Genomic DNA, 56,663 nt, shown 5'->3' with positions numbered 1-56,663 from the left:
CGCCGACGACGGCGACCGCCCTGCGGTCGACGTCGACGCCGGTGACCTGCGCGAGCTTCAGCTCGACGCCGGTGCCCCGGAACATCTCGCGGAAGGGCCGGGGCCGCAGGTGCCGGCCGGCCGCAAGCTCGTGCAGCCGGACCCGCTCGACGAAGTCCGGTTCGGCGTTGACGAGCGTGATGGTGACGTCGTCATGGTGCAGCCGCTTGGCGAGGCGGCCGGCCGCGACGGCTCCGGTGTATCCGGCGCCGAGAACGATGATGCGGTGCTGCATTTCCTGCTCCTGTCTGCGGGTCCCGACCTGTGTTCTGCGCGGTGACGCCCCTTGAACCGGGCAGCCCGCCGTTTCCTGACAGGAACGTGATGTGAACCGGATCACATCGGGATCAGCAGCACCTCACCTCACGATCGGGACCACACCCGGCGGGGTCAGAAGGCGTGGAACAGGGGTTCGCCGTGTTCGCCGGCCGCCCACACCTCGGTCGCGCGCTCCAGCTTGTCGGGGTTGGCCTGGCTGCGGAACGCGGCAATGCCCTCGGCGGTGATCTCCAGGCACACGATGCCGACGACCCGGCCGTCGACGACCGCCACGATGGCGGGGTCGCCGTTGGCGGACGTGACGTAGATCCCGGGCGAGCCGCCGACCCAGGCACGCTTGGACCGTGCGGGCATGAACAGCCCCCGCATGAACTTCGCGACCGCGACGGCGCCCTCGAACGCCTTGGTCCGCGCCGGGACCTTCCCGCCGCCGTCGCCGATCGCGATGGCGTCGCTCCTGAGCAGCTGCACGAGCGGCTCGGTCTTCCCGCTGGTGGCGGCCGCCAGGAACTCCTCGACGATCCGCCGGGCGGCGGCCTCGTCGACCTCGCTGCGGGCCTTGCCGTCCGCGATGTGCTTCTTGGCGCGATGGTAGATCTGCTGGCAGGCGGCCTCGGTGAGGTCGAGGATGTCGGCGATCTCCCGGTGCGGGTAGTCGAACGCCTCCCGCAGCACGTACACAGCCCGCTCGTTGGGCGACAGCCGCTCCATGAGCGTGAGGACCGCGTACGAGACCGACTCACGCTGCTCCGCGGTGTCGGCCGGGCCGAGCATCGGGTCCCCGTCGAGGAGCGGTTCCGGGAGCCACTGGCCCACGTACGTCTCGCGCCGCGACCGGGCCGACGTGAGCTGATTGAGGCACAGGTTGGTGAGGACCTTCGTCAGCCAGGCCTCGGGGACCTCGATGCGCTCGACGTCGGCGGCCTGCCAGCGCAGGAATGCCTCCTGTACGGCGTCCTCCGCCTCGCTCGCGGAGCCGAGGAGGCGGTAGGCGATGGCTTCCAGACGGGGCCTCGCGGCCTCGAACCGGTTCACGTCCTTCGTGGTCAGCGGCATGGCCGGATCCTAACCGGCCACCGCGGAGGTCGTCGGCGGCGGCCGGGGCCGCGACGCCCGGCACCCGCTTTCCGCCTGCCCCGCGGTCAGCAGTCCGGGACCGTGCCCCACCCCGTGTCGACGTAGGCGGCGGGGACGAAGCCGTCCAGTTCCGGATCGTTCTTGATGAGGTACCAGACGCCTTCGCGTCCGGGCGGGCCGGTGTAGGCGCCGCCCACGGGGACGACACGGCCGGAGACCCTGCATCGCACCGCGACGTGGTGGCCCAACGGGTAGACAGCCGTTCGCCATTCGGGACCGTCGTCCGTGGGCGTCCGGTAGGCCTCCACGGCTCCCGAGTCCGGTGCCCCGCCCTCGCCGTCCTTGGACCAGGCGATCTCACCCGGGACGACGTGCTCGGGTTCCGGAGCGGGTGGCCGGGTCCTCCCCGGCGGCGGCGTGAACGGCGGTGGCTCGACGCGCCGTTCGCTCCCCGGGCTGGAGGGCACCGGCCGGCTCTCCGTGGCATCGGCGTCTGCGCGGTGGGAGCGGGTGGCGCGCGGAGGAACGGCGTCCGGTGTCCCGGGCGGCGTACGCGGCGCGGTGCCCGTGGCGGAAGGTGACACCGTGAGGTTCGGGGACGGGGTGGGGCTGTGGAGGGCCCCGGGTGACGCGGACGAACTCGGCGCGGACGGTTTGGCGCTCCTCCCCGGGTCGGCACCGGTCAGGACGAGGGCCAGGGCCGACACAGCCGTCATGAGCGTGACCGCGGCAGCACCGGGGATGGTGATCCGCTTCCGCTTCCACCAGGGCCGGGCCGCGGGTGCGGGGGCCGGCGTGCTCTCCGGCCCGGTCAGGACGGTGAAGCGGCCGGGAGAACCTCCGCATGCCTGATACGCCGCTGCCCACTCCCTCACGAGGTCGTCCGTCGGGAGCCGCAGCTCCACGGCGGCGATCCGGACGAGGAGTTCGACCTGCGGCCAGGCGGGCGGCCCGGTCCGTCTGTCGCTCGTCAGGGCATGCCACGTCCCCTTCGACGGTGACGCCTTCATCCCGGGAACGTCGCCCCGGCGGACGACCGGATCGCCGAGACCCTGCAACTCGTCGAACGTCCGTTTCGTCGACTCCTTCAAGGCGCGTAACGCGGTGCGGTAGGACTGCCAGTCCTCCGGTCCCGCCTTGCTCAGCCTGTCCCGCCACGTCTCCGCCATCGCCTGCGAACCTCCGCGCTGTCATCCAGGTCACCAGAATCGCGGATGTCGCCGCCCTTGCGGCTCCGCGGAGCGGCACCGCCGTACCAAGTTTGTTCAAACGCGCCGGGTGCGGAGGCCCTCACCTGGGCGAACTCCCCCGGCCGCGCACGAAATCATCCAGCTACGGAGGTGGTCTGGCGTGAACCGGTCGCCGAACGCTCTGCTCCTCCTACGCCGCTTCCCGCGGCTGGGCCGGGCCCGGCCAGGGCCCGGTTTCAGGACGTACGAGCAAGGACGGATACCGCCATGACCGACCCGACCCTCACACCCCGCCCCCGACCCGGACCCGGACCCGGGCCCGGGCCGGGGCCCGCACCCGCACCCGCACCCGCACCCGCGCCCGCGCCCGCGGCGGGTCCCGCATCCGCACCGGCACCGGCACCGGGCGCTCCGGATCAGGCCAAGAAGGTCATGGCGATCATCATCGCGCTCCTCTGCGGCACGGTCGCCGGTCTGTTCGCCTACCTGCTGGGGCGTCACCTCGGAGCCACACCGCTGGAGGGCCTGGGCTGCTCGGGTATCTCCTTCCTCGCCGTCACCGGTCTCGTGAAGGCGATCGAGGAGAAGGTCGGCGTCCTCTGAAGCCCTCGGCGGTGCGGCCGGCCGGGGACGGTGCATGCCCGTCACCGGCGCTGCCGCCGGGCGGGGGCGCGTACGGCATCGGCGTCCGCTCCCGCCGGACGAGCCGCGTCCGCGGGCTGCGGCACGGCGGGTCCGGACAGGTCCGGTCCCCCGGCTCCGGCCCGCCGCTCCGTCGTACCCGGCCGGTAGGGACCACCCGGGCTGCGACGCGGATCACTCACTGCCCGTCCCGGATCCGGGCCATTCCCTCCCCGACTCTGCTTGGCTGGTGACTCCGATGATCACAGGAGGTCGATACGCATGGCGCTCACGCACTGGGGATTCATCTACACGGCGGACGGCAGCGCGGCAGGCGGCGCTGTCAGCGTCGTGGACACGGGGAAGTGCCGCAGTGTGTTCGTCGGGGTGGAGAAGCCCGAGGAGGGCATCGAGGTCGCGCGGCGCCTGGTGGCCGAGGGCGCGCAACTGATCGAGCTCTGCGGGGGGTTCGGGCCGGTATGGGCCGGGCGTGTCATCGAGGCGATCGACGGCGCGGTCCCCGTGGGCACGGTCGGCTACGGACCCGAAGCGGTCGATCAGGTGCACGCGATCTTCTCCTGATGCGTGCCGGCCCCTCCCCTCCGCAGGGGCCGGCCCAGGTCGCACGTCCCAGCCGGCGCGGTCCTCCTCGCGCAGCAACCCGATTGCGATCATGGTCGGCCATGATGGCACGAGCCGTGGTCCTCGTCAGCGGCCCGGGCCCGGGTCCGGATGGACGGCTTGCGTGATGCCCGCGCGTGCCGCCTCCAGCTGAGCGGCGAATGCGACGCCCAGGAACAGGGCGATCCCGGTCACGTTGGCCCACAGCAGCAGTGCGACGAACGCGGTCAGGGGCCCGTAGACGGCTCCGAAGGAGCCGCTCCGGCTGACGTAGAGGGCGAGGAGACTCGTGGCGCCGGTCCACAGCAGGAGGTGAACCCCCGATCCGAACACGAGCCAGGTGTAACCGGGTTGGTCGCGGCGCGGTGCCCAGCGGAAGATGACGGCCGAGGCCAGTGCCGCCAGGACGATCCCGACCGGGAGGTGCAGGTTCTCCCACCAGGTGAGCACGGCGGGCGGCCAGTGGAGCGCCTGGACCACCGCTTGTCCGATGTCCTTCCCGGCGACCATGGCGAGGAAGCCGCCGCCCAGCGGGAGGCCGGCGCACAGGGCGAGGAGTATTCCCCTGCCGTACTTGGCGGCGAAGGGACGGTCCCGCTCGATGCCGTAGATGCGGTTGCAGCCGCGTTCGATCTGTCCCATGGCCGACGCCAGGTTGACCACGGCGAACCCCATGCCCATCCACATCGCGATCGCGCCGGCCGTGTCCCCGGCGCTGCGCCGGGTGTCGGCGAGGGCCTGGCGTACGACTTCCGCGCTGGTGCCCGGCACGATGCGGGCCAGGGCCAGCTCGACGGCCTTGCCGAGTGCTTCCGTGTGCACGGTGGTGGTGATCCCGACGAGGGCGATGGTGAACGGCACGATGCCCAGCACCACCTGGTACCCGAGGGAACGGGCGAAGCTGAACCCGTCGGCGTAGCGGAATCGTGCGAAGGAGTCGACGAGGAGCTTGCGTCCGCCGTAGTGCCGCAGCGCGGTGAACGCCTCGTCGCCCGACAATTCCTCACCGAGCATGTCCCGCGTCTGCGGTACGTGTACGACCGTGCCCATGGAGCCCTTCCTGCGTGGCGCCCGGGCTCCTCGGTGGAGCCCTCCGCGCGGGTGCGGTCCACACTGCGTCCCGCGGGGTCCGCGCCCTTGCGTCCTCCGCGACCGCGTGTGGTTGTTCGTCCTCGAACCAGTACCCCGGCACGCCAATTGCGCACTGGTGAAAACGGCGGCGGCGCCGTGGCGCCCTTCCCGGCCGCCCGCCCAGGGTGCCGCCGCAGCCCGGGAGTGGGCAGTGCGGCGGCACCCTGGGCGCGGAGGTCAGATGCGGTGCACCGTGTGCAGCTTCTTCGCGTAGGTGCCGGTTCCGTCCAGGAGCGAGGCGCCGCCCAGGTCGGACATGGTGGGGCCGTTGATGGTCTTGCGGCTGGAGAGGAAGCGGCGCTTGCCGGCCGCGTCCTTGCCCAGGTAGATGCCGACGTGATCGACCGTGATCGTCGGGTTGTCGTCACCCGAGTCGGCGTTGAAGAGGACCAGGTCACCCGGTTGCAGCAGCGCCGCGGCGGGCGGCGTCGTGCCGTCGGCCGTGCGGTCGATCCGCACGCCGGGCGCGTACTCCACCATGTTCCGCGACTTGCGCGGGATGCGGGTCCCGGACGTGTCCTCGCCCGCGGCCATCGGGACACCCATGTGGTAGCCGTAGACCATGCGGGTGTAGCCGGAGCAGTCGAGGTTGCCGACCTGCTTGCTGGAGGGGCCGGTGTACGTTCCGTCGGGGAAGGTCCAGCCGACGTTCATGTACTCGTGGAAGTCGGCGCCCTCGTAGCGGTAGCCCTGCGGGTCGAGGTAGCCGTAGCCCGACTCGCCCAGGACCTGCTTGTCCTTGGCGGGACCGGCACCGCTGGTCACCGCCGGCGCGCCGGCGAGGAACATCGCCGCGTACGCGAGGACGTCCGGCACGGTGGAGCCGGCCCATCCCCGTATGACCTGCTCCAGTTGCGGGGTCCAGGTGCCGTCGAAGGGCTCCGGGAGCACGCGCACCCAGTCGCCGTGCGTGACGCTCGGCGGCGTCGCCCAGTTGGCGGCGTCCACCTCGAAGCGGCTGACGAGCAGCTTGACGGGAAGGTTGGTGCAGCCGTCGTTGGCGAGCGCGCGCAGGCCGACGCGGCCCGTGGCGAAGGTGGAGTCGGTGACGTCCACGGCCCACGCGGACGGCTCCGTGGAGGCGGAGCGCCACGCCTTGACCTGGATGCGGGCGCCCTGGCGGCGTACCCGGATCGTCCAGTCGGTGCCCGCGGGCACGCCCGTCGCGAGGGTGACGGCCGCGGTCAGCTGGGTGACCGTGTCGGTGACCTCCTTCTCGACCCGCAGTTCGACCGCGCCGGTGGTGAGGAAGGACAGGCGGGCCCGGTAGTTGTTGTGGGTGTCCTGGTAGCCGAAGGACAGGGCGTACGAGCAGGCCTGGCCGGCGGGCACCTTGTCGAAGCGGGCCACGGACCGCACGTCGACGTCGGTGATCTCGTCGTCGCGCAGGGTGGCGTGGCGGCTGGCGAAGTCGGTGGTGAGGGCGATGACGCCGGTGCCCGGCACGACCGAGTAGTCGGTGTCGGCGGGACCGAGGGTGGACCAGCTGCCGCCGCCCGGGGAGGTGCCCCAGTACTGGCGGTCCGCGAGCGGCAGCGACACGTCGGGCAGCGTGCGCTGGAAGTCGTCCACGAACGGCTTCTTGTTCTCGGTGAACGTCCGCGTCGGGCCGGGCAGGACGACGGTCCGCGCGCCGTGCGTCAGCAGCGCCACGCGCTTGCCGCCGGAGGTGACCTCGGTGCGGGCCGGGGTGCCGGGAAGCACGGTGGCGGTGAGCGGAGTGTTCAGCGTCACCGGGGCGAAGTACGACGCGTTCAGCGGGGGCAGCGTCACGGAGGAACGGGCCGAGGTCAGGCCGGCCGGGCCGGGGAAAGGATCGACGGGGACAGGTGCCGGCCCGGCGGCCCGGGCGGGGGTGGCGACGACACCGCTCAGCGGGACGGTGGCGGCCGAGGCCGCGAAGAGGGCGAGCAGGCTGCGCCGTGAGGTGTGAGACATGACGTCATGATCCGTGCACGTCCGGTGAAGAGATGCATCGCCCCTGGTCGAAGCCCGTTCTTATGCCGGGCGCGCAGTAAGTCCCGATGTAGCGGTTTCGCATGACTGATCATCTCATCGGATGACATGCTCGGCGGGGTGGCCGAGCCGGCGCCGGGCGCAGGTTGTGTCAGCGGGGGGTTCGGAAGGGGGTTGCCGCTCGGTGGGTGCCGCACCGCTCGGTGGCGACCGCGGGCACCGACGGACACGGGTGCGCGTCGGGGCTCGGACGCGGGCTCCGCGGCCTACGGGGCCGCCGGGCTGCCGGGGCCGCCGGAGCCGCCGGGTCGCCCGGGTCGACGGGTCGGCTCGCCGTACCGTCCGCTCCGGGGGACCATGCACCGGGGCGGGGTGTCGGAGAGCCCGTCGGTTCACCCGACCGACCGCCGGCGAAGGAGTCGGACGTGCAGGAGCTGATGATCATCGAGGCGCCGTCCGTACTCGGGTTGCGTCCGTCCGGTGTCCAGGATCTGCCGGCGGCTCTGTTCGCGGCGGGGCTGCAGGACCGTCTGGGGGCGGTGCGGGCCGGCCGGGTCGCAGCGCCGGCGTACGACCCGGAGCGGGACGAGGCCACCGGGATCCTCAACCCGGCCGGCATCGCGCGCTGCTCCGCCCGCCTGGCCGACGTGGTCGGCGGTGTCCTGGACCGCGGCGGCTTCCCCGTGGTCCTCGGCGGCGACTGCACCATCCTGCTCGGCAACCTCCTCGCCCTGAAGCGCCGGGGACGCTACGGCCTGCTGTTCCTCGACGGCCACACCGACTTCTACCAGCCGTCGGCGGAACCGGCCGGGGAGGCGGCCTCGATGGAACTCGCCCTGGCCACGGGCCGGGGCCCGCGGATGCTCGCCGACCTCGAAGGCCGTGGGCCCCTGCTCCGGGACGAGGACGTCGTCGCCTTCGGCTTCCGTGACACCGCCGAGTCCGCCGAGGCCGGGATGCAGCCGCTCCCGCCTCGCCTGCACGCGATCGACCTCGACGGCGTGCGCGCGGCCGGCGCCGCTGCGGCGGCGCACCGGGCGGTCGGCCTTCTCACCGCCGGCGGGAGCGCCGGGTTCTGGGTCCACCTGGACGTCGACGTCCTGGACGACGCCCTCATGCCGGCCGTCGACTACCGCCTGCCCGGCGGGCTGTCGTGGCCGGAGCTGGAGCGTGTGCTGCGGACGGCGCTGGCGGACGAGCGAGCCGTCGGTCTCGACGTCACCATCTTCAACCCCCGCCTCGACCCCGGAGGAACCATCGCCGCCCGGCTCGCCGAGTGCCTCGGCCGCGGGCTGTCCGCGCGCACGGACCACGGAGGCTGAGCCCGGGGACGACCCGGGCACGGCCATCCGGTTACGGCACGGCCACGCGGGCCTTCGCGGCCTGCTCCGCCCGGGCGTCACCGTCATCGCACATCGCCTGCCCGAGCAGCGTCAGCAGCGCGTCGTCGATGGGGTGGTGCTGCGGCGTTCCCGAGGAGTCCATCCGGTTCCACCTCTGGAGGTTGACGGCGACGGACATGCGGCGCTCGCCGTCGGCACGGGTCAGGGACACCGTTCCCGCTCCCCAGACCGATCCGTCATGGCCCCAGAAGGTGCCGCACTCGCCGAGGTCGACCTTGTGCAGGCCGAGGCCGTACTCGATCGTCGATCCGTCCAGGGCGCGGACGGGCAGGGTGCGCTGCATCTGCTCCAGCGACGACCGGTCGACGATCCTGCCGTCGAGCAGCATGCCGTAGAAGCGGTTGAGATCCTCCATGGTCGACACCAGGGCGGCCCCCGTCCACGTCCAGGACGGGTCGTAGACGCTGTAGTCACGCGGCGGGGAGACCAAGCCGTGGAGCGCCTCGTACATCTTCGGGTGCGGGCCCCTGATGCGCGGCCCGGTCGGGAACGAGGTGTGCCGGAGGCCGGCGCGCTGGATGACGTTGCGGGTGATGTACTCCTCGGCCGTCGTACCGGTCACCCGTTCCAGGAGCAGGCCGAGGAGCAGGTAGTTGGTGTTGGAGTACACGCCCGTGGGGCCGCCGGGCTCGCCGGCGGGAGGGGCCGCCAGGCCCATCTCGACCAGCTCGGCCGGGCGGAACCGCCGGAACCGGTTGTCGTCCAGGCTCCGGGGCGAGACGTCCGGCTCGGAGGGGAACCCCTGCAGGGACGGGAAGGCGTAGGGGAGGTAATCGGGAAGCCCGCTGGTGTGGTTGAGCAGCATCCGGACCGTGATCTTCCGCCCCCGCTCCCCCGGCACCAGCCGCGGCAGATAGCGGCCGATCGGCGCATCGAGCTCGATGCGGCCCTGCTCGACCTGCTGCATGACCGCGGCGGCGGTGAAGGTCTTGGTGACACTGCCGATGCGCTGCCGCATGTCCGGCCTGACGGGTCGACCGGTGCCGACGTCGGCGACCCCCGCGGCGCCGCGCCACGACGTGCCGCCGTCGCGCACCTCGGCGAATACCCCGGGCACCCCCGCGTGGTGGACACCGTCCAAGGCGGACTCCAGCGCGGCGGGATCCAGGCCGGCCGACGGGCCCGCGCTGCCGACGACCGGGTCGGTCCCGGTCCGTTCGGGCGCGGGAGCCGCCGCCGTCGTGCCCGCGCACACACTGAGCGCGGCCACGCTCGCACAGAGCACCGTGCGGATCTTCATGACGTTCGTCCTCTCGTGATCGATGAGCGCGACGGGGACTCTCCCCGTGCTGTTCGGTGTCCCCGGCTCACGCGGCCAGCGCGCGGCGCAGCACTGCGGCGAGCTCGGCGATCTGCCGCTGCGAGACCTCGGCGGACAGGATCGCCTGTGAACCGTGGAAGGTTCCGGGCCACTGGTGGAGCTCGACCGGAACGCCGGCCCGCAGCAGGCGCAGTGCGTACTCGATGCCTTCGTCGCGGACCGGGTCGAACTCCGCGGTCGCGATGTAGGCCGGTGGCAGGCCGGACAGGTCGGTGGCCCGGGCCGGGGCGGCGTACGGTGTGGCGGGCCGGGAGCCCAGGTAGTACCGCCACACCGCGGTGAGCGTGTCGCGATCGTGCCAGGGCGTGTCGGTGAAGGTGCACTGCGACCACGTCTCCTGCCGGTCGTCGAGCCCGGGCTGGTTGAGCAGCTGGAAGCGGATCGGCGGCCCCTGCTCGTCGCGCGCCCGCAGCGACACCGCGGCCGCAAGGCCCGCGCCGGCGCTGTGGCCGCCGACCGCGATCCGCTCCGGGTCGATGCCGAGGTCGGCCGCGTGCTCGGCGGTCCACTTCAGTACGGCGCAGGCGTCGTCGAAAGCCGCCGGGAACGGGTGCTCGGGCGACCGCCGGTAGTCCACCGAGATCACCACGGCACCGGAGCCGAGGGCGAGCCGGGTGGCCCACGGGTACTCGGTGTCCAGGTCGCCGAAGACGAATCCGCCGCCGTGCAGCCAGACGATGGCGCCCCGTGCCTGGTGCGGGCGGTGAATCCGCACCGCCACGTCCGGATCGGCGGCCACCGTGCGGTCCTCGGTCTCCAGGCCCGTGGTGTCCGGCGCCGGAACCGCGGCGGCACGCTCCGCGAAGTTCTTGCGCGCGGCGACCGGATCGGCCAGGTCGGGCTTGGGGAGGAACGGTATGAACGCTTCGAGTTCGGGATCCATGACGACCATCCTCACCGCCGTCGCCCGGGGGTTCACCCGCCATCCGTCGCGCATCCCCGCCCGAACACGCGCCGTTCGGCGCGCACCGCACGCGCCTGCCGCGGGCGGCCTGTCGGGCCGGGAGGTGAGTACGCGTACTCATGCCCGGGGACGTCACGGCTCCTACCGTGAGCCTGACTTCGGTACGGGGCGCAGAGGTGCGGAGGAACGCATGGGACACGGCACGTCAGGGGCAGCCGCACGGCACGGCTCCGGCCACCGGGGCAGGCCTGCCGCCCTGGCGGCTGCGGTCGCCCTCGCGGCGTTGGCCCTCGGCGCCTGCGGCACGGAGCGCGTGACGACGGGGGAGGCGGGCACGGCGGGCGGGACGGTGACCGACGGGGCCACGACCGGCGGGACCGCCACCGACGGGACGACAGCCGACGGGCGCACGTCCGACGGGACCGCGACCGGCGGGCGGGACACCGGCCCGAGTCCCTCGGTGAGGTCCCCGTACGCGGAGCCGGGGGCCGGTGACGGCGCCCCGCACTACCGCGAGAACAACGGCTTCCGTATCCCCGGCGACATGTCCGCCGCCGGCGCCGAGGACGCCCGGCGGGAGGCCGACCGCATCGAGCCGGTGTTCAAGAGGCTGTGGCAGCAGCGGACGTGGGACCCGAAGTCGGTCCGCGCCGCGATGCTCGAGCTCGGGTACGAGGAGGAGCGCTTCGACGCCCGGGGGAACCGGCTCGGCGGGATCCTGCGTGTCGAGCCGATGAGCCCGCGCTACGTGAACGGCCGGTACGTCCGGCCCGAGGGTGCGCGGGTGGGTCTGCGCGTCCGGGACGACGCCTGCGTCACCGCGTTCGTGCAGCGGAGCAACTACGAGGTGTCGGTCAACGGTCCCTACCTGGAGACGGGTTGCTTCCAGCCGCCGACCGGGCACTGAGAGACGGCGGTCGCCCGTGCCGCGCATCGCCCGGTCCCCGGCCGGTCGTCCGGGGACGAGTCGGAACGCCTGGAACGCCTCGAAGGGCGGCTCGAACGGCGGATCGGGCAAGCGGAGGGCCTTGCAGCGCCTCACCGGCTCGGTAGCGGGACCGGCAGCGGTGCCGACCGTCGTCACGGGATCGCCGGGGAAGGCGTCCGGGATCACCGTCCACCCCAGGTTCCGCTCGTAGTAGCGCACCGCGGTGCGCACGGACGGCGTCCAGTAGGCGGTCGCCATCGCGCCCGGGCACCGTGATTGTCTTGAAGTCCGCCTGGCGGTCCCGCGTCCGCGGGGGCCCCTCCTGCGCGAGCCGGCGGCGTGCCTCGCGGACCCGGCTCCTGCGTTCGTCCGTCCTCATCGTGCTGACGCGCCCCATGGTGCGATCGCCCCGCGTCCGGTCTCCTCACTTGATCCGGTGCGGGCGGCGGGCCGCCGCCAGGCGTCGGCGCGGTGGCTCACGCGGCGCCCTCCTGGGAGCCGCCGTCGCGCCGCGGACCGCCGACAGCGGCAGCCGGGCCGGCAGTGGCGGACGAGGCGGCAGCGGCAGCCGGGGCGGTACGGCCGTCGCGGGTGCCGCGGCCTTCGTGGGTGCCGCCGCCCTCGCGGGCGGCTCGGCCTTCGTGGGCGGCTCGGCCGATGAGCCGTGACAGCTCCTCGGCGTCGGCCTCGGTCAGACCCGCGATCTTGATGTCGCCGGCGGTCGAGGCGGTGGTGACGGTCAGCGTCGCCAGGCCGTACCGGCGCTGGATCGGCCCGCGGACCGTGTCGACCGTCTGCACCTGGGACAGCCGGGCGATCCGGCGCCACTGCCATATCCAGCCGCCGGCTGCGTAGACGGCGTACGTGCCGAGCTCCCAGGTGTGGGCCGCGTACCGGCGGCGTGGCATGAGGAGCAGGTAGCCGAGCGCGGGTGCGACGAGGGTGATCAGCAGGAGCGGGGCGAGCCAGGGCAGCGCGCCGGCGAAGAAGAGCACCGAGAGCAGGCCGAGCGTGAGCGTGGTCAGCAGCATCGGCCCGCTCACCAGCAGGAATGCCTGGACGGTCCACCAGCGGCGGGCCTGCGGAGCGACCCGGTGACGGGGCGGCCGCAGGCGGGGAACGGGAGGAGAGGACATGGATCGACCGCTTTCCAAGTCAGTTGTATTGGATGCCGATAGGCTACAACGGTACAAGTGACTTGCAAAAGCGGCCGGCTCCCGCCCGCCGCACGGGAGAGTGAGGTCGTACGGTGCCCAAGAAGGTGGACCACGAGGCCAGACGCCTGGAGATCGCCGAGGCACTCCTGCGCATCGCGAGTACGCGCGGCCTGGACGGCGTGAGCCTGCGCGACGTGGCAGCCGAGGCGGACATCTCCCTGGGCAGGCTGCAGCACTACTTCCGCACCAAGGACGAGATGCTGCTCTTCGCCCTGCGCCACATCAACGCCCTGGCCGAACAGCGGATCCGCGAACGCATCGGAGCCCTCCCGGCGACCCCGGGACAGGAGCCGCCGCCGCGGGCCGTCCTGCGCGAGTGCCTGGTGGGCATGCTGCCGCTCGACGAGAAGAGCAGGGTGGGCGCGCTGGTGGGCGCGGCGTACTTCGCGCGCGCGATCCACGACGAGCGCCTGCGGGGGGAGGCCCGGGAAGGGATCCCGCAGCTGGCGGGCCTCTTCACGGAGCTCCTGCGCAACGCCCGGGAGCGGGGGGAGCTGGCGGGCGGACGGGCGCTCGACCCGCGGACCGAGGCCATGCTGCTGATCAGCCTGGTCGACGGCCTGACGGCTTACACACTGCTCGGGGTGCACACGAGCGAGGAGGCCCTGGAGCGGCTGGACGCGCACCTGGACCGGATCTTCGGGAGCAGCGACTGACCCCCCGCCACGGGACATCCGCGGCAGCAGGGGGCGGCCGGCACCACCGACACGCGATCACCGCGCGTGAGGGAGTACCGCCGTCGATCCGAACGAATCAAACGAATCGAACAGGCGTATGATTCTGGCCATGGCTGGAACCGCATTCCCCGATGACCTGCGTGCCGCGCAGAGCCGCCTCCACCGGGCGACCTCCGAGCTGGCCGCACTGCTGCGGGCACTGCCGTGGAGCGTCGAGCCCGCGCCCGGTTGGCCCGGCACCCGCCACCCGTACACCGGCGAGGTCACCGGCGGCCGCGCACCCAGCCCCGGCTGGACCCGGGACCAGCAGGACGCGGTCGAGCGGCTGCGCAGCGAGTGCACCGACCTGTCCGTCCGTATCACCACCCACCCCTTCTGGAGCACCGTCGAGGCCGGACGGCGCGTACCGACCCGCACCGAGCTGAAGCAGGTGACCAAGCCGGCCCCCGCGCCGGCGCTCGACATCACCGAAGCCGCCTGAGACCGCAGGAAACCTGTGGAAACCGCCGGAAACCGCCTTCCGTCCGCATCGACGTCCGACAGGACCGGGACATGTCCGACGCTTTGCCCTCCCCCTATCCGCCCGACGACGAACGGCTCGCCGCCATCGAGGCCTACCTGACCGTGCAGCTGCTGTACGTACGGGCGGAGCGCGCCGCCCTGGCGCGTCGGCGGGCCATTCAGGAGCGGACCGCTCCGCCGCCTCCGCCCCCCTTCCGGATCCAGCGCAGCGTCGACCACTCACGGAGCCCCGTCCAGGTCCACCTCGGCACCTGCAAGCTCGCGGGCAGGGCCGCGACCAGCGCCTCCGCGGACGCGGCGCGGCGAGCGCTCGCCGAGCAGGTGAGGGCCTGCGCGGTCTGCCGGCCCGACACCGAGCTGGGCATCCTCGACGCCGGGTGAGCGGTGCTCGCCGGCCTCCGCCCGGAGCGGACTCCGTCGGCGTACGGCCGTCCGGCGCCGCCTGGACGAGCCGGTGCGGAGGCGTTGCGGCGGCAGGGCAGCCGCGGGCCCGGCGCGGTCAGAGGGTGAGCAGCCGGACGAGCAGCACCAGCACCGTTCCCACGGTGAACACCGCCCCCAGCACGGTGAAGAGCAGGTCGACCGTCTTCACGTCCCAGCCCTCGATCGCGAACCGCTGCGGGGCTGCCGGGTCGTAGCGGACCATGACGTGCGCCCCCACACCGAAGCCGTTGCCGACGCGGCCCCGGCCGAACCGGGAGGGGTACTCGCACGCGCGCCCGTCCTGGGCCGTCCACGCCGCGACCGGGTGGTGGAACGTGGCCCCTTCGTCGTCCCGCCTCGCCTCGTGGCGGACGATCCAGGCCTCGGCGGAGACACCCGTGCGGCGCAGCGCGCGGGCGCGGCGCAGGCCGTACACGCCGAAGCAGAGGAAGACCGTGCCGATCGCCAGGGGGATGAGGGAGAAGAGCCATTCGCGTCCCATGTGTGATGCGACGCGTGTGCCGGGACGTCGGTTGCGGATGGGGCGCCAGTGATTTCCGCCGTCGGTCCCGTACTCGCGACCGCCTTGCGGCTACGGCCGCACCGGGGCGGTGTCACATCCGGCGTCCCCGCGCGGTCCTCACCACGGAAGCGAGAGAAGGGACCGTCAGGATGAAGGCCGTCATCGTGTGCGCCTCCGTGTCGCACGGCAATACGCGGCGCGTCGCCGACGCCATGGCCCAGGTGCTGGGCGCGCAGGTCATCGCCCCCGAGGAAGCCGACCCGGGGGAACTGGCCGGCGCCGACCTCGTGGGATTCGGGTCGGGCGTCTTCCACAGCAGGCTCCACCCGCGTCTGACCGACGTCGCCCGGGCCCTTCCCCCGGGGCGGGGCCGGGCGTTCGTGTTCGCCACCAGTGGGCTGCCCGAGCTGCCGCTCGCGCCCTTCACCCGCCCCCTGGTCCGGCTTCTCGAAGGGAAGGGCTTCGAGGTGGACGGGAGCTTCTCGTGCCGGGCGTTCGACACCTGGACACCGTTCAAGCTCGTCGGCGGGATCAACAAGCAGCGGCCGAACGGCGAGGATCTCGCCGCCGCGCGGGCGTTCGCCGAACGGCTGCGGGACCGGAGCGGCGGTGTGTCCTGACCGCCGGAGGCGATGCGGCAGGGCACCGCGAGCACCGCTGCGGCGGCCGGCAGCCGCCGGGCCGGACTCAGTCGTCCTCGGGCAGGTGGAAGTAGACGGTCCCCGACCGCCACGGGCCGTACTCGGTCATCTCGGCGTCGAAGACCATGTCCTGCACCTCGACAGGACCCAACGCCTCGATGGAATCGGCCAGTCGCCGCAGGAGCGCCGGGGCGCTGTCGCAGCCCGGGCCTTCGGGGTTGGCCTGGGAGAAGTGGCGCACGGTCCAGTGCTTGGGGGTGCTCGTCATGGCTGGATCGTATGTCTGCATCGTATGCCGTGCCGTCACCCGGTCGCGCCGGGGCGGCGACCGGCAACCGGCGGGAGGGGGACGGCCTGCGGGCCGCGCGGTCGCGTGGCCACGGCGGTCACGGCCTTCACTGCGGTCAACGGCGGTCGCGGCCGTCACGGCGGAATGGGCGGCCTGCGCGGCGCGTTCACACGGGCGTGGGGGTGATCGCGGTGGTGGCGGTGTCGTGGCGCACCGCGCGTGTACGTCACGGGCCTCACCCCCTCAAGGCCGCGGCCCGGCGCCTCCGCCGACCGGTTCTCGTCGCGGCGTACGACCTCACCGCGGTGCTCCGTGCGGCACCGCGTCCACCTCGGTCGCCTGCCCGGCGGACGGCCACCTCCCCCGAAGGGAACACTCCGCAGTGACCACCGATCAGCGCACCATCACCAACCCCGACACCCTGCACGACCCCGCCCCGTTCGGCTACAGCCACGCGGTGTCCGCACCCGGCGAACTCGTCTTCATCGCCGGGCAGTACGCCTCCCACGCCGAGACCGGAGCGCCGGTGCCCGGCGACTTCGCCGCGCAGGTCGAGCTCTCGCTCACGAACCTGCGGCACGCGCTCGAAGGCGTCGGGCTCGGTTTCGAGCACGTGGTGCGGCTCGGCTCGTACATCGTCGACCACGACCTCGGCAAGCTGGAGGTCCTCGGCAAGGCACTCCACGCCGCCTTCGGTGAGCGCCTGCCGGCGCAGACCCTGAGCGGGGTGGCCGCGCTCGCCCTGCCGGGAATGCTCTTCGAGATCGACGCGGTGGCCGTGCGCCCCGCCGGCTGATGTCCCGGTTCCGACCGAGCGCGAGGAGAAGAGTGTCACCATCGCCTCCGACGAGTCGTTCGGTGGGTGCACGAAGACGCTGACCGATCCGCGCCTCTGCGCGGCCATCGTCAGCCGCCTGACGTTCAACGGGCGCGATCACCGGGAGCGGCACCGACTGCTTCCGGCTCGCCTCACGCGGGCCGAGCCGGGGAACCCGCCCAGGCCGGCTGACCGCCCGAGGCGGACTCGACGGCTCAGGGCAGTCCCGGGGGAAAACAGTTCGCCCGGGGCTGCCCTGAGGTCCGGTCACTTCCGCCAGAACAGGTGGTGCGTCACGCCGCTCGGGCTGGGTACGACCTCCAGGTGGAACCGGTCGAGCAGCTCATCGGGTGACTCCCAGAGTCGTAGTCCGGACCCGAGCTTCACCGGTGAGACCGCCACATGCATCGTGTCGACGAGATCGGCGTCGAGGAACTGTCGGATGGTGGTGACCCCGCCGCCCAGTCGGACGTCCTTGCCCTGCGCCGCCTCCCGCGCCTGCTCGAGGACCGTGGCCGGCTCACCGCCCACGAAATGGAACGTGGTGTCGGACAGCGTGAACGACGGACGCTCGTGGTGCGTCATGACGAATACCGGGGTGCGGAACGGCGGCTCGTCACCCCACCAACCGAGCCACTCGTGGTCGCTCCAGGGCCCGCGCTGAGGCCCGAACTTGTTGCGGCCCATGATCTCGGCACCGATGTTGCGCCTGTAGTCCCGCGTGAAGTAGTCGTCGAGCCCCCGGCTCCCCCCGGGATCCGTGCGCATGGGCCAGCTCGCCGTAGCACCGGCCCACGCGAACAGCCTCGCCGGGTCGACGCCGTGGCCGAACGGCCGCTCAAGGCTCTGATCCTCACCGGCACCGATCCCGTCACTCGAGACGTTGAAGTTCTGGACTCTCAGCAGCTGAGCCACGTGCTCCTCCTGTGTTGTCGACAACGGTGCTGAGACTCTCCGGAGCACGAAAACTCATCGCTGCATCCGCGACCGGTCAGATGCGCTGCCCCGCTCGGAGACGGGATGATCCGTCGGCGGGAAGCCTGACCGTCGCCGCTGACCATGAGGTACGGCCGGGAAAACCCGTTGCCCGCCCCCGCCGCTCGATGGCACAGTGACCGTGTTCTGCGACTGTGCAGACGAACTCATGAACTCACGGTGAGGAACGAAAGCCAATGATGTCGGCGTCCCCCAGCGGCCGCCGTCGGCACTGAGCGGCCCGCTCCCCAGCGGTCGGTCGGCTCGGTCCGCCCGCGCGATCCCGTACGGCGGCCCACGATGCGGTGCCCGGCGCACCCCACTCGTTCCTGCCCCGGACTCATCGGTTCGTCCAGGGCTCATCCTGAGATCCCGTGAGGAAAAACCCACCGTGGACACACAGGTCCAGAACTTCGCCGTGGCCAACCTGCGCCGCCGTCCCGTCGTCGTCGAAACCGGCGGCTTCGTCGTGGGCTTCGACCCCGACACGGCCAGCCCCTACCTCAACTACGCGACGCCGCTGCCCGGAGCCGAGCCGACCGAACAGGACGTCGCGGCGCTGGTCGCGGCGTTCCGGGAGCGGGGGCTGATGCCGCGGCTGGAGTTCGCGCCGGAGGCGGCGCCCGGTGTCGCGCCGGCTCTGCGCTCGGCAGGCTTCGAGACCGAGGCGGTGCACGAGTACCTCGTCTGCACCCCCTCCGGACTGAGGCTCCCCCCGGGCGTGGAGACCCCGGCGTCCGACGAGGAGTACGCCGCACTCGATGCCGCACTCGCCGAGGCGTTCGGCGGCGTCTTCGCGCCCTCCGCGGAGGGCGCGGCCCGGCTGCGGCGCACCCAGCAGGGCGGCGGGGCGGTGCGCTTCGTCCGGGCCCCGGAAGGCGGCTGCGCCGGTGCGGCCTCCTGCTCCCCGCCGGCCGAGGACACCGCCGAACTGTCCGGTGTGGGGACCCGCCCGGCCCACCGGGGCCGCGGTGTCGCCGGCGCGGTGACCGCGGCGGTGACGGCGGCGATGTTCGCCCGGGGGGTCGGTTCGGTCTGGCTGGAGTACTCCGGCGAGGGCTCCCGCCGCGTGTACGAGCGCGTCGGCTACCGGCCGCAGGGCACACGCCTCTACCTGTCACTGCCCCGGAAGCAGCGCCTCTGACCGGTCGGCCTCAGCCGGCGCCCTCGCACGCGTGGGTCGGCGTCGGCGAACCGCCGCCGCTCCGGGCGCAGCCGCACCGGCCCCCTCCCGCGCGGCGGGTGCCGGTGCGGCCGGCGGGACGCGGCCGGGAGCGGCGGTCGCCGTGCCGGTCGCCGTAGCCGCCGAGGCCCCCGGTCAGGCATCCCGCCGACACGGCGGCGCGAGGCGCCGACGCGCTCAGCCGGCGCCCTCAGCCGCCGCCCCCAGCCGGTGCGGTCAGCCGGTGCGCTTCACGACGCCCGAGGCCGTCGCGTCCGGGCCCGTGCCGTCCGCCGGGGTGGCGGTCAGTCGCCAGGTGTAGCCGCCGGTGGCCACCGGGGTGCCCGTCTGGGACGTGCCGTCCCAGGTGACCCGTACGGCGCTGAGGGCGCCTTCGCCCGTCCAGGTGCGGACGGTCTCGCCCGTCGCGCGACGGGTGAGCGTCACCTGCCAGGACGCCGCGGGCTTGGAGAGCCACCACGTGGCAGCCCACTCGCCGGCGGGCGTGCGGGGTGCGGCGGTGCGGGCGATGCCCAGCGGAGAGACCGCGTGCTGCGGCGCGGTGACGTGGACGGTGTCGTCCGCGCCGACCCAGGCGAGCTTGCCGGCGCCCGGGTCGAGGGTCCAGGTGGTGCCGCGCCCATCACCGGCCGCGGGCTGCTTCAGACCGGTGACCGTGCCCAGGTCGGCCGTGCCGCCGTCCGTCTGCAGGGCCGTGAGGCGGAGCGCGCCGGACGCGTCGCGGTGGGCCAGGAAGCGGTCGCCGAGCAGGACGCCGGAGGCCGGTGCGGAGAAGGTGCGGCCGGTCGACAGGTCGCGTACGCCCGCCGCGTCCTGCGAGGCGCAGCTCCAGTACAGCAGGGTGCCGCTGTGCTGGAGTTCACCGGGGACACAGGAGGAGCCGAGGTCGATGGCGCCGGTGGGCTTGCCGGTGCGCAGGTTGATGACCTTCACCATGCCGGGCTGGTTCAGCGCCGGCTTGAACAGCTTCCTCTGGTCCAGTGCGGCCGCCTGGGCCGGCTGCTGCCGGACGATGGCGTCGCGAGCGGTGTCCACGACGTACTGCTGTCCGCCCGCCTCGTACACCACGAACTCCGGTGCGGTGTCGAGGATGCGGCCGTCCCGCCCCGGCAGCGGGAAGCTGTCGGCGGGCTTCGCCGGGTCGTCACCGGTGACCAGCACGTCGGTACCCGTGTCCGGGTCGGTGACCAGCCTGGCCAGCCCCTCGTCGGTGCCGTCGGCGAAGCGGCCCGCCGCGAGGCCGGGGAAGTCGGCGAGCGCCGTGCCGTCGGCCGGGTCGAGGCCCGCGCCGATGTTCTTGCCGTGCAACGTCGCCGTGCCGGCGAGGGAGTTGACGTACCGCAGGCGCCCCCGGTCGAGGCTCAGCGCCCCGATCGAGCCGTCCGCCGTCTTGGCGCGGGGGACCTGACGCAGGGGGAGGTCGAAGACGAGTCCCGAGCCGTCCACGCTGAAGTGGTGCACGGCGCGCTTCCCGTCGGAGTCCTTGCCGAGCGCGACCAGCGAACCGGTTCCCTCGGCACGCAGGAACGCCTGCTCGACGTCGCCGAGCAGGGTCCGCTCGGTCTCCGCCCCGGCGAAGGGGGTCAGACGCAGCGGGCCGCCGTCGCCCTCGTACCAGAGCACGTTGTCGCCGATTACGTACGTGGTGACCACGCTGTCGGCGGACCGTGTGGCGAGCGGCACGACGCGCGGGGCGGCCGTGCTGCCCAGCGGCATGACCCGCACGCCCGGCTGCCCGGTGCGGGAGAACCAGCTGACGGTGGTCTGGGTGATGCGGAAGCTGCTCGCCTCGCCGGTCACCGGCAGCGGGACGACCCTGCCGTTGTACGCGGTGAGGATGCCGTAGGCCGGGGTGCCGTCAGCTGTGCGGTAGCCGATGACGAGCTGGTTGTAGTAGGCGCCGAGCAGCTGCGGTTCGGCGCCGGTGGTGGCTCCGGCGGGCAGTTGCACGACGGGGTCGCTCGCCGGGTCGCCACCGCGCGCCACGCGCAGTTGGTACGTCCCGTCGCCCTGGTCGACGGTGGCCAGCACCCAGCCGTTGGCGACGCGCGGGTTGAGGTATCCGGCGGGCACGGTGGTGGTGTGGGTGAAGCGCGGGTCCTCGATGCCGACCCGGACGACGTCCGTGCCGCCGTCCTCGCGCGGTCGGGTGTAGACGGCGCGGTTGTACTCGTCGTGGCCGCGCACGATGGCGGTCTGCGGGACGCCGTCGAGGGCCGGGACGGGCTTGGTGGTGCGGTTGTACGTGGTGGTCCAGAGGTAACCGCCGCCCTCGTGGTGCAGTACGCCCTGGCTGCCGGTCGCCAGCACCGTCTCGGTGCCGTCGCCGTAGGCGTCGGGCGCGGGTATGAGGATCTCGGTCGCCTCGGCGGCGTGAGCCGTGGCCGGCAGGACGGTCGTCAGCCCCGCGGCGAGCACGGCGGCGATGGCGGTGCTGCGGGTGCGCCGGGTACGGCGGCTGGTCGTGCGCAGGTGATGGGACACCTGACCCCCCTCTTGTTAACCATTGACGTTGCCCGTTGAGGTGTGAACTCGGTTAACCATACACAGTGGAGGGAGAGTTGTGCGGGAAAACATGTGCCGATCGTGTCGCAGGGACGTCACCGCGGCGGCTGGACCCAGCAGTACGCCCCTGTGCGCCCGCTGTGCGGGGAGCGGGCGGGCAACTGCCGTGGGAAGCCCTCCCCTTGGGGGGCACGGCACTCAGCGCAGTACGGCCGCCAGGAGGTCGGTGCCCAGCGCCGTCAGATCGGTCAGGTTGAGGGTGTAGCGGATGTAACGGCCGTGCCGACGGGCCGTCAGCAGGCCGGCGCGACGCAGGACGGCGAGGTGGCGGGAGACCTCCGGGGGCGACAGCTCCCAGACGTGGGCCAGTTCACCGGTGGTGTGCGGGCCGCGGGCCAGGCTGCGCAGCAACCGCAGCCGTACCGGGTGTGCGAGTGCCTCCAGCCGCAGGGTGACCGTCTCCAGCGGCACCGGCTCCGGTGGGCCGGGCTCGGCCACGGGGTACTGCACGACCGGCTGCCACCCGGGCGCGTGGACCACCACCAGGTGCGGGCGGTTGAAGACACTGGGGATGAAGGTGACCCCGGCGCCGTGGGCGGCGGTCGCCTTGTCCTGCAACTTGTCCACGACGATGCAGTCGCCGTCCGGTGCCAGGCTGACCGCACCGGAGACCGAGGCGAGTGCCGCCCCGGCGCCCTGGCGCTTCAGCAGGTCGTTCTTCAGGCGCAGGTCCCCGGCGAGTCGTACGGCGACGTCCGCCCATGCGGCATCGAAGAAGGCCTCGGCACACTGTTCGAGGGTGCGGCGCACCCGTGCCCGTACGACGGCCGGATCCGCGAGCAGGCGTTCCGCGAAGGCCTCTTGTCGCCCGCCGCGCGCCCGGGCCAGGTCCAGGGCACGCTCGCGCGCGGCCGCGTCGGTGAGCGGTGACGACGCGGCGAGCTCGCGATCGGTACCGCACGTGGTGACCAGCGCGGCGGTCGCATACGTTTCGTCGTCGATCCGGTCCACGTCGTCCAACTCCTCGGCCAGGGTCGGCCGGGGCCGGGCGGGGATCAGGAAGTCGGCCTGCGAGGAACGCCACAGGAACTCCGCCTCCCGCAACCGCTCGGCCAGCTCCGGCGGCAGGCCGGCCCACACGCCCCCGGCCCAGTCGGCGTACTGCGGGTGATGCCCGGGCTCGGCCAGCACGTGGAGCATCGCGGTCAACTCGGCCAGCGGCGATGCGGCGAACCGCAGCCGCTCGGGCGGCAGGCCGCTGATGTCGATCCTCAGCGTCATCCCCTCATCATCACCGACCGGCCCCGCCGGGTACGGCGCCGGTTGACGGTGTCCGTCAACCCACGTGCCCGGCCCGGCCGCCGGACGCACCGTGAGCGCCATGGCAACGCTCAAGATCAAGTCCCGTGCCCTCGTCCGTGCCTCCGGAGGCCCCCGCTACGCCGTCGCCCTGGCCGTGGACGCGCTCGGCACCGGCCTGCTGCGGCCCTTCCTGCTGCTCTACGGCGTGACGGTGCTGCGGCTGTCCGCGCCGGTCACCGGCACCGCCATGACGGTCGCCGTCGTCGCGGGCCTGGTGTGCATGCCCGCGGTGGGCCGATGGCTGGACCGGGGCGCACGCAGCACGGTCGTGGCGGCCTCGATGCTGGTGCGGGTGGTGGGTGTCGTGGTGCTGCTGGCCACGCCGGCGGGGCACGTCTGGCTGTTCGCCGCGGCGGCACTCTTCCTCGGCATCGGCAACCAGGCGTGGCCGGCCGCCCATGCGGCGCTCGTGGCCACGGTCTCCCACGGCCGGGAACGCGACGCCGCCCTCGCGGCAGGCCGCGCCCTGCGCAACGCCGGCCTGGGCGCGGGCGCGCTCATCGCCACAGCGTGCCTGGCGGGCGGCACCACGGCCTTGCAGGCGCTGGCCGCCGTCACCGGGCTCGCCTGTCTCGCTGCGGCGGCCCTGGCGTGGTCGGTCCGCCTCCATGCGCGCCCGGCCGCCGCACCGGCCGAGGACGAGGCCGAGGCCGAGGCGGAGGCGGAGGCCGGCGGTCCCGCCCCGCGGATGCGCGCGCTGCTGGCCGCCAACGTGGTCTACGCCTTCTGCCTCAACGTCCCCGAGATCGCGCTCCCTTTGATCCTGGTGACGCAGTTGCACGCATCCCCGGTGTGGTCGGCGGCCATCTTCGTGGCCAACACGGTGCTGGTGGTCACCCTGCAGGTTCCGGTCACCGTCCTGATGTCCCGCTTCTCCCGGCGGGCCGTACTGGCTGTCGCCGGACTGGTTCTCACCACGTCCTACCTCGGCTTCCTCGCGGCCACCTCGGTGGGACACGGCTGGGGTGCCCCCGCCGTCGCCGCGGTGTCCGTGATCTGCACGCTCGGCGAGATCATCTACGCCGGCAGCGCCACCGCGCTCGTCACCGCCCTCGCCCGCGCCCATGTCCTCGGACGCGCCCTCGCCCGCTTCGAGCTCTCCACGGGCGTCGGCCTCGCCGTCTCCCCGGCGGTCATCACCACCCTCGCACCCCACGGCTCGGCCGCCCTCTGGGGCAGCCTGGCCGCTGCGACGCTCCTCTCCTCCTTCGCCGTCGCCCACTGAGCCGATCGCGGGAGCGCGGCGGCCGGGCATTGCCCGGCCGCCGCGGTACGGGATGGGGGTGCCTGGGCGCGCGGGCGCGCGGGAGGGGCGGCTCAGTCGCCGCCACCGCCTCCGCCGCCGCAGGAGGAGCCGCCACCGCAGGAGAACCCGCCGCCGCAACCGGCACCGCCCCCGTCGCCGCCCCCGCGGCCGCGCCTGCGCTTCGTCTTCTTACGGCCGCTCGACAGGGCGAGCAGAAGCACGAGCACGGCGAAGCCCGCGATCAGCAGGAATTCGGTCATGGTGTCCCCCGTGGGTCTCGGTCACGCGTTCGTGTCGCGTGGTATGTGCGGGGACGATGCCCACCGGGGTGGGCGGCCCAACCGGACTTGAGCAACTCCTGAGCTTGGGCCCCGGATCCGCCGGTCAGGGCGCCGCCGGGCGCCCTGCCACGAGGTGGAGGCGGTCGCCCGTGAAGGCTTCCCGCAGCACCCGGTCGTGGGTGACGAGCACGACCGCGCCGGGGTACCGGGTCAACGCCTCCTGGAACTCGTCGGTGAGGGCCGGGGAGATGTGGTTCGTCGGCTCGTCGAGAACGAGCAGGTCGGTGGGGCGGGACACCAGCCGGGCCAGTTCGATCCGGCGGCGCTGTCCGGCCGACAGGCCCACGGCCGGGACCGACAGGTCCTCCGCGCGGAACAGGCCCATGGCGAGCAGTTCGTCCGCGTACTCCTCCGGCGGGCCGGGGCGGCCGGCCGCGTACGCGGACAACACGGTGACGGCGCCGGGGCCGCAGGGCAGCGGCGCCGGTTCCTGCGGGAGGTAACCGACCCGGGCCCGGCCCCGGACACGACCGGCATCGGCCCGCCGTTCACCGGCGAGCAGCCGCAACAGCGTGGTCTTGCCCGCCCCGTTGGGTCCGGAGACCAGCAGGCGGCCACCGGGCGGTACGCGCAGCGCGGGCACATGGAGCCGGTCCGCGACCGTCGCCCCGTCGACCTCGACCACGGGGAGACCCGCTTCCGCTTGATCCGTCGCAGGGGCGTCCGGCGTGGCCCGGTCGGACACGGACACAGGCGTCGCGGGTACAGCCGCCCGGAGGTGGTCCGTCACGGGCTCTTCCGTCACGTGTGCTTGTGTCACGGCCGCTTCCGGCGCGGTTTCACACGTCACGCGCGTATCCGTCACGGGTCCATCCGTCACGCGCGTATCCGTCACGGGTCCATCCGTAGCGGGCGCCTTTCTCCCGGGCGCTGCCGTCCCGGCGTGGTCGGTGCCGGCCCGGCCCGTCGCGGGTGCCTCCGGCCCCGGCCGGTTCGTCACCGGCGTGTCCGCCCGCTCCGGCGCTCCGTCCGCGAGCGGCTCCGGCCGGCCCGTCCCCAGCGCGGCGGTGAAACGGAGCGGCTCCGGGGGCGGCGGCACCGGGTGTGCCCGCAGGTGTTCCAGTCCGGCCCGCGCGGCCCGGACCCGGCCGGACAGTTTGGCCTCCGAGGACCGCCGGTGCTTGCCGAAACCCTGCCGGGGGTCCTTGCCGGTGCTCGCAAGCCGGGTACCGGCCGCGTCCACGAGGGCCTCGGCGCGCGCCATCTCCTCCCGCCACTCGCGGTGCTCCTGGGCCAGTCGGCGCCGTTCGGCCGCGCGGGCGGCCCGGTAGCCGTCCCAGCCGTCGCCGTAGCGGCGCACGGTCCGCGTGTCCGCGTCGACCTCGAGGATCGTCGTGGCGAAGTCCCGCAGGAACGCGCGGTCGTGGGTGACGACGACGACCGTCCCCCGGTGGGTCGCGAGCCGCCGGCGCAACCATGCGACGGCGTCGGTGTCGAGGTGGTTCGTCGGCTCGTCCAGGAGGAGGAGTTCGGCGCCCGCGCACAGCGTGCCGGCGAGGGCCAGCCGGGAGCGCTCGCCGCCGGACAGGGTCCCCAGGGCCCGCGTACGGTCGATCCCGCCGATCCCGAGCCCGTCGAGGGCGGCGGCGACGCGGGCGTCCGCCTCGTACCCGCCTCGTTCGGCGAAGGCCTCCAAGAGCTCGCCGTAACGGGCGAGTTCGTCGGCCGACGCACCGGCGAGGTCCTCCTCGGCACGGCGCAGCGCGCGCTCCAGGGCCCGCAGGCCGGCGAGGTACGCGTCGATGGCGTCGCGCACGGTCGCAGTGGGCGGCAGGCCGGAGGTCTGGGCCAGGTGCGCGACGCCGCCGGGGGCGCGCAGCGTGATCTCCCCCTCGTCGGGCGTCTCGAGGCCGACGAGGAGGCGGAGCAGGGTGGACTTGCCCGATCCGTTCTCCCCGACGACCGCGACCCGCTCTCCGGGGCGGACGGTGAACGAGACCCGGTCGAGGACACGGCGGGGCCCGAAGTCCTTGGAGAGGTCACGGACCGCGAGCTGGGTCGTGTCCGAGCCGGTCGGTCGCGGGGCGTCCGCCGGGCGGACCGGACCAGCCGTCACGGTGCCGGCCGGGGCGGACGTGGGCTGGTGGGCGCGGTGGCGCATGGTTCTTCCCCTGACATGACATGGAAGCGGCCGGCCCGGTCGGGCGCCGGCAGCAGTGGGCACGGGACATGTCGTGGGAACACGCGGACACCCCTGCACAACGCGGGCGGCACGGCACCACCGTTCGGTCGCCGCGAGACGGGCCCGAGGGAGAGGAGGTGACACCGCGCGGCAGGACGGGGTGCGGCCCGGTGCGCGGCCGACCGATCAGTCGGACCTGCACCGGTGGGCCGGCGTGCGGCCGGGGACCGGCGTGTTCCCGATCCCGGGAATCAGAGGAAGTAGGGGAAACTGCCCATGCGCCCACCGTAACCGACGGCCCCGGCCCGGGGCATTTCGTTTTCCGGTGGCATGCGGGACCGTGCTCCAGGGCCGGGTGGGCGCAAGGATGACAGCGGTACGGGACGGCATGCGCGCACCCGGCAGGGGGCGAGCGGCCGTCCCGTACCGCGTGGCCGCGAACCGAGTGAACCCGAGCGAACGGGAAAAACCGATCAACCCCGGCACACCGGGCTCACTCAGCACACTCGACGCACCTGACGAGGCCACCGAGCTCGGCACACTCGGAGAGCTCAGCCCTAGGGTGCCGGAGAGGTCCTGGTCACCACCCGTTCATTGCGGGCCAGCAGTACGGTCACGGTGGCCGCGAGGAAGACGCACTGCATGACCGTCCGGGGCCCGAGCCGGTCCCACCAGGGCACGTCGCCCGCGGCGGCGTACACGTTGGCGGGGAACATCACGACCAGCATCCCGGTGAGCACCCCGGCCGAGAGCCGGGCGGTCCGCGGCCACAGCAACCCGAGGGCGCAGCCGAGTTCGGCGAGGCCGGTCAGTGTGACCAGCAGCCCGGGGGCCGGCAGGGCCGGCGGCACCATCGCGACGACGTCCTCGCGCATGCCGATGAAGTGCGCGCCCCCGGTGAGCGTGAACATGGCCGCGAGCCCGCCGCGCAGGGCGACGGACGGCCGGCGGAGCCGTACGGCCCCGAGTGCCCCGGCCAGCAGCAACAGACCGGTGACGGCGACGAGGGTGACGAGGGGTTCCATGGACAGGCCTTTCGAGCCGTGACGATGTCGAGGCGAAGCACTGCGGGACGGCGGGCCGGTGAGGCGGCCGGGCGCTGGCCCGGCCTCCGGTCAGCCGGCTTCGCCGCCCACGGCCGCGGCCGACCTGCGGACGGTGTCCGGGTCGATGCGCTGGATCTGCACGACGACCCCGTCCGGATCGGTGACCCGGATGCTGGTCCCGAAGTTCTCCTCGACGAGCTCGTACGGATAGCCGTTGCTTTCGAGGCGCCGGGCGACCGCCTCCAGCGGCTCGTCCGTCGTGAAGCCCAGTTCGGTGGCGCCGGGGGGACGCCCCTGCGAGACGGTGGCGGCATGGACACCCACGGCGCCGGCCGCGGCGGTCAGCCGGACCCAGACGGCCGCGCCCGGCTCCGGCCGGACGGCGAGCCCCAGCCCGGCGTAGAAGTCCCGGGACGCCTCGACGTCGGCCACGTACCTGATGGGAAGGACGGTCAACATGGTCTGCCTTTCTGCGATGATCGCCGCCAGCGTCCTGCCCGGGGCTCTCCCGCACGACGTACGGGCGCCGGAATGGTCCCGATCGGACACCAGGAGGGGATTCGATGACGCAATCGGTCACGCTCGACGCGCTGGACCGTCGCCTGATCCACGCCCTCCAGATCGACGGGCGCGCCTCGTTCAGCAGGATCGCCGATGTGCTCGGGGCGCCCGAGCGCACCGTCGCGCGCCGCTACCACCGGCTGCGCTCGGCCCTGGTGGTCCGGGTGACCGGTCTGGTCGACAGCGGGCGGATCGGCGGGCTCGACTGGTTCGTGCGCATCGACTGCGCGCCGGACAGCGCCGACGCGCTGACCGCCGCCCTCGCGCAACGGGACGACACCTCGTGGATCGCTCCGCTCGCCGACGGCACGCGGCTCACCTGCATGGTCCGCACCCCCGCCCCGGGACCGGCCGCGGCGTCGGCGGACGGCGGTCGTCCGCTGTTCGACCACCTGCTGCGGACGCCGGGGATACGGGACGTCGAGGCGGCCTGCGTCCTGCGCCCGGTCGCCGGCGTCGGCGGGTGGGCCGGCCGGACGAGCGCGCTCGACCCGTCCGAGCAGGCGGCTCTCCTCAGCTCCACGCCCCGGCCGGCGGACGACCCGGACGAGCTCGCCGAGGCGTCCGGCTGGGGTGAGGCGGAGGCGCGACTCGCGGGCGAACTGGCCCGGGACGGCAGGGCGGACGTGAACCGGCTCGCTTCCGTCACCGGGTGGTCGGCCGCGACGGTACGCCGCCGCGTCGCCGGGCTGCGGGCCACGGGGGTGCTGCACTTCGAGGTGGACGTGGACCCGTCCCACTTCGGTTTCCCCCTGGAGGCACTGCTGTGGCTGGAGGTGACCCCGGCCGCGCTGGGCGAGGTGGCGCAGGCCCTGTCACGGCATGCCGCGGTGGCCTTCGCCGCCGTGGTCACGGGCCGCGCATCGGTTTTCGCGATGGTCCAGTGCCGTGACACCGACGCGCTGTACGACTACCTGTCCGTCGAGCTGGCCGCGCTGCCGGGCATCGGCCGGATCGAGACCGCCCTGGTCCGGCGCCGCGCCAAACGGGCCGGCCCCCTCCTCCTGCCGCCCTCGTCAGCGGCGACGACCACACCGGCCATGACGGCACGACGACCGGGAGGACGCGGCCGGCGGCGGCCGTAGAAGGAGTGACTCCCCGCCCCGCCCCCCGTCTGTCGCACCGTCAGTCCTGCCAGTAGAACAGCAGGGTGTCGACGCAGAGCGCCGCACGCCGGCCGAAGTAGTAGACGTACAGGCCGGCGACCTCGATGGCCTCGGTCTCCTCGTCGATCCAGCGCAGGCCCGCCGCCTCCAGCACCGGACGGGCCGCGGTGCCGCCCTCGCGGGCGATCGCGAAGCGGCCGAGGGTACTGATCCAGACCTCGCTGTCGCCGCCGTCGAACTCGATGATGTGGTACGTCCCGTCGCCCTGCTGGTATTCGGCTCCGCAGTGCACGGGAGGCTTCGGAGCGAGGCCCGCGTCAGTGAGCGCCTCCGTTGCGCGGCGCAGCCAGCCCTCGACGTCGTGGCGTGCGGGTGGTGCGGTGCACAGGGCCTCGACGCGCCAGCGGGGGTCGGTCAGCGGCTGGCTCCGGGGAACGTACTCGTGGACGATCGCGGTGCGCAGCTCCTCGTCCAGGCCGGGTACCTCGACGCGGGGGCGTCCCAGTTCCTCGTACAGCGCGCGGGTCTCGTCCAGGTCCTCGGTGAGCTCGTGGAGTGCACGGACGGCCCAGAGCTTCGCCTCGGTCGTGGGTGCCTCCGTGAGGTACGACCGGAGGCGGCCGGCGTCGTGGGCCAGCGTGTGGGCGCGGTGGGCAACCACCCGGTCGGGGTCCGCGAGCGCGTACGTCACGTCCTCGCCGGCCCGGAACCGCATCCGCAGACGGAAGAGGCGGTCCTCGGGCCGGTCCTCCCCGAGCCGGGCCATGACGGCTTCGGCTCCATGGCGCTCGGCCAGCCCGTCCAGCGCCGTCTCGCCGGCCTCCTGGCTGTGCCGAAACGGGTCGGCCGCGAGCGTCGCCGCTTCCCCGGCCACGGTGAGGTCGCCGATCAGGCCCCGCGTCCTGACCAACACCTCCCGCATGCCGTACGACGTCTCCCGGCGGCGTTCCTCGTGGCGGAGCCAGGGCAGCAGTTCCGGGCGGTCGCCGACGACGTCCAGCAACGCCCTGCGGACCTCCCCCGTGTCCCCGGCGTCGCGGACCCGGTCGAGCAGCGCGCCGGCCCACGCCTCCGGCACGCGTCCGGCGAGCGCCTGCGCGCAGGGCAGCCGCCGCCACCAGGGGTGGGACGGATCGGCCACGTACCGCGCGAGCTCGTCGGGGTCCAGCGCGCGCAGGGCGTCGGTGTCGGCGCGCCCGGCCGACGGGATCAGCGATTCCATGTCCGGCATCCCGGGATCCTAGGGGGTGTCGGGGGCGGCGGGCGAGGTGCGGGAGGAGGAACCGGCGCACTATGGAGGTGAGGAGGAGCCTGTCATGAGCCAGCACCAGCGCCGAAGGCGACCGGTGATCGCTGCGGTGGCCGTGGGAGCCGGTCTCGTCTTCGGTTCCGCGTGCGCAGCCGACCCGAGCACCACCCCTGCCCCGTCCGGCGAGACCACCACACGGCAGACGCAGAGCGCGACACCGGAGACCGGGGGCGAGCAGAAACACGGGGACCTGGTGCGGTTCGAGCTCGAAGACCGCTCAGCCGGGGGCACCACCGACATCCGGGTCGTGTGGACGATCAAGAACAACAGCGACCACACGGCCACCTACAGCTGGAAGTGGGAAGCGGTCGACGCCAAGGGCGTCCGCGTCGCCGGGAAGTCGCAGCCCGCCACCGACGTCAAGCCCGGCCAGACCATCACGGGCGAACACCGCACCACTCTCAGGACCACCGAAGGCATCAAGCTCAACGTCACCAGCTTCCATCAATCCCGTGCCGGCTGACCGACCGGCGCCTCCGGCCCGGTGTCCGCTCCGGTCTCAGGTGCGGGAGGGGGTGCGGATTCCGGTGTGACGGAGCCGGGAGAGGTCCCCTTCAGGCGGTCGAGCTGCTCGTAGAGGGCGCGGACCAGTCCGGCGCGGCCACGGACGCAGTGTGCGGTGCCCTGCAGCGGCGCGGACAGATGCCGCTCCGCCGCGTCGAGGACCGCCTCGGCCGGCGTGCGCCGGGGGTCGTCCGCGGGCAGGAGCCGGGCGCGGTGGTGGAGGTCGGTGACGACCGCCCGGGCGTGGCCGGTCAGCGCGAGTGCGATCTGCTGGCAGTCACCGGCCGGAAGCCCCGAGTCCGCGCTGGTGAGCACGGCGGTCGCGAGCGCTTCGAACGGGGCGCGGTCGAGCGGGATCCCGGACTCGATCACACCTTGGGGGTCGTACAGGACCGTGCACGTACTGGTCGCCGCGGCGCCCTGGACATGCCCCTTCTGCACGCGCGTCGGCAGTATGGTCCTGCCGGCTTCGCCCCGGGCGTCGGCGTGCGTCTGGCCCGAGGACTTCGTGGGCCGTTCCGGCCCACGGGAGACGCGGGGCTGAAGGTCGGGCTGAAAGCTGCTACTGACGTGCGGAATGTCACTGACTGTACGCATCAGACCTCACTCACACCGGTTTTGGGAACACACAGTGACCATCGGAGGCGGCCGGGGCTCGCTGAAGCGTGTTGCGTGAACTCGCCACATCCCGCTCAGCACGTGTCTCCGGCGGCTGGAAGCGGTACTGCAATGGCCGGCGAAAACCGGGTGGCAGCAGCAAGCAACGTACGCCGGACGCCGGACACACCATGACGCCTCGGTACGCGACGGCCCGCAAGCGGCGAAGGCAACGCCGATCGGGCCCTGTTCGCGACCGACCGGGCATGTGCGACGATCGACGCGCGGAGCGGCAGGTCATGGGCGGTCTTCGCCGAGGGGGGAGCCGGGTTGAAGGACGAGGAGATACGCAGGCGCTTCGACGGGCGCAGCCGCGTCGAGCTGCTGCCCGGCAACCTCCCGTACGCGGGGCAGCGCCGGATCGAGGAGATCGCTCACGCGCTCGGCTACCGGCTGACCGCCGCCCATCGCCTCTACCCCGTCGGCGTCCGGCTGGTCTACGACCGCGACGACACCCCGCTGGCACGCCGCCGCGCCGAGCTGTCGATCGCCCGGCTGCGCGCGGGCGGACCGCTGCTGCCGGCGACGGAGCCGCCTGTGCCTCCGCCGCCGCCCCCGCCGCCCCCTGCGTCGGCACAGCTCCAGCCGCGCCGGCCCAGCCGCCCCCCGTCGGAGCCCCCGCCACCTCCGCCGCTCCCCGCGCCGGGACCGGCGCGGCCGCGCGTCCCGCCGCCGCCGTCCTACCCGCCACCCCCTCCGCCGCCTCCCCCTGCCGCGCCCGCCTCCTGACGGGTCACCCGCCCGCAGCCGGTGACCCTCGGAAGCGGCCGAGCCCCCCGCGCCACCGCACCGGTGCGCTGCAGGGCCGGTGCGCTGCAGGGCCGGTGCACTGCAGGGCCGGTGCACTGACCCTCGCGCGTCGCCCACAGGGCACCTTCGCCGGAAACGGTCCGAGGCCCAGCTCCGCCCGCCGGAGTGGGCACTCCTCCCCCAGGCTGAGAAGATCATCTCGACCGTACGAAGGCAGGGGTGGAAACGTGGTTGTTCCGGTACTGGCCGGTGCCCTGGCGCTGGTCGTCGGCGGTTGCGTATGTGTGGTGTGGGCGGAACGCGGCGGGCCCCGCTGGGTACGCGTCGTGGCGGCCGTGACGCTCACGGCGGGCGAGCTGCTGCGCCGCTCGCGCAAGCATCGGGGGCAAAGCCTGCACAACACCGCCGACAGCGGCGAGTAGGACCCACGTTCCCCGCCGCGTCTCCCGCAGACCGGAGCGTCTGCACCAGTCTGCGGGGAGGCTGTGCGTCACTGCCTATGCCTCGGGTCCCGGGCTGGTGAGGCGTTGTGGACCTTGCTGCGGCAGGCGACCGAGCCGGCCGGGACAGGACGGACATCACCGCCCGGTGTCTCCGGTGGAGCGCGTCGGCGTCCTGACGGAGCGCACGAAGGCGCACGCGCAGCAGGAACCGCGTCCGCCATGGGTGCCACAGCGCCCGGAGCAGCTGTTGGGCTGTCGCCTGCCGGTAGTCCTCGCACTGTGCCATCAGTTCTTCGAGCGGCTCCCCCAGGACACCGCCAAGACGGGCGTCGACCCGTCTGACGACCTCGCATTGCAGGGCCTGTTCCTCACCGCCTCCGGCGAAGTCCAGGACTCTGCGGGGTATGCCGGCCGAGAGCGCGGCCACCACGAGATCCGAGATCGCTTCCCGCTGCGCGTGCTCGGCGTCACGCCCGTCATCCAGAACCGCCGTGACACCGAGCCGCGCCGTGGCACTCAGTCGCGCTCCGGCCGTGTACCGCGACGGGCTCTCCTCCCGGCTCGGCACGATGGCGCATACGCTGTCACGCACCGCCGCGAGCCGGAGAAGTTGCTGCATGACCGCTGCACGCTGCTGTCGACGCTCCTGGTGCATGGAGAGGTAGTTGGTCACCGCGGCACCGACGACACCGCCGGCCGTGGTGTATGCCCGATGACCGCGCCTGCGGGGGCTCGGACGGACGTCCGAGTGGCCGCCGGCGCCCCGCGGATACCGGGTGAAGCGGCCCCGACGGCCATGTCCGTTCGTCCTCGCACAGAAGCTCCGGGCCGCACCGCCCTGCTCGCCGGAACGGTCCGGTTGCCGTCGGCCGCCCGGATAAACCAGGCGGCAAGCAAGATCACTTCATCGGGGTAATCCCGCGGTCCCGCGGGGTGATCGAGGCGTTCCGGCCGTTACTGTTCCGGAGGATCTGGATTGGTTCCCCGAAATTACTCCTTTCTATCCTCTCTACGCCCTTTTATTCGTTTTCTTTCTCTTTCATCCGGTTGGCACGCGCGTACGCCGATCACCGCTCCTTGCGAAGGAGAGCTCGCCCGATGACCGTCGACACCGGCCCGGAAGCACAACTGGCGCAGCCGCCCCGGCAGTCCAGTCTGAGCACCGCGGCTGCCCGCAACCTGGCCACCACGACCAAGTCCGCGCCGCAGATGCAGGAGATCACCTCCCGCTGGCTGCTGCGGATGCTTCCCTGGGTGGAGACCAAGGGCGGTACGTACCGGGTCAACCGCCGGCTGAGCTACACCGTCGGGGACGGGCGCATCGAGTTCGTCCAGGACGGTGCGGCCGTCCGTGTGATCCCCCGCGAGCTGGGCGAACTGGCCCTGCTCCGCGGGTTCGACGACGTGGAGGTGCTGACGGCGATCGCCGGCCGGTGCGTCCAGCGCGACTTCCGCGCCGGTGAGGTGCTGGTCGAGCGCGGCACCCCTGCCGAGCAGATCCACCTGATCGCCCACGGCCGGGTCACCCGGACCTCTGTGGGCGAGTACGGCGACGAGATCGTCGTCGCCGTACTCGCCGACGGCGACCGGTTCGGCGAGGACGCTCTTCTGGACGCCGACGCCAGGTGGGACTGCACCGCCACCGCCGAGACGGCCGGCACCCTGCTCACCCTGTCCCGCGCCGACTTCGCCGCCGTGCAGTCCGCATCGCCGGACCTCCGGGCCCACATCCAGCGGTTCGGCGCGCTGCCCCGGCAGCGTCAGAACAAGCACGGTGAGGCCGAGATCGCGATGTCGGCCGGTCATGCCGGCGAGGCCGAGCTGCCCGGTGCCTTCGTCGACTACGAGCTCAACCCGCGCGAGTACGAACTGTCCGTCGCGCAGACCGTCCTGCGGGTCCACACGAGGGTCGCCGACCTCTTCAACGGGCCGATGAACCAGACCGAGCAACAGCTTCGGCTCACCATCGAGGCGCTGCGCGAGCGCCAGGAGGACGAGCTGATCAACAACCGGGAATTCGGCCTGCTCCACAACGCCGCCTTCAAGCAGCGGATCCAGCCCCACTCGGGCCCGCCGACCCCGGACGACCTCGACGAGCTGCTCTGCCGCCGGCGCGGCACCAGGTTCTTCCTCGCCCACCCCAGGACGATCGCGGCCATCGGTCGCGAGTGGAACGCCCGCGGCATCCACCCCCACCCCGTCGACGTCGACGGGCAACCCGTCCCGGCGTGGCGCGGGGTCCCGGTCCTGCCGTGCGACAAGATCCCCATCAGCGAGAACAACACCAGCTCGATCCTCGCCCTGCGCACCGGCGAGGACAACCAGGGCGTCATCGGTCTGCGCCAGACCGGGCTGCCGGAGGAGTACGAACCGGGCCTGTCGGTGCGCTTCATGGGGATCACCGAGCAGGCGATCATGTCGTACCTCGTCACCACCTACTACTCCGCCGCGATTCTGGTGCCCGACGCCCTCGGTGTGCTGGAGAACGTGCAGATCGCCCGCAGGCGCGACTAGAGGATCCGTCCGGCGGCCACGACGGCCCGGACCCTCCCGGCAGGGCGAGCACGCCCGGGACCCGGGACAGCCCACCCCCCTCACCAAGGAGCCACGGATGCCCGATCCTGGGCCTTCCCCTCTGCAGTCGAGTCTGCCCGACGCCGTCTCCCGTTTCGGGGAGCACGTGCTGGGCCAGGCCCTCACCCTCACCGTCGAGGCCTCCGTCGAGGCCCGGTCCGCCCTGCCTCCCCTGCCGGGGCCGCCCTCCGTGCCCGTGCCCGCCGCGGCGGCCGCGCCCGCGGAGGCTCCTGCGGACGTGCCCGTGTCCGGCGCCGGCCCGAGCGACGGCCCGGGAGGCGACCTGATCGCCGAGCCGGTGCGCAAGGGCCCTGCCACGGCGGGGCAACCGAACGCCGTCCTGGAGCGGATCCTGCGCGGCCCCAGCGGTCTGGGCACGGCGGGTCTGCACCTGTTCCGGCGGGAGGCGCGGTCCGCGGCGCCCGGGGCACCGGCGGAGGGCACACCGGTCCCCGGCCTCTACCACCACCCGGTGCCGGAGCCCGATGCGGCACGCGTGGCGGAGGTCAGCCGCAGGATCAGGGAATGGGCGGTGGACGAGGTCCAGGCGGTCCCCCCGGAGTGGGAGGACCAGTTCGACGGCTTCTCCGTCGGCCGCTACATGGTCGCCTGCCACCCGGACGCGCCCACCGTCGAGCACGTGATGCTCGCCACGCGGCTGATGGTGGCGGAGAACGCCGTGGACGACTGCTACTGCGAGGACCACGGCGGCTCACCCGTCGGTCTCGGCAGCCGGCTCCTGCTGGCGCACACGGCCCTCGACCCGGTGCACACGACGAAGGAGTACGAGCCGGGGTGGGCGGATTCGCTCCACGCCGACGCCCCCCGGCGCGCCTACCGCTCCGCCATGGAGTACTTCCTCCGGCACGCCACCCCGTCCCAGGCGGACCGGTTCCGGCACGACATGGCCCGGCTCCACCTGGGGTACCTCGCCGAGGCCGCATGGGCCGAGACGGATCACGTTCCCGAGGTGTGGGAGTACCTGGCGATGCGCCAGTTCAACAACTTCCGCCCCTGTCCCACCATCACCGACACCGTCGGCGGATACGAACTCCCTGCGGACCTGCACGCCCAGCCCGCGATGCAGCGGGTCATCGCGCTCGCCGGGAACGCGACCACCATCGTCAACGACCTGTACTCGTACACCAAGGAACTCGCGAGCCCCGGCCGGCACCTGAACCTGCCCGTGGTGATCGCCGAGCGGGAGGACCTCTCCGAACGGGACGCCTACCTCAAGGCCGTCGAGGTCCACAACGACCTCATGCACGGTTTCGAGGCCGAAGCCGCCGCCCTGGCCGCCACGTGCCCCGCCCCGAGCGTGCTGCGCTTCCTGCGCGGGGTGGCCGCGTGGGTCGACGGCAACCACTACTGGCACCAGACCAACACCTACCGATACAGCCTGCCCGATTTCTGGTAAGAAGGACTTCTCTGTGACCAGCACCGAACTCACCACCGTCGACGGCACCTCCGCGTTCGTCCCCGGCCCGGCATCCCCGTACCAGGGGGACATCGCCCGCTACTGGGACCAGGAGGCCAGGCCGGTGAACCTGCGTCTCGGCGACGTCGACGGGCTCTACCACCACCACTACGGCATCGGCGAGGTCGACCATGCCGCCCTGGGGGACGCCGCCGACAGCGAGTACGAGAAGAAGCTGATCGCCGAGCTCCACCGCCTGGAGTCGGCGCAGGCCGCCGTCCTCCTGGACCACCTCGGCTCCATCGGGCAGGACGACATGCTCGTGGACGCGGGCTGCGGCCGGGGCGGTTCCATGGTGATGGCCCACCAGCGCTTCGGATGCAAGGTCGAGGGTGTCACCCTGTCGGCCAAGCAGGCGGACTTCGCGAACCAACGCGCCCGGGAACTCGGCATCGAGGACCACGTCCGCGCCCGCGTGTGCAACATGCTCGCCATGCCCTTCGAGACCGGGCAGGCCGCGGCCTCGTGGAACAACGAGTCGAGCATGTACGTCGACCTCCACGACCTCTTCGCCGAGCACTCCCGCGTCCTGAGGGTCGGCGGCCGCTACGTGACCATCACCGGCTGCTGGAACCCGCGCTACGGCCAGCCGTCGAAGTGGGTCTCGCAGATCAACGCGCACTTCGAGTGCAACATCCACTCCCGCAGGGAGTACCTGCGTGCCATGGCCGACAACCGCCTCGTCCCGCAGGCCGTCGTCGACCTCACGGCCGCGACGCTGCCCTACTGGGAGCTGCGGGCCACCTCTTCGCTGGTCACCGGCATCGAGGAGGCGTTCATCAACTCCTACAAGGACGGCTCCTTCCAGTACGTCCTGATCGCGGCCGACCGCGTCTGACCGACGCGTTCGGCCGGACGGCCGGGGACCGTCCGGTGACGGGCCCCGGCTGTCCGTCACCGGTTTCAGCGGCGGTCCGGGGCCGCCTGCCACACCGTGCCGCGTGCTTCGTATTCGAGCATCCCCTCCAGGCCGATCGCTGCGTCCGTGCCGAGCTCACGGCGGACCAGCCACAGGGCGAGGTCCAGGCCGGAGGTGACCCCGCCGGCCGTGACGAGGTCGCCGTCGTCGACGACACGGGCGTCCTTCAGCACGCCGCCCTGCCGTTCGAGGTCGGCGCGGACCCGGTGATGGGTGGTGCAGGGCCGCCCCTTGGTCAGTCCGGCGGCGGAGAGCAGCATCACTCCCGTGCACAGCGCGCTGATGGTGAGCCCCGGGCGTGCCGCAGCCGCCAGCGCCCGGGGCAGCGTTCCGCGCCGGATCTCGGCCCACACCCCCGGGTCCTCGCGCCGGGTGTAGCCGCCGCCGGGGACGACGAGGACGTCCGCCTCGTCGGGTGCCCAGCGGTGGTCGACGTGGATCCTGCTGCCGTACGCCCCGCGGACGGTGCGGGCGTTGCCCATCATGACGTAGCGGACCTCGACCCCGCGGTCGGCGAAGTGGTCCGCCGCGGAGAACACCTCGTACGGCGCGACGTGGTCGAGCTCCTCCACACCCTCGAACATGACGACGTGCACGCGCAGCGGTCCGCCCGCCCGGCCGGGGACCGCGGATGCCGCGGCTGCCGCGGTGGCGTGGGCGGGCGTCGCGCTCGCCGTCAGGCCGGCGGCACCGAGCGCGGTGGTGCCGCGCAGGAGGGTTCGGCGGTGCATGTCTTCGCTCCTCGTTCTCGTACGGGCCGGGGCGGACGGACCCGGTCGTGGTGGTGGATTGCGGTTGGCGGACAGGGCCTAGGAGCGCCACACGGTCCCGCGGCGTTCGTACTCGAGGACCTCCTCGGCGAACAGCGCCGTCTGCGGGCCGTAGAACCTTTCGAGCAGCCAGATGCCGAGGTCGATGCCCGACGTGACGCCGCCGCAGGTCACCAGGTCGCCGTCGTCGACGACCCGGCCGCTGACCACGCGGCCTCCTTGCGCCGCGAGGTCCTCCTTGGCGATGTGGTGCGTGGTGCAGGGGCGTCCGGCCGTGATCCCCGCGGCGGAGAGCAGCATGGTGCCGCTGCAGACCGCCCCCAGGACCAGGCCGCGTCTGCGGGCGGCCGCGAGGGCTCGCGGCAGGACTCCGCGCCGCACCTCCCGCTGGAGGCCCGAACCGTCGCCGTAGCCGGCCCCGGGCACGAGGATCACATCGGCCGACCGGGGCGACCAGGCGGCCCGGCAGACGACCTCCATGCCCGCGGACGTCGTCACCGTGCGCGGTCCGTCGACGGACACGAAGGTCTGCTCGATCCGTTCCTTCCCCGCGATGCCGAAGACCTCGATGTGGCCCGCGAAATCCTGCTCCTCCACGCCGTCGTACAGCACGGTGTGCACCCGCAGGGGTTCGCGGCGCGGAGCGGCGGGGGTGGTGGGCGCGGCCTGGGCGGGCGCACCGGCGAGGCCGGCGCCGACCGCCGCGGCGACGCCGCCTCGAAGCAGGTTCCGCCTGTGCGGGAAGGGCATGGGGGTCCTCCGGAAGACGCTGGGACCGCGTCCCCGGGTGCGTGCTGCGAAGATGCCGGGGGCGCGAGGACCCGTTCAGTCTTCCGGCGCCGGTCGCCCGGCAACACCGGCGCGACTGCCCATGGAGCGCAAGATACGGCCAGACCCGCCGCAAGGGGTCCCGGGCCCCGGCCCGGCGGGCTGGGGCACAGCCCCGGGTCACACGCGGAAGGCCGCCCGGTACGCGGAGGGTGTGGTGCCCACCTGGCGGGTGAAGTGGTGGCGCAGGGTCTCCAGCGACCCGAAGCCCGTGGTCTCCGCCACCCGCCGCAGGGGTAAGTCGGTGCTCTCCAGCAGTTCCCGTGCGCGCTGCACGCGCAGGGCGAGGAGCCAGCGCTGGGGCGTCGTACCGGTCTGCGCGCGGAAGTGCCGGGCGAGACTGCGCTTGCTCATCGTCGCGTGCGCGGCGATGTCGGCGATCGTCAGCGGCTCGCCCAGCTTGTCGCGCATCCACTGCATCGTGGGGCCCAGCGCGGCGGCACTGTCCTCGGGAACGCGGTACTCGATGAACTGCGCCTGTCCGCCGGTCCGCTGGGGGGCCATGACCATCGAGCGGGCGACCTGGCCGGCCACCGTCGCACCGTGGTCGCGGCGGACCATGTGCAGGCACAGGTCGAGTCCTGCGGCGATCCCCGCGGAGGTGAGGACCTGCCCGTCGTCGACGAACAGCACCGCCGGGTCCACCTGCGTGCCGGGGAAGCGACGGGCCAACGCGTCGGCGAAGCGCCAGTGCGTCGTCGCCCGGCGTCCGTCGAGCAGCCCGGCGTGGCCGAGTACGAAGGCCCCGGTGCAGATGGAGGCGATCCGCGTTCCTCCGGCCGCCGCCTGCCGGAGCAGTCCGACGAGGTCCGGGGGCGGTGTCCGGTCGGCCGGGACGCCGGGGACGATGATCACGTCCGCGGCACGGGCGTCCTCCCACCGGTACGGGGAGGATAGCTGGAACAGGTGGGCCGGCCCCGCCGCCGTGGTGACCGTGCCGTCGGCGCACACGCGCACCTCGTACGCCGGGCTGCCGTCCGGCCGGGTCGCGAACGCGAAGACCTGGCAGGGGATGGTCAGGTCGAAGGCCGACACACCGTCAAGGGCGAGAACCGCAACCACACGCATGAGCCAGAACTTACGGCACCCGCCCCCGCGTCCGTGCCGGGCGGCCGGGCCGTGGCCGGGTCCGGGCGTTGTCCGAGCCCGCTGATAGCGTCCGCATCCGGCCGGGAAGATCATGAAAGGACGGCAGCCGTGCAGGACGTTCCGCACCACGAAATCAGCAGCCAGCACGTGGCTCAGGCACGCGAGGGCATCACCGCGAGGACGTGGAAGCGCTGGTACGGGATGCGCTGCGACGCCCCGTCCCAGGGGAAGTTGCAGGAGATGCGTGACGAGCTCCTCGACCACGTCGCCGCCCGTGCGGTGGAGGACCCCGCGCTCGACGCGTCGGCGCGCGCGGCGCTGCGCACCGCGGCGGAGTGTTCCCTGGGCGTGCTGAGCATCGGCTGCTTCCCCGACGGCGACCAGGAGATCATCCTCCCGCTCGTCGAGGAGAACCTCAGCACCGATGACATCGCCTTCGGCGACGCGGAGTTCGCCCCCACCGCCGCAACGTGGGCCGAGACGTTCGCGTTGTGTCTCGTCAGTGGGCTGGTGTGGGACTGGCAGCGGGTCGTCGGGCTGCTGCTGCGCGGCGACTACGCGCCCGCGATCCGCGACGGCGTGCCCTATGCGAAGCTGGACTCGGCGTCGGACCCGGCGGAGCTGGCCGCGATGGACGCACTGTGCCACTACCTGACCGAGGCCGGCGGACACCTTCCCCGGGACTGGCCCACCGTGACCCTGCGCAAGCCGGACGCCGCCGAGCGCGCCGAGGCGGCCCGGCAGTTGGACGCCGCCGGCGGTCTGTCCCCGGATCAGCGGCTCCTTCGCGTACTGCTCGACGACGACCAGCGCGCCTTCGAGGAAGCTCTCGTGGCCCGGCTCGACCGGCACCGGGAGAGTGTGGGAGCCGATCCCGCGCCCAGGACCCTGCTTCCGCTCGGTGCCCTCGCAGCGGCGGCCCTCGGTGTCCAGGTGCACGAGTGGACGCTGGGCGTCCGGTCCGCCTACCTGCCGCACGGCATGCTCGGATCCCCGGACGCGCTGCGGCGAGCGGCGAACGCCGGCGGGAACCACCTGGGCTACTGGACCGCCAAGTAACGCGCGCAGCAGGGAGGTCGGGGCCCGCGGGGCTTCGCGCGAGCTCGTCCGTCATCGGCGGACCGGAGCGGGAAAGAGGAGAACCCACCCTTTCCATGATCAAGATATAGCGCACAGGGGGGCTTGCGGCAAGGCCCCGGGTATGCCGCAGAATCGCCCACCTCACCCGGAACACGAGGCCGGGCCGCTCCTCCCGGCGCACACGAGAGCACCCGCTCGACGTCCCCGACCCTCCGATCCGTACGCGGCGTCCCGAGGAGCGAGCAGTCTGTGCGCAGACCGACGCCTGCGTCGCTGCGGTCTGACCGGGTGAGCGGAGCGGGGGCCGCTGCCCTCGCCGGCCCTGTCGCAGCCGGCCGTTGGGATCAGCGGCCGGCCGGTGTTCGGAATCCACGGAAATGAGAGCCACGAAGAATGCGCGTGTTGTTGATGAGTTACGGGTCCCGCGGCGACATCGCACCGCTGGCGGCACTCGCACTGCGGCTGCGCGAACTCGGCGCGGAGGTACGGGTGTGCGCACCCCCGGACGAGGAGTTCGCGGCGCTGCTGGGCGGTGTCGGCGCGGAGGTGGTGCCGTTCGGCCCGGCAGTGCGCGCGCTGGTGACCGGGACGCCACCGTCGGACGTGGCCGGGTTCGCCGCCGAGTTGGTCGGAACGCATTTCGGTACGGTCGCCGCGGCGGCCGAGGGATGTGACGTGCTGATGGCGAGCGGCCTGATGCCGGCCGGTGCCCGGTCGGTGGCCGAGAAGCTGAACATCCCTTACGTGTACGCCTGCTTCCATCCGTTCGAGATGCCGTCGACGCACTACCCGCCGTCGCCGCGGCCGGGCCCGCCGGCCCCGTCCGGCACGACCGGCAACCGGGCGCTGTGGGACCTCGACGCCCGGAAGGTGAACGCGCTGTACCTCGCCCCGCTCAACACCCACCGGGCGTCGATCGGTCTGCCGCCGGTGGACAACGTCCGCGACCACGTCTTCGCCGACCGGCCGTGGCTGGCCGCGGACCCGGTCCTCGGCCCGTGGCGTGAGCTGACGGACCTCGACCTCGTGCAGACCGGTGCGTGGATCCTGCCGGACGAACGCCCGCTGCCGGAGGACCTGGTGGCGTTCCTGGACGCCGGGACACCACCGGTGTACGTGGGCTTCGGCAGCATGCCGATGCGCGCGGCGACGGACGTGGCCACGGTGTCCGTCGAGGCGGTCCGTGCGCAGGGCCGTCGTGTACTGGTCTCCCGCGGCTGGGCCGCTCTGGGGCTGGCCGGCGATGCGGACGACTGCCACGTGGTCGGCGACGTCAACCACCAGGCGCTGTTCCGCCGCGTGGCCGCCGTCGTGCACCACGGCGGCGCCGGCACGACGACGACGGCCGCGCTGGCCGGTGCGCCCCAGGTGGTGGTCCCGCAGTTCGTGGACCAGCCGTACTGGGCCGGCCGGGTGGCCGAGCTGGGCATCGGCGCGGCGCACGAAGGGCCGGCTCCGACCTTCGAGTCCCTGTCGGCCGCGCTCAGGACGGCTCTGACCCCCGAAACCAGCGCCCGGGCGGCCTCCGTGGCCGGCACGATCCGCACGGACGGTGCGACGGTGGCCGCACAACTGCTGCTCGACAAGGTCGGTCGGGAGGGGCCGTCGTCCGCGACCGCATGAAGCGTGCCCGGCTCCGGGCCGCTGCGGCGTCGCAGCAGTGGGCCCGGGCCGGGCGGCCGGCGGCGGCGCGCGGCGGTCCGCGACCGCGCTGCTTCTGCCGGCTCGCGGCGCTCCGGTTGCGGACACGGCTCACGCTGAATCCTTCCGGGCCGCCCCCGCCTCTTATACGCGTACCGGCGCACGCCGGGACCGGAAATCGGAGGTTGTCGTGATCGTGGGAATCGCTGTCGCCGTCGGAGTGGCGCTGCTCTGCACCTGTGGCTTCGTCGTACTGCGCGCGCGGGGCCGGGCACGTGGCTGACCCGACATGGCCCGGCGAGCGGCTGGTCACCGCCGCGCAGCGCGGTGACGTCGACGCGATCGGCGCGCTCGTGTCGGGGTCGTACCCGAACGTGCGGCGGTTCGCCCGGTCGCTCTGCGCCACGCCGGAGGACGCCGAGGACGCGGCGCAGGAGGCGTTGATCATCCTGTACCGCAAGATCGGGATGCTGCGGGCCTCCGGCGCTCTCGCGTCGTGGATGTTCCGGATCGTCCGCAACGAATGCCTGCGGCGCGCACGCACGGTGCTGCGGAACGACGCTCCGCCGCCCGACGGGGCCGTGCGGTCCGCCGAGGACGAGGCTCTGGAGCGCCTGGACGCGGGCAGGGTGGCGGCGGCCGTCGCCGCTCTGCCCGCCGATCAGCGGCGTGTGCTGGTCATGCGGGACATCCAGGGTCACAGCGGCCGGATGGTCGCCGAAGCGCTGGGCCTCAGTACGCCCGCCATGAAGTCGCGTCTGCACCGGGCGCGCCGTGCTGTGCGGCTCGCCGTGCAAGCCGCACCGGGCTCGGCCTTCGGAGGGGATGCCGATGCAAACGCCTGCTGAGGGACCCGACTTCGCGAGTTCGTCCCTGGCGCGGCACCTGGTCCGTGGCGCGGTCGGTTTCGGCGGACTGATCGGCTCCTTCGCGCTCCTCCCGGTGGCCGGGCCGGTGGCGCTCCTGCTGCTGCCGGTCGGCGTGCTGGCGCTGCGCGGGTGCCCGATGTGCTGGACGATCGGGCTGGTGCAGACCGTTTCGAGAGGGCGTCTGCAGCGTTCCTGCGAGGACGGCCGGTGCACGGTGGTGCGCGCCGACGGCAGGGAGCGTGCTCCCGAGCCGGCCGCCACCCGGGTGTCCTGAGCCCGCCGGCGCCGGCGCCGGTGTCGACGGGAGGCGGGCAGGCCCTCAGCCGCGGGCGCCCGGAGGCTGTTGTGCGGCTGGGGGCCGTGTGCGACCGAGGGCATGGAGGCGCCGGTCTCCCGGCCTCTGCTGTACGCGGTTCGGATCGGACCCGGACCCGGACCCGGACTCGGACTCGGACTCGGACTCGGACTCGGACTCGGACTCGGACTCCGTCAAGAATCCGGACTTGGACCCGGACTCGGGTCACCGGACCGGGTCCCGGACCGGGTCAGCCGAGTCCGAGCACGGTCAGGGTCCGCTCGGCCATGCGCCGCTCCCCGAGGGCGTTGGGGTGGACGGGGACGACGCTGTGCCCGAACAGGAGCGGCTCGATCCACCGGGTGCCGGCGGGTTTGCAGGCGTCGTGGCCTTCGGACACCTCGGAGAAGTCCACGTAGGTCGCGCCGGTTTCCTCGGCGGCGCGCTGGACGACCGCGTTGAGGTGTGCCTGAATGCCACGTACGTACGGCACGTCACCGGAGGCGATCGGCAGTTTGGCGAAGCAGGAGGGCTCGGCGGTGGCCGGGGTGATCCAGGGGTAGCCCAGCACCGCGATCCGGGCGTCGGGCGCCTTGGCGCGGAGACTGCGCAGTGCGTTCTTGAGCGCCGGGTAGGTGTTCGCCTCGATCCTGTCATCGAAGGAAGTGCCGTTCCGGTCCTTGCAGGGACTGCCCTTCCCGCCACTGAGGATGCCCGCGGAGCCGCAGGCCATGATGGCGTTGATGAAGGTGTTGTCGTCGTTGCCCCCGATCGTGAGCGTCACCAGGTCGGTGTCCGCGGTGAGGGCGTCCGCCTGCGGTGCGACGCCCGGGTACTGGGCTTCGGCGAAGTGCTTGGTCTGGGCAGCGCCGCAGGTCACGTCCTTGAGGCGGGCGTTCGTCCGGGAGGCGATGACGTGGGGGTAGTTCGCCGTGGAGCGCAGGCACAGCAGGTTGGTGGGGTCCACGGGGAGGACGCCCGAGCCGGCGCTGTAGCTGTCGCCGAGGGCGACGTAGTCGAGGGGGGCCGGTGTGGCGTGCGCGGCGGGGGATCCGGCGGGACCGAGTGCCAGCGCGCCGGCGATGGCTGACGCGACCATGACAGATCGGGCGGGCTTCGGCATGTGCTCTCTCTTTCGGGAGCGGAGCGGGGCGGCTTGACCCGTAACGGCACCTCCGGTGGAGCGGCTCGAACAGGAGGGTGCCGACGATCGTGGGCGGGCGACGGCGCGCACGCCGCTGACCGTTGGGACGCGGAAGGGGATTACCGATCGGTTCTACCGATAGGTAATGTGCGGGCGCCGTCGGGACCGCGTCAACATTGTTGACGCAACTTCCTGAAGTGGTGACCATGCATGGCTGACCCTTCATGGCCGATCCCTCTTGGCCGACCCTTCATGGCCGACCCTTCACAGCTGCCCCCTCATGGACGTGCCGGCGCCGCGCCGTCCCGGACGGACGTCGCCGTTGTGTACTGATCTCCGCGACCACGACGCCGCAGCGCGCGGCCCCTATCCTTGCCCGCATGCCGCAGCCTGGACACGCTTCACCGACGCGCGAGGCCATCCGCTCGGCCGCTGCCCGGCTGTTCCGGGAGCACGGGTACGCCAGGACGACGGTCCGCAGGATCGCGGCGGCGGCCGGCACCGACCCCGCTCTGGTGATCCGTCACTTCAAGAGCAAGGAACTGCTCTTCCTGGAGACGATGCACCTGACGATCGACGACGAGCCGCTGTTCGACGTCCCCCTGGAGCACCTGGGGGAACGGCTCGTCGAACTCCTCGTCGATCTCGACGGTGCCGCCCGCGGCATCTTCCTCGCGCTGGTGCAGGGCAGCAACGAAGCACAGATACAGGAGCGCTTGCGGGACACCCACGAGAAGGTCCTCATCGAGCCGCTGCGCAGCCGCCTGACCGGACCCGACGCCGACATCCGCGCACGCCTGGCGGCCGCCCTGGCCGCGGGCCTGTTGTACGCGCTGTGGGTGGCTCGGGACGAGACCTTGCTCCGTACGGACCGCACCGCTCTGGTGGCCCACTACGGCGCGCTGCTGCAGGGAGTCCTGACACCCACGGCGTAACGGCCGCGCCCCGCGGGAGGTCCGGCCCCGTGACGCCGCCGACGGTCCGCCGCCCCCGTCGATGACCTTGCTAGAGTCTGCCGATGCACCCCTCGAACAGTGAAGCGAACCTCCTCGACGTCCTGCTGCGGGCGGCCGATGAGGCGCCGGAGCAGGTCGTCGTGCACGTGCGCGGCGATGGCACCGAGCGGGTCGTCACCTTCGCCGAACTGCGGTCCGAGGCGCTGCGGGTCGCGGGCGGGCTGATCGACGCCGGGCTGGCGCCGGGCACACCGCTGCCCCTGGTCGCGGACCGGGGCGAGGACTTCCAGCCCCTGTTCTGGGGCGCGCTGGCGGCGGGGCTCATACCCGTGCCTCTGGCCCCGGCCCGGCACCGCGTGGCACCGGTGTACGAACACCTCGGCCGGCCCGCCGTCCTCATCGGCGGGGCAGCCGGGGAGGCGGGCGAGGCGCTGCTGGGCGACCTTCCCGGGCAGGTACGCGCCCTGCGGCTCGGGGACCTCCGCGCCGGCCGTCCGCCCGGGCGGCTGCCGCGTCCGCACGCGCACGACGTCGCGTTCCTGCAGTTCTCCTCCGGCAGCACCGGTGCGCCCAAGGGCGTCGAGCTGACCCACGCCGGCGTCCTCGCCAACCTCGCGCAGATCCGCGCAGCGGCCGCGCTCACCGACGAGGACGTGCTCCTCGGCTGGATGCCCTACTTCCACGACATGGGGCTCATCGGCACCCACCTGGTGCCCATGGCCGCGCGGCTGAAGCAGGTGCGGCTGGAGCCGCTCAGCTTCGCCAAGCGCCCCGCGCTGTGGCTGGAGACGGCCGCCCGGCACCGCGCGACGGTCCTCTCGGCCGCGAACTTCGCGCTGCGCCTGGCGGTGCAGCGGATCCCGGATAGCGACATCGCGGCGCTGGACCTGCGCCACGTGCGGCTGCTGCTGGTCGGCGCGGAACCCATCGGCCCCCGGGTGTGGCGGGAGTTCACGGCCAAGACCCGGCCCGCCGGACTGGACCCGCGGGCCCCTCTCCCCGTGTACGGGCTGGCCGAGGCGACCCTCGCCGTGACGTTCCCCCCGCTCGGCGAGGTGGCCGCACCGCTGACCCTGGACCGGGCGGCGCTCGGCCGGGGCCGCGCCGAGCCGACCGGGGCCGGGCCGCACGCCGTGGAGCTGATGGACCTGGGCCGCCCCGTCCCCGGATGCGAGGTCCGCGTCACCGACGGCGCGGGCAAGCCGCTGGGCGAACGGCATGTCGGCCACGTGGAGGTGCGGGGACCCCAGCTCGGCCGGGGCTACCACCGTGACCCCGACGCGACCGCCGCCGCCTTCGCCGGGGGCTGGCTCCGCACCGGCGACCTGGGCTTCCTGAACGACGGCCGGCTGTGCGTCACCGGCCGCCACAAGGACGTCGTCTTCGTCAACGGCCGTACGTTCCACGCCCCGGACCTGGAGGAGATCCTCGCCGGGACGCCCGGCCTGTCCCCGGGCACGGTCGCGGTCGTCGGATCCACCGAACCGGTCACCGGAGCGGAACGCGTCGTGGGGCTCGTCCAGTGGTCCCGGCCCACGCCCGCCGCCGCACCCGTGCTGCGCGCGGCGGCCACCCGGCTGCGGGAGGCCCTGGGGCACGACGACGTACGGGTGCTCCCCCTGCCTCCCGGCGGCTTTCCCCGCACCACCAGCGGGAAGCTGCGCCGCAGTCTGCTGCGCGACCGGTTCGAGGCGGGGGCGTACGCGGCCGTGGAAGCGCGGGTGCGCGCGTGGGCACCGGCGTCCGCCGCGGAGGCCCGCGGGCCTGCCGCCGCCGGGGCGCCGTCTCCCGCCGTGGTCGCCGGACTTGCCATTGCTGGGGCGCCGTCTCCCGCCGAGGCCCGCGGGCCTGCCGCCGCCGGCGACGCGCCGGGGGCTCCGCGTACGCGCGGTGAGGTCGAGGAGGCCGTCCTGTGCATCTGGGCGCGGACGCTGGAGCTTCCGGTGGACGCCATCGGCCCGCACGACCGGTTCTTCGCGCTCGGCGGCTCCTCGCTCAAGGCGATGGCCGTCGTCGCCGCCGTGGAGGAGACGTTCGGCGTCTGCGTGGAGCCCCGGGCGGTGGTGGACCACGACACCGTCCCGGCCCTCACGGTACATCTGCTCGGCCTCCTCGGGACGGGGCACAGCGCGGCAAGAGACGCGGCCGTACCGGCTGCCGGCCCCGCGAGCGCATCGGACTCCACGGATGACATGCCGGGCGGCGACGCCGTGGCCGTCCTCTCGACGGCCTGCCGGTTCCCGGGGGCGGCGACGCCCGAAGCGTTCTGGGACCTGCTCGTGGCCGGGCGCCGCCCCGACAGCTCCGGTCCTTCGCTCGACGCCGCCGCGTTCGACGCCGCCTTCTTCGGCATGGACGAGGAAGAGGCCCGGGCCACGGACCCCCAGGCCCGCCTCTTCCTGGAGCTGACGCACGAGGCGCTGGAGCGCGCCGGTTACGCCGGTCCGCGCCGTACCGGCCGCAGGATCGGCGTGTTCGCGGCCGTCGGCGACAGCGGGTACCGCGAGGTCCTCGACGCAGCGGTGGACGGCGGACTCGCCGCCCACCGGGGCGCGCTCACCGGCAACCTGCCGAACCTCGTCGCCGCCCGCGTCTCGCACGTGCTGGACCTCGACGGCCCGGCCCTCGCCGTCGACACGGCGTGCTCGTCGGCGCTCGTCGCCCTCCACCTGGCGCGGCGGAGCCTCCTGTCCGGCGAGTGCGACCTCGCGGTCGTCGGCGGTGTCAACCTGCACCTGTCCCCCACCGCTTCGCGGCTGCTGGAGGGTGCCGGGGCGCTGTCGCCGACCGGGCGGTGCCGGCCCTTCGGTGCCGACGCCGACGGCTTCGTGCCCGGCGAGGGCGGCGCCGCCGTCGTGCTCGGCCGCCTCGGTGACGCCCGGCGCTCCGACGACCCCGTGCTCGCCCTCGTACGCGCCACGGCGGTCAACAACGACGGCCGGTCGCTGAGCCTGCTCGCGCCGAACCCGCGGACGCAGCGCGAGGTGATCGCCCGCGCCTACAGCGAGTCCGGCGTGGACCCGGCGGCCGTGTCGTACGTCGAAGCGCATGGCACCGGCACCCCGGTCGGCGACCCGGTCGAGGCCCGTTCCCTCGGGGATGCCTTTCCGCCGCGGCCCGACGGGCTGCCGCGCCGGCTCGGCTCGGTGAAGGCCAACGTGGGACACCTGCTCAACGCGGCAGGGATGCCCGCCCTCGTCAAGGTCGTGCTGGCTCTCGGGCACCGGCAGCTGCCACCCGCTCCGCAGGCCGGACCGCCGGCCCCGTACCTGGAGCGTTCCGCGCCCGGCTTCGCGCTGGTCGACCGGCACCAGGAGTGGCGCGCGCCCGGGCCTCTCGTCGCCGGGGTCAACGCCTTCGGCTTCGGCGGGACCAACGCCCACGCGGTCCTGGAGGAGGCCCCGGCCCGGCCCGCCCCTCACCGCTCCCGGCCCCCCGCCTCGCTCCGGGCCGGCTCCGGCGGACAGCACCTCCTGACGCTGTCGGCCGGTACCCCTTCGGCGCTGCGTACGGCGGCCGGTGAACTCGCCGCACACCTGCGGGCCCACCCTGCCCTGGACGAGGGGGACGTGTGTGCCGCGGTGGGCCGGGCGCGGGACGACCGGCCGCACCGGCTCGCGCTGGTCGCGGAGGGCCACCTCGCGGAACGCCTCGAAGCGTTCGCCGCCGGGCGCTGCGCGGACGGGGTGCACGCGTCGGAGGCCCGTCCGCGTCCACGCCTGGTGTTCCTGCTGCCCGGGCAGGGGGCTCGGCAGGCGGGCGCGGTCGGTGGGCTGTACCGCTCGGCTCCGGTGTTCCGGGAGGTCGTGGACGAGGCGTCCGCCGCCGTCGGGCCGGTCCTCGGACGCGCCCTCGCCGCATGGTGCCGGGATGCGGGATCCGGTGCCGAGGGGCCGGTCAGGACGGAGGTGTCGCAGCCCTTGCTGGTGGCGTACGGCGTCGGCCTGGCACGGCAACTGGCCGCGTGGGGGATCACCCCGGACGCCGTCGTCGGGCACAGCGTCGGCGAGATCGCCGCCGCCTGTGTCGCGGGAGCGCTGACCCTGCCCGACGCGGTGGCCTTCGCCGCCGAACGGGGCCGCCTCATGGGCGAGTTCGCCCTCCCGGGCGCCATGGCCGCCGTCAGGGCCGGCGAGGAGGAGGCCGCCGGGTTGGTGGCCGCATCGGACGGCCGGCTGTGCGTGGCCGCCGTCAACGGGCCGGACCACGTGGTGCTGGCCGGTCCGGTGCCCGCAGTGGACCGGGCCGTCGCCGATCTCGCCGCACGCGGCGTGGCCGCGCGCCGGCTCGACGTGTCCCACGCCTTCCATTCCCCGTTGCTGGAGCCGGCCCTGGAACCCCTGGAGTGTGCCGCCAAGGCGGTGACGGCCCGCCCGGCGGCCGTGCCGATGCTCAGCACCCTCACCGGCCGGTGGCAGCCGGAGCTGACACCCGGTCACTGGCGGCGGCACGCCGTACGGCCGGTCCTGTTCGGCGCCGCCGTCGCACGGCTGCTGGACGAGGGGTACGACACCTTCGTCGACCTCGGCCCGGGCGGTTCGCTCGCCGCCCCGGTGCGCGCCGTCGCCGCCGGACGCGGGGCACCCCCGGACGTCGCGGTGCTTCCGGCCGTGCGGACGGCGGAACCAGGCAGCGATCCTGGACTGCGCTCCCTGCTGGAGACGGTGGGCCGGCTGTGGGTGCGGGGGGTCCGGCTGGACCGGACGGCGCTGGACGCCGGCCGGTCCCGTGTGCCGGTTCCGGCCTATCCGTTCGAGCGCGAGCGCTTCTGGCCCGTGCGCCGTACCGACGGGGCCGAGCGGTACCGCTCCGGTCCCGGATCTCCGCACGCCCCGTCCGCTCCGGGCCTCACCGCCGGAACGGAGGGCTCCGGCGGCCTGTCCGAGGCCGGTTCCGGCGCTCGCACCGGTGCCGCGCCCGTACTGCACCGACCGGTCTGGCAGGACACGCCCCTCACGCCCGCTCGAGGGCCGCGAACGGTACGGCTGGCCGGGGCCACCGGCTCCGATCTGGCACCGGCCCTCGCCGGGCGGCTCGCCGGCCGCGGTGTCACGGTGCTGCCGTACGACGGCCCGGCGCACTCCGCCGGGGCCGGCCCGTCCGGAGCGGACACGCTCGTCTGGCTGGCCGGAGAGGCTCCCGAGCTCTCCGGGCCGCACGGCGACCCCGACGGGGTGGACGCCGCCCGGCACGCGGCCGTGGTGGCCCTGCGGGGCATCCTCGCGCTGCTCGGCCCCGGCTGCGACCGGCTGTTGGTGGTCACTCAGGACGTGCACGTGACCGGATCCGCGCCGGAACGCCCGCGGCCCGCGCAGGCCCTGCTGAACGGCTTCGCCCTGGCACTGGCCGAGGAACGCCCCGGGCTCTCCTGCCGTACCGTCGACCTGTCGTCCTGCGACCCCGCGCACGACAGACTCGAAGCCGTGGTCGGCGAGTTGTACGCGGAGACCGTCCCCGGCACCGCCACCCCGGTCGCGTGGCGGGCGGGCCGCCGCCTGTCCCGTACGCCTCAGGTAGTGGAGGGCGCCGGTGAACGGCGCGTATCCGGGCCGGAGGAGCCGCCGGCCGGGCCGGAGGACCCGTCGGCCAGGTCAGGCGACCCGTCGGGGCGGGCAGGCGGCCCGTCCGCCGGAGGTGCGGCGGCGGATCGGGGAGGCCGGCTTCCCGCCGACGGCACGTACTTGATCACCGGGGGCGCGGGGGGTCTCGGCTCCGCGCTGGCGCGCGAGCTCGCGCGCCGTGGCGCCCCGGATCTCGTCCTCACCGGGCGGGCCGCCTCCCCTCCCCGGGAACTGCTGGCCGAACTGCGGGCCCTGGGCGCCCGCGCCCAGTACCGGTCGGCCGACGTGTCCGCCGAGGACGACACCGACGCGCTCGTCGCCGGTCTGCCGCCCCTGGACGGCGTCTTCCACGCAGCCGGGACGGTACGGCCGGGTTCGTTGCGCGCCAAGACGGACGAGGAGATCGAGCGGGCCCTGTCGGCCAAGGTGCGCGGCACCGTGCTGCTCGCCGGGGCGCTGCGCCGGCATGGCCACCGGCCCGCCGCGTGCGTGGTGTTCTCCTCGGTCGCCTCGGTGGTGCCGGGTCTGGCGGGCGCGCTCGGCGACTACGCGGCGGCCAACGCCTTCCTCGACGCGTTCGCCGCCGCCGAGCGCGCGGCGGGCCGCCCGTGGCAGGCCATCGGACTCGGGCCCGTCGCCGACGCCGGCATGGCGGGCCGGTCACGGGCGCTCGACCACGTGGCGGCGCGCGGCATGGCGCCGCTGACGAGCGCCGCGGCGGTCGCGGGCCTGTGCGCCGCCCTCGGCCTGGACAGCGCGCACCTGCTGGTGACCGGGCTCCCCATCGTGCCCGCTCCCCCGCCGCCCGCGGGCACACGTCCCCCGGCACCCGTCGGACAACCCGGCACGCCCACGCTCCCGGCGCGCCGGGAGCCTGCGGCCGGACCGGGCGCTCGGCACGAGCCGGGCACCCCGGACGCCCCGGATACCGCGGACGCCCCGGATGCCGTGGATACGGCGGACGCCCTCGACGGCCGCACGTCCACGTCGAACACGTCCAGGTCGGGCACGTCCACGGCCAACGCGTCCACGACCGCGGACGGGGTCGAGGCGGGGTCCGGCGTCACGGATCCCTCCGGTGTCGCCGTGCTCGTCCGGAGGCTGCTGGCCGAGGCCCTGCACCGGGCTCCCGAGGACATCGCGGACGACGCGCACTTCCTCTCGCTCGGCCTCGACTCGCTGACCGCCGTGGACCTCGCCCACCGCCTCGAACGCGAACTCGGGCTGCCCCTGTCGGCGACGCTGCTCTTCGAGCACCGCACCCTCGGGGAACTGACGGACCATCTGGCCGCGGAAGCCTCGCGCGCGCCTCTGGACGGGCAGGCCCCGCCGGGGCCGGCGCGGCAGTGCGCCGGCCGGCGGCCTGCCCCGGCGGCCGGGAGCGGGCACGGCTCCGCCTTCCCGCTGACGCCCGTGCAGAGGGCGTTCCACGCGGCGGAGACACTGCACGAGGGCGTCCCTGCCTTCGGCTACGTACGCCAGACCGTGCGCGGGCCCCTCGACGCCGCGCTCCTCGGCCGGGCGCTCGCCCTGCTCGCCGCCAGGCACCCCATGCTGCGGATGCGGATCGCCCGGGAGGGCACACCCCCGCTCCAGTTCGTGGCGCCGGCCACCGCGGCCGGCCCCGCACCGGTCTGGTACGAGGTGCGGGAACCGGACGGCGGCGCACCGGTGCCGAACGGGGCGCTGGAGCGCCTCGAACGGGATGTGTGCAACCGGCCGTTCGACCTCACCACCGAGGACCCGGTGCGCGTGGTCCTCGTACGGGAGACCCCCGGGCTCGCCCACGTACTGATGGTCGTGCACCACGCCGCCGTGGACGGCTTCAGCCTCAACGTCCTCAGTGAGGACCTCTGGTCCCTGTACGCCGGCCTGGCCGGCTCCGGCGCGCTGCCGGAACCGCCCGCGCCCGGCGCCGAGTTCTCGCAGTACGCCGCCCTCCTCGCCGCCGGCCGGGACACGGCCCGTTTCGCGGACGACCAGCGGTACTGGCGGCAGCGCATCGCCGCACACACGGCCGACTCCGGCGTACCCGCACTGCCGTACGACGGTGACGCCGACGGGTCTCCCGAGCCACCGCTCCTCCACCACTCCACCGGTGTCGGGGCCGGGGGCTCCGCGGCCCTGCGTGAGGTCGCCGCAGAGCACGGCGTCTCGCTGTTCCACCTGATGCTCGCCGTCCACGTACGGTGTCTGGCGCGGTGGAGCGGGCGGCGGGCCGTCGCCGTCAACGTCGCCCGTGCGGGCCGTGAGGTCCGCCTGCCGGGCATCGAGCGGCTCGTCGGGCCGCTCGCGGACACCCTGCCGGTGTTCGCGGACGTCGACCCGGAGGAGCCGGTCACCACCCTGGCGCGGCGGCTTCGCAGGATCTGGCGGGAGGCCGAGGCGCACGCCTCCCTCAGCAGCCCGGATCTCGCCCGGCTGCTGCCCGCCGGGCGTGGGGGCACGCGTGCGCTCGCCGAAGCCGGTTTCAGCTTCTCCCGCTTCCCCGTTGCCCGCGGCGAGAACTGGCCGGTCACGGTGACGCCGACGGCGGCCGCGACGGGTTCCGCCGCGACCCGGCTGAGCCTGCTGTGCTGGGAGGCGGACGGCGAGCTGCGGTTCTCGTGGAACTTCCCCGCCCGTCTCCTCGGCCCCGCGACGGTCGAGCGCCTTGCCGCGGAACACCTGGCCGACGTGCACACGCTCGTCGCAGGACGGCGGGCGGCCGGAGATGACGGAATCGTCACAGGACGGCGGGCGGCCGGAGGCGACGGGATCGTACGGCGGCTCCTCGCCGGGTTCCGTGCGCACCCCGGGGCCGTGGCGGTGGACGGCGGGGACACCACGCTCACCTACGGCGAGCTGGACGCGGCGTCCGCCGCCCTGGCCGTCCGGCTGCGGGCCGAGGGCGTGCGGCCCGGGGACCTGGTCGGGCTGCTGACCGAACCGGGCCCGGACGTCGTGGTGGGCGTCGTCGGCATCCTCCGGTCCGGCGCCGGGTGGGTGCCGCTGGACGCCGCGTACCCGGCCGCCCGCCTGCGGGACCAGGTCGGCCGCACCGGCGCCCGGGTCGTCGTCTGCCACGCCGCCACGCTGGGGGCGGCCGCCGCGCTCGACGGCGTCGTCACGGTCATGGCCGGCACCCCGGCGGGCGCTCCGCCCGTACCCGCCCCGCCGGCGCCCCCGCACGATCCGGACGCGATCGCGTACGTGATCTTCACGTCGGGGTCCACCGGCCGGCCCAAGGGCGTCCCGATCACCCACCGGTCGATGGCCGGCTACCTCGACTGGGCCCTCTCCGCGTTCGGTTACGGTCCGGGCGACCGGCTCGCACAGACGGCCTCCCTCTGCTTCGACGCGTCCGTACGGCAAGTCCTCGCGCCGTTGCTCGCCGGGGCCACGGTCGTCACGCTCCCGCGGAATCTCGTGCGCGATCCCGAAGCGCTCCTCGACCACGTGGTCCGCGAACGGGTCACGGTGTGGAGTTCGGTTCCGACGCTCTGGGAGCGGCTGCTGTCCGCGGCCGAGGCCCGGGCGCGCCAGGAGGGTACGGCCCCGGACCTCTCGGCGCTGCGCTGGGTGCACGTCGGCGGCGAGGTACTGGCGGCGGCTCACGTCCGGCGCTGGTTCGACCTGCTGGGCACCGGCCGCGACGGTGACCGGCCGCGCCACCGCATCTCCAACCTGTACGGGCCCACCGAGGCCACCATCAACGCCACGTGCCACATCATCGGCACCCGCCCCGCCGACGACGTCCGGCGCCTGCCCATCGGCCGGCCCGTCGGCGGGACCGATCTCATGGTCGTCGCCGAGGACGGCAGCGCGTGCGCGCCGGGCGAGGCGGGGGAACTGCTCATCGCCGGCGCCGGTCTGACCCCGGGGTACCTCGGGGAGCCGGAACTCACCGCGACCGCCTTCGTCGAGCGGGACGGCCGCCGCTGGTACCGCAGCGGCGACCGTGTCCTCCGCAGGGCCGACGGCGTCCTGGAGTTCCTCGGCCGCCTCGACGACCAGGTCAAGGTGCGCGGCCACCGGGTGGAACCCGGCGAGATCGAGGCCGCGCTGCTCGCCCACCCCGCGGTGGCGCGGGCCGCCGTGCTCCTCGCCGACGGCCGGCTCGCCGCGTACGTCGAACCCCGACCGGGCGGGGCGGCACCCCACCCCACGGAGGTACGGGCCTTCCTGGGCCGCACGCTGCCGCCGTACATGCTGCCCGGCCGGATCGAGGTGCTGGGCGCGCTCCCGCTGACGGGCACCGGCAAGATCGACCGCCTGCGGCTCGGACGCGACGCCCGGCCGGAGGCACCGGACGGTCCCGGATCGCCCGGTCCGGCCGGTGCCCGGTCGACTGATCCGCAGGCCGGGGGCGCCGGGTCGCCCGATCCGCAGGCCGGCGGCGCGGAGGCATCTCCTCCGCGGACCGGCGGGGCCGGCGTACCTCATCCGCAGGCCGACGAGGCCGGAATGCCCCGCCCGCAGGCCAACGGGGCTGAGGCACCCGGTCCGCAGGCCGGCAGCGCGGAGGCGTGCGGCCCTCGGAGTGGCAGCCCGGAGGCGTCCGGCCCTCGGGACGGTGGGCCCGGATCGCCGTCTCCCGTTGCCGTCGGCGCGGGCGGCCGGTCCGGGAACCCGCCGTCGACCGGCACCGAGCGCATTCTCGCGCGCGTCTGGGCGGACCTGCTGGAGACACCGGACGTCCGCGCCGAGGACGACTTCTTCGCTCTCGGCGGGGACTCGATCCTCGCCCTGGAACTGTTCGCCCGGCTGCGTGAGGAGGTGCCGCTCCTGC

General features: G+C 73.7%; 47 protein-coding genes and 1 pseudogene (2 of these 48 only partly in view). 25 read left to right on the top strand and 23 right to left on the bottom strand.

Going from position 1 to position 56,663, the window contains the following annotated elements:
* From ACIA79_RS21485 to ACIA79_RS21475, 3 genes are all read right to left on the bottom strand, one after another.
* Positions 1 to 274 carry the start of an NAD(P)/FAD-dependent oxidoreductase gene (locus tag ACIA79_RS21485; protein ID WP_399429940.1) on the bottom strand. It extends 929 nt beyond the left edge of the window, so the window shows 274 of its 1,203 coding nt (coding positions 1-274); the start codon lies at positions 272 to 274; its stop codon lies beyond the left edge, outside the window.
* A gap of 155 nt (positions 275 to 429) precedes the next feature.
* Entirely contained in the window at positions 430 to 1,374 is a 945-nt protein-coding gene (locus tag ACIA79_RS21480; RefSeq protein WP_399429939.1) for an RNA polymerase sigma-70 factor, read from the bottom strand.
* A gap of 86 nt (positions 1,375 to 1,460) precedes the next feature.
* The gene (locus ACIA79_RS21475; RefSeq protein WP_399429938.1) at positions 1,461 to 2,564 is read right to left on the bottom strand and encodes a hypothetical protein; all 1,104 of its coding nucleotides are present in this window, start codon (positions 2,562 to 2,564) and stop codon (positions 1,461 to 1,463) included.
* A 453-nt stretch (positions 2,565 to 3,017) separates the two neighbouring features.
* Between ACIA79_RS21475 and ACIA79_RS21470 the strand changes: the two genes are divergently transcribed.
* Together ACIA79_RS21470 and ACIA79_RS21465 are read left to right on the top strand one after the other, a co-directional pair.
* Positions 3,018 to 3,188: a hypothetical protein gene (locus tag ACIA79_RS21470; protein WP_399429937.1), complete on the top strand. Its 171-nt coding sequence runs from the start codon at positions 3,018 to 3,020 to the stop codon at positions 3,186 to 3,188.
* A 300-nt stretch (positions 3,189 to 3,488) separates the two neighbouring features.
* Entirely contained in the window at positions 3,489 to 3,788 is a 300-nt protein-coding gene (locus ACIA79_RS21465; RefSeq protein ID WP_399429936.1) for a DUF6506 family protein, read from the top strand.
* Between the two features lie 126 nt (positions 3,789 to 3,914).
* Here ACIA79_RS21465 and ACIA79_RS21460 read toward each other — a convergent pair whose 3' ends face one another.
* A complete protein-coding gene (locus ACIA79_RS21460; RefSeq protein WP_399429935.1) occupies positions 3,915 to 4,877 on the bottom strand; it encodes a YihY/virulence factor BrkB family protein in 963 nt (320 codons plus the stop codon).
* A 258-nt stretch (positions 4,878 to 5,135) separates the two neighbouring features.
* Entirely contained in the window at positions 5,136 to 6,896 is a 1,761-nt protein-coding gene (locus ACIA79_RS21455; RefSeq protein ID WP_399429934.1) for an NlpC/P60 family protein, read from the bottom strand.
* A 443-nt stretch (positions 6,897 to 7,339) separates the two neighbouring features.
* Here ACIA79_RS21455 and ACIA79_RS21450 point away from each other — a divergent pair, with 443 nt between their 5' ends.
* Entirely contained in the window at positions 7,340 to 8,236 is an 897-nt protein-coding gene (locus ACIA79_RS21450; RefSeq protein WP_399429933.1) for an arginase family protein, read from the top strand.
* A 31-nt stretch (positions 8,237 to 8,267) separates the two neighbouring features.
* Here ACIA79_RS21450 and ACIA79_RS21445 read toward each other — a convergent pair whose 3' ends face one another.
* Entirely contained in the window at positions 8,268 to 9,557 is a 1,290-nt protein-coding gene (locus ACIA79_RS21445) for a serine hydrolase domain-containing protein (RefSeq protein WP_399429932.1), read from the bottom strand.
* A gap of 67 nt (positions 9,558 to 9,624) precedes the next feature.
* A complete protein-coding gene (locus ACIA79_RS21440) occupies positions 9,625 to 10,521 on the bottom strand; it encodes an alpha/beta hydrolase (RefSeq protein WP_399429931.1) in 897 nt (298 codons plus the stop codon).
* 211 nt (positions 10,522 to 10,732) lie between these two features.
* On the opposite strand from ACIA79_RS21440, the gene ACIA79_RS21435 reads away from it, so the two are divergent.
* Positions 10,733 to 11,449, top strand: a complete 717-nt coding sequence (locus ACIA79_RS21435; protein ID WP_399429930.1) for a hypothetical protein — start codon at positions 10,733 to 10,735, stop codon at positions 11,447 to 11,449.
* A 497-nt stretch (positions 11,450 to 11,946) separates the two neighbouring features.
* Here ACIA79_RS21435 and ACIA79_RS21430 read toward each other — a convergent pair whose 3' ends face one another.
* Positions 11,947 to 12,606: a PH domain-containing protein gene (locus tag ACIA79_RS21430; RefSeq protein WP_399429929.1), complete on the bottom strand. Its 660-nt coding sequence runs from the start codon at positions 12,604 to 12,606 to the stop codon at positions 11,947 to 11,949.
* Positions 12,607 to 12,719: 113 nt separating this feature from the next.
* On the opposite strand from ACIA79_RS21430, the gene ACIA79_RS21425 reads away from it, so the two are divergent.
* The 3 genes from ACIA79_RS21425 (at position 12,720) to ACIA79_RS21415 (ending at position 14,267) form a co-directional block, all read left to right on the top strand.
* A complete protein-coding gene (locus ACIA79_RS21425; RefSeq protein WP_399429928.1) occupies positions 12,720 to 13,343 on the top strand; it encodes a TetR/AcrR family transcriptional regulator in 624 nt (207 codons plus the stop codon).
* Between the two features lie 130 nt (positions 13,344 to 13,473).
* Positions 13,474 to 13,845, top strand: coding sequence for a hypothetical protein (locus ACIA79_RS21420; RefSeq protein ID WP_399429927.1), 372 nt, complete (start codon positions 13,474 to 13,476; stop codon positions 13,843 to 13,845).
* A gap of 71 nt (positions 13,846 to 13,916) precedes the next feature.
* The gene (locus ACIA79_RS21415; RefSeq protein ID WP_399429926.1) at positions 13,917 to 14,267 is read left to right on the top strand and encodes a DUF6233 domain-containing protein; all 351 of its coding nucleotides are present in this window, start codon (positions 13,917 to 13,919) and stop codon (positions 14,265 to 14,267) included.
* 118 nt (positions 14,268 to 14,385) lie between these two features.
* Here ACIA79_RS21415 and ACIA79_RS21410 read toward each other — a convergent pair whose 3' ends face one another.
* Complete coding sequence (locus ACIA79_RS21410) at positions 14,386 to 14,811, bottom strand: DUF3592 domain-containing protein (protein ID WP_399429925.1); 426 nt, start codon at positions 14,809 to 14,811, stop codon at positions 14,386 to 14,388.
* Positions 14,812 to 14,981: 170 nt separating this feature from the next.
* Here ACIA79_RS21410 and ACIA79_RS21405 point away from each other — a divergent pair, with 170 nt between their 5' ends.
* Complete coding sequence (locus ACIA79_RS21405) at positions 14,982 to 15,452, top strand: flavodoxin family protein (RefSeq protein ID WP_399429924.1); 471 nt, start codon at positions 14,982 to 14,984, stop codon at positions 15,450 to 15,452.
* Between the two features lie 67 nt (positions 15,453 to 15,519).
* Here the strand turns inward: ACIA79_RS21405 and ACIA79_RS21400 are convergent, their stop codons facing one another.
* On the bottom strand, positions 15,520 to 15,741 hold the full coding sequence (locus ACIA79_RS21400; RefSeq protein WP_399429923.1) for a hypothetical protein: 222 nt from the start codon (positions 15,739 to 15,741) through the stop codon (positions 15,520 to 15,522).
* Positions 15,742 to 16,144: 403 nt separating this feature from the next.
* On the opposite strand from ACIA79_RS21400, the gene ACIA79_RS21395 reads away from it, so the two are divergent.
* Together ACIA79_RS21395 and ACIA79_RS21390 are read left to right on the top strand one after the other, a co-directional pair.
* Complete coding sequence (locus ACIA79_RS21395; protein WP_399429922.1) at positions 16,145 to 16,558, top strand: RidA family protein; 414 nt, start codon at positions 16,145 to 16,147, stop codon at positions 16,556 to 16,558.
* A gap of 7 nt (positions 16,559 to 16,565) precedes the next feature.
* A pseudogene (locus tag ACIA79_RS21390) lies at positions 16,566 to 16,734 on the top strand (AAA family ATPase); the annotation flags it as partial.
* Positions 16,735 to 16,846: 112 nt separating this feature from the next.
* Here ACIA79_RS21390 and ACIA79_RS21385 read toward each other — a convergent pair.
* A complete protein-coding gene (locus ACIA79_RS21385; protein WP_399429921.1) occupies positions 16,847 to 17,494 on the bottom strand; it encodes a dihydrofolate reductase family protein in 648 nt (215 codons plus the stop codon).
* A gap of 451 nt (positions 17,495 to 17,945) precedes the next feature.
* Here ACIA79_RS21385 and ACIA79_RS21380 point away from each other — a divergent pair, with 451 nt between their 5' ends.
* Positions 17,946 to 18,698 (top strand): GNAT family N-acetyltransferase, encoded by a 753-nt coding sequence (locus ACIA79_RS21380; protein WP_399429920.1) that lies wholly within the window; start codon positions 17,946 to 17,948, stop codon positions 18,696 to 18,698.
* Positions 18,699 to 18,953: 255 nt separating this feature from the next.
* Here ACIA79_RS21380 and ACIA79_RS21375 read toward each other — a convergent pair whose 3' ends face one another.
* Together ACIA79_RS21375 and ACIA79_RS21370 are read right to left on the bottom strand one after the other, a co-directional pair.
* Positions 18,954 to 21,221 carry a FlgD immunoglobulin-like domain containing protein gene (locus tag ACIA79_RS21375; RefSeq protein WP_399429919.1) on the bottom strand — a complete coding sequence of 756 codons (2,268 nt, stop codon included), beginning with the start codon at positions 21,219 to 21,221 and terminating at the stop codon, positions 18,954 to 18,956.
* Positions 21,222 to 21,440: 219 nt separating this feature from the next.
* Positions 21,441 to 22,523 (bottom strand): DUF5937 family protein, encoded by a 1,083-nt coding sequence (locus tag ACIA79_RS21370; RefSeq protein WP_399429918.1) that lies wholly within the window; start codon positions 22,521 to 22,523, stop codon positions 21,441 to 21,443.
* A gap of 100 nt (positions 22,524 to 22,623) precedes the next feature.
* Between ACIA79_RS21370 and ACIA79_RS21365 the strand changes: the two genes are divergently transcribed.
* Positions 22,624 to 23,829, top strand: a complete 1,206-nt coding sequence (locus tag ACIA79_RS21365) for an MFS transporter (protein WP_399429917.1) — start codon at positions 22,624 to 22,626, stop codon at positions 23,827 to 23,829.
* Between the two features lie 92 nt (positions 23,830 to 23,921).
* Here ACIA79_RS21365 and ACIA79_RS21360 read toward each other — a convergent pair whose 3' ends face one another.
* The 4 genes from ACIA79_RS21360 to ACIA79_RS21345 form a co-directional block, all read right to left on the bottom strand.
* Positions 23,922 to 24,110 (bottom strand): hypothetical protein, encoded by a 189-nt coding sequence (locus ACIA79_RS21360; RefSeq protein ID WP_399429916.1) that lies wholly within the window; start codon positions 24,108 to 24,110, stop codon positions 23,922 to 23,924.
* 124 nt (positions 24,111 to 24,234) lie between these two features.
* Positions 24,235 to 26,292 (bottom strand): ATP-binding cassette domain-containing protein, encoded by a 2,058-nt coding sequence (locus ACIA79_RS21355; protein ID WP_399429915.1) that lies wholly within the window; start codon positions 26,290 to 26,292, stop codon positions 24,235 to 24,237.
* A gap of 578 nt (positions 26,293 to 26,870) precedes the next feature.
* A complete protein-coding gene (locus ACIA79_RS21350; RefSeq protein WP_399429914.1) occupies positions 26,871 to 27,338 on the bottom strand; it encodes a DoxX family membrane protein in 468 nt (155 codons plus the stop codon).
* 90 nt (positions 27,339 to 27,428) lie between these two features.
* Complete coding sequence (locus ACIA79_RS21345) at positions 27,429 to 27,818, bottom strand: VOC family protein (RefSeq protein ID WP_399429913.1); 390 nt, start codon at positions 27,816 to 27,818, stop codon at positions 27,429 to 27,431.
* Positions 27,819 to 27,922: 104 nt separating this feature from the next.
* Between ACIA79_RS21345 and ACIA79_RS21340 the strand changes: the two genes are divergently transcribed.
* Positions 27,923 to 29,005: an Lrp/AsnC family transcriptional regulator gene (locus ACIA79_RS21340; protein ID WP_399429912.1), complete on the top strand. Its 1,083-nt coding sequence runs from the start codon at positions 27,923 to 27,925 to the stop codon at positions 29,003 to 29,005.
* A gap of 40 nt (positions 29,006 to 29,045) precedes the next feature.
* Here ACIA79_RS21340 and ACIA79_RS21335 read toward each other — a convergent pair whose 3' ends face one another.
* The gene (locus ACIA79_RS21335; protein WP_399429911.1) at positions 29,046 to 30,257 is read right to left on the bottom strand and encodes a hypothetical protein; all 1,212 of its coding nucleotides are present in this window, start codon (positions 30,255 to 30,257) and stop codon (positions 29,046 to 29,048) included.
* 85 nt (positions 30,258 to 30,342) lie between these two features.
* Here ACIA79_RS21335 and ACIA79_RS21330 point away from each other — a divergent pair, with 85 nt between their 5' ends.
* Complete coding sequence (locus ACIA79_RS21330; RefSeq protein WP_399429910.1) at positions 30,343 to 30,798, top strand: hypothetical protein; 456 nt, start codon at positions 30,343 to 30,345, stop codon at positions 30,796 to 30,798.
* On the opposite strand, the gene ACIA79_RS21325 is transcribed toward ACIA79_RS21330, so the two are convergent.
* Positions 30,780 to 31,280 carry a restriction endonuclease gene (locus tag ACIA79_RS21325; RefSeq protein WP_399429909.1) on the bottom strand — a complete coding sequence of 167 codons (501 nt, stop codon included), beginning with the start codon at positions 31,278 to 31,280 and terminating at the stop codon, positions 30,780 to 30,782. The genes ACIA79_RS21330 and ACIA79_RS21325 overlap by 19 nt on opposite strands.
* 486 nt (positions 31,281 to 31,766) lie before the next feature.
* On the opposite strand from ACIA79_RS21325, the gene ACIA79_RS21320 reads away from it, so the two are divergent.
* From ACIA79_RS21320 to ACIA79_RS21300, 5 genes are all read left to right on the top strand, one after another.
* Entirely contained in the window at positions 31,767 to 32,225 is a 459-nt protein-coding gene (locus ACIA79_RS21320; RefSeq protein WP_399429908.1) for a hypothetical protein, read from the top strand.
* A gap of 248 nt (positions 32,226 to 32,473) precedes the next feature.
* On the top strand, positions 32,474 to 32,668 hold the full coding sequence (locus ACIA79_RS21315; protein WP_399429907.1) for a hypothetical protein: 195 nt from the start codon (positions 32,474 to 32,476) through the stop codon (positions 32,666 to 32,668).
* Positions 32,669 to 33,787: 1,119 nt separating this feature from the next.
* A complete protein-coding gene (locus ACIA79_RS21310; protein ID WP_399429906.1) occupies positions 33,788 to 35,203 on the top strand; it encodes a family 2B encapsulin nanocompartment shell protein in 1,416 nt (471 codons plus the stop codon).
* A 97-nt stretch (positions 35,204 to 35,300) separates the two neighbouring features.
* Entirely contained in the window at positions 35,301 to 36,680 is a 1,380-nt protein-coding gene (locus tag ACIA79_RS21305) for a family 2 encapsulin nanocompartment cargo protein terpene cyclase (RefSeq protein WP_399429905.1), read from the top strand.
* 13 nt (positions 36,681 to 36,693) lie between these two features.
* Positions 36,694 to 37,578 carry a geranyl diphosphate 2-C-methyltransferase gene (locus tag ACIA79_RS21300; RefSeq protein ID WP_399429904.1) on the top strand — a complete coding sequence of 295 codons (885 nt, stop codon included), beginning with the start codon at positions 36,694 to 36,696 and terminating at the stop codon, positions 37,576 to 37,578.
* A gap of 65 nt (positions 37,579 to 37,643) precedes the next feature.
* Here the strand turns inward: ACIA79_RS21300 and ACIA79_RS21295 are convergent, their stop codons facing one another.
* From ACIA79_RS21295 to ACIA79_RS21285, 3 genes are all read right to left on the bottom strand, one after another.
* Positions 37,644 to 38,390, bottom strand: a complete 747-nt coding sequence (locus tag ACIA79_RS21295; protein ID WP_399429903.1) for a DJ-1/PfpI family protein — start codon at positions 38,388 to 38,390, stop codon at positions 37,644 to 37,646.
* 78 nt (positions 38,391 to 38,468) lie between these two features.
* Positions 38,469 to 39,179 (bottom strand): DJ-1/PfpI family protein, encoded by a 711-nt coding sequence (locus ACIA79_RS21290; protein WP_399429902.1) that lies wholly within the window; start codon positions 39,177 to 39,179, stop codon positions 38,469 to 38,471.
* Positions 39,180 to 39,377: 198 nt separating this feature from the next.
* Positions 39,378 to 40,325, bottom strand: a complete 948-nt coding sequence (locus ACIA79_RS21285) for a GlxA family transcriptional regulator (protein ID WP_399429901.1) — start codon at positions 40,323 to 40,325, stop codon at positions 39,378 to 39,380.
* A gap of 129 nt (positions 40,326 to 40,454) precedes the next feature.
* On the opposite strand from ACIA79_RS21285, the gene ACIA79_RS21280 reads away from it, so the two are divergent.
* The 4 genes from ACIA79_RS21280 (at position 40,455) to ACIA79_RS21265 (ending at position 44,210) form a co-directional block, all read left to right on the top strand.
* Positions 40,455 to 41,405, top strand: a complete 951-nt coding sequence (locus tag ACIA79_RS21280) for an immunity 49 family protein (RefSeq protein ID WP_399429900.1) — start codon at positions 40,455 to 40,457, stop codon at positions 41,403 to 41,405.
* Between the two features lie 414 nt (positions 41,406 to 41,819).
* A complete protein-coding gene (locus ACIA79_RS21275; protein ID WP_399429899.1) occupies positions 41,820 to 43,049 on the top strand; it encodes a glycosyltransferase in 1,230 nt (409 codons plus the stop codon).
* A 293-nt stretch (positions 43,050 to 43,342) separates the two neighbouring features.
* Entirely contained in the window at positions 43,343 to 43,915 is a 573-nt protein-coding gene (locus ACIA79_RS21270; protein WP_399429898.1) for an RNA polymerase sigma factor, read from the top strand.
* Positions 43,899 to 44,210 (top strand): hypothetical protein, encoded by a 312-nt coding sequence (locus tag ACIA79_RS21265; protein WP_399429897.1) that lies wholly within the window; start codon positions 43,899 to 43,901, stop codon positions 44,208 to 44,210. Before ACIA79_RS21270 ends, ACIA79_RS21265 begins: the two co-directional genes overlap by 17 nt.
* 271 nt (positions 44,211 to 44,481) lie before the next feature.
* Here ACIA79_RS21265 and ACIA79_RS21260 read toward each other — a convergent pair whose 3' ends face one another.
* Positions 44,482 to 45,354 (bottom strand): SGNH/GDSL hydrolase family protein, encoded by an 873-nt coding sequence (locus ACIA79_RS21260; RefSeq protein ID WP_399429896.1) that lies wholly within the window; start codon positions 45,352 to 45,354, stop codon positions 44,482 to 44,484.
* 401 nt (positions 45,355 to 45,755) lie between these two features.
* Here ACIA79_RS21260 and ACIA79_RS21255 point away from each other — a divergent pair, with 401 nt between their 5' ends.
* Positions 45,756 to 46,310 carry a TetR family transcriptional regulator gene (locus tag ACIA79_RS21255; protein WP_399429895.1) on the top strand — a complete coding sequence of 185 codons (555 nt, stop codon included), beginning with the start codon at positions 45,756 to 45,758 and terminating at the stop codon, positions 46,308 to 46,310.
* Positions 46,311 to 46,393: 83 nt separating this feature from the next.
* A protein-coding gene (locus ACIA79_RS21250) for an amino acid adenylation domain-containing protein (protein ID WP_399429894.1) crosses the window boundary here: on the top strand, positions 46,394 to 56,663 show its 5' portion. Its footprint extends 2,807 nt past the window's final position; 10,270 of the gene's 13,077 nt are visible here — the first part of the coding sequence; its start codon is at positions 46,394 to 46,396; its stop codon lies off the right edge, out of view.

The organism is Streptomyces sp. NPDC051310 (assembly GCF_044455245.1).
Classification (GTDB): Bacteria; Actinomycetota; Actinomycetes; order Streptomycetales; family Streptomycetaceae; genus Streptomyces.
Note: the sequence above shows the minus strand (reverse complement) of the source record. Positions and strands in the feature narration are given on the sequence as shown.

Bases quoted from the DNA above. Each gene is read 5' to 3' on its own strand.
- ACIA79_RS21480 (WP_399429939.1), bottom strand. From the start codon at position 1,374: ATGCCGCTGACCACGAAGGACGTGAACCGGTTCGAGGCCGCGAGGCCC.
- ACIA79_RS21475 (WP_399429938.1), bottom strand. From the start codon at position 2,564: ATGGCGGAGACGTGGCGGGACAGGCTGAGCAAGGCGGGACCGGAGGAC.
- ACIA79_RS21470 (WP_399429937.1), top strand. From the start codon at position 3,018: ATGGCGATCATCATCGCGCTCCTCTGCGGCACGGTCGCCGGTCTGTTC.
- ACIA79_RS21465 (WP_399429936.1), top strand. From the start codon at position 3,489: ATGGCGCTCACGCACTGGGGATTCATCTACACGGCGGACGGCAGCGCG.
- ACIA79_RS21460 (WP_399429935.1), bottom strand. From the start codon at position 4,877: ATGGGCACGGTCGTACACGTACCGCAGACGCGGGACATGCTCGGTGAG.
- ACIA79_RS21455 (WP_399429934.1), bottom strand. From the start codon at position 6,896: ATGTCTCACACCTCACGGCGCAGCCTGCTCGCCCTCTTCGCGGCCTCG.
- ACIA79_RS21445 (WP_399429932.1), bottom strand. From the start codon at position 9,557: ATGAAGATCCGCACGGTGCTCTGTGCGAGCGTGGCCGCGCTCAGTGTG.
- ACIA79_RS21440 (WP_399429931.1), bottom strand. From the start codon at position 10,521: ATGGATCCCGAACTCGAAGCGTTCATACCGTTCCTCCCCAAGCCCGAC.
- ACIA79_RS21435 (WP_399429930.1), top strand. From the start codon at position 10,733: ATGGGACACGGCACGTCAGGGGCAGCCGCACGGCACGGCTCCGGCCAC.
- ACIA79_RS21430 (WP_399429929.1), bottom strand. From the start codon at position 12,606: ATGTCCTCTCCTCCCGTTCCCCGCCTGCGGCCGCCCCGTCACCGGGTC.
- ACIA79_RS21420 (WP_399429927.1), top strand. From the start codon at position 13,474: ATGGCTGGAACCGCATTCCCCGATGACCTGCGTGCCGCGCAGAGCCGC.
- ACIA79_RS21415 (WP_399429926.1), top strand. From the start codon at position 13,917: ATGTCCGACGCTTTGCCCTCCCCCTATCCGCCCGACGACGAACGGCTC.
- ACIA79_RS21410 (WP_399429925.1), bottom strand. From the start codon at position 14,811: ATGGGACGCGAATGGCTCTTCTCCCTCATCCCCCTGGCGATCGGCACG.
- ACIA79_RS21405 (WP_399429924.1), top strand. From the start codon at position 14,982: ATGAAGGCCGTCATCGTGTGCGCCTCCGTGTCGCACGGCAATACGCGG.
- ACIA79_RS21400 (WP_399429923.1), bottom strand. From the start codon at position 15,741: ATGACGAGCACCCCCAAGCACTGGACCGTGCGCCACTTCTCCCAGGCC.
- ACIA79_RS21370 (WP_399429918.1), bottom strand. From the start codon at position 22,523: ATGACGCTGAGGATCGACATCAGCGGCCTGCCGCCCGAGCGGCTGCGG.
- ACIA79_RS21365 (WP_399429917.1), top strand. From the start codon at position 22,624: ATGGCAACGCTCAAGATCAAGTCCCGTGCCCTCGTCCGTGCCTCCGGA.
- ACIA79_RS21360 (WP_399429916.1), bottom strand. From the start codon at position 24,110: ATGACCGAATTCCTGCTGATCGCGGGCTTCGCCGTGCTCGTGCTTCTG.
- ACIA79_RS21355 (WP_399429915.1), bottom strand. From the start codon at position 26,292: ATGCGCCACCGCGCCCACCAGCCCACGTCCGCCCCGGCCGGCACCGTG.
- ACIA79_RS21350 (WP_399429914.1), bottom strand. From the start codon at position 27,338: ATGGAACCCCTCGTCACCCTCGTCGCCGTCACCGGTCTGTTGCTGCTG.
- ACIA79_RS21345 (WP_399429913.1), bottom strand. From the start codon at position 27,818: ATGTTGACCGTCCTTCCCATCAGGTACGTGGCCGACGTCGAGGCGTCC.
- ACIA79_RS21340 (WP_399429912.1), top strand. From the start codon at position 27,923: ATGACGCAATCGGTCACGCTCGACGCGCTGGACCGTCGCCTGATCCAC.
- ACIA79_RS21335 (WP_399429911.1), bottom strand. From the start codon at position 30,257: ATGCCGGACATGGAATCGCTGATCCCGTCGGCCGGGCGCGCCGACACC.
- ACIA79_RS21330 (WP_399429910.1), top strand. From the start codon at position 30,343: ATGAGCCAGCACCAGCGCCGAAGGCGACCGGTGATCGCTGCGGTGGCC.
- ACIA79_RS21310 (WP_399429906.1), top strand. From the start codon at position 33,788: ATGACCGTCGACACCGGCCCGGAAGCACAACTGGCGCAGCCGCCCCGG.
- ACIA79_RS21305 (WP_399429905.1), top strand. From the start codon at position 35,301: ATGCCCGATCCTGGGCCTTCCCCTCTGCAGTCGAGTCTGCCCGACGCC.
- ACIA79_RS21295 (WP_399429903.1), bottom strand. From the start codon at position 38,390: ATGCACCGCCGAACCCTCCTGCGCGGCACCACCGCGCTCGGTGCCGCC.
- ACIA79_RS21290 (WP_399429902.1), bottom strand. From the start codon at position 39,179: ATGCCCTTCCCGCACAGGCGGAACCTGCTTCGAGGCGGCGTCGCCGCG.
- ACIA79_RS21285 (WP_399429901.1), bottom strand. From the start codon at position 40,325: ATGCGTGTGGTTGCGGTTCTCGCCCTTGACGGTGTGTCGGCCTTCGAC.
- ACIA79_RS21275 (WP_399429899.1), top strand. From the start codon at position 41,820: ATGCGCGTGTTGTTGATGAGTTACGGGTCCCGCGGCGACATCGCACCG.
- ACIA79_RS21265 (WP_399429897.1), top strand. From the start codon at position 43,899: ATGCAAACGCCTGCTGAGGGACCCGACTTCGCGAGTTCGTCCCTGGCG.
- ACIA79_RS21260 (WP_399429896.1), bottom strand. From the start codon at position 45,354: ATGCCGAAGCCCGCCCGATCTGTCATGGTCGCGTCAGCCATCGCCGGC.
- ACIA79_RS21255 (WP_399429895.1), top strand. From the start codon at position 45,756: ATGCCGCAGCCTGGACACGCTTCACCGACGCGCGAGGCCATCCGCTCG.